Here is a 57,671-nt window from a genome sequence, read left to right on the forward strand (position 1 = left end):
GGCTCATCGACCTCGACGGTGTCGCCGACGGACTTCAGCCACTGGGTGATGGTGCCCTCGGTGACGGACTCGCCGAGCTCCGGCATCTCCACGTCGGTGGCCTTACCGGAGGACTTCGGAGCGGACTTCTTCTCCTCCTTCGGAGCCTCCTCCTTCTCCTCAGCCTCGGGCTCAGCGTCGTCGTCAGCCTCGTCGGAATCATCGGAGGAGTCGGCGTCCTCGCCCTCCTCACCGATGATGGCGATCACGGAGCCGACATCCACCGTGTCGTCTTCCTCGGCCTTGATCTCCAGCAGAACGCCGGCCTTGGGGGAGGGGATCTCGGTGTCGACCTTGTCGGTGGAGACCTCGAGCAGCGGCTCGTCGACCTCGACGGTGTCGCCGACCTGCTTCAGCCACTGGGTGATGGTGCCTTCGGTGACGGATTCGCCCAGTTCGGGCATCTCTACGGAGAACGCCATAGTGTTTCTGACTCCTCGAAAGTCGTTTGTTGAAAGATAGCTAATAGGCCCCAGCGTACCGGGGTTTCTACGGCTGGGTATCCAGTGCCCCTACAATTGTAAGGCGTGTTCAATCTATTCGGTCGCAACAAGTCCCGGTCGGGTCTCCGGCCCCCGCGCGCGCCTGGTGACACCATCCGCCAGGAGGACGCCGACCACCTCCGCGAGTGGGTGCAGGGCAAGGCGTTTGTCGAGGCCTATGTTGAGCCTGAAACAGTGGTCAATGAGATGTCCGTGGTGCTGGTCGATGAACACGGGGACTTCACCCGGCGCCGTATCGGGGGCCCCAAAGGTATCGACGCGATCCACAAGATGCTCGGCGTGCCCATCTTCGATGTGGAGGACACCGGGTACCCCCAACGCATGCGCGAGAGGATCGAACGCGAGCGACTGTTGCGCAAGCGGGAGGAACAACGCCGTCGCCGCGCAGCCTTCGAGCGTGGCGAGCTGCCTGACTGATTCGCCTTCACTCGAGAACGCGCAGATCCTCCATGCACAAGCATGGGGGAGGTACACGAACGCGGGGCACGTGGTCAGACGGGACCTTGAACTGCCTGACTGATTCGAATTCACTCGAGAACGTGCAGACCCCCCATACACAAGCATGGGGGGTCGACACGAACGCGGGGCAGAACTACTTCTGGCCGAGCTCCGCCAGCAGCGCCAGGAACGTACGTACCGGCACACCGGTCGCGCGCTTCGGGGTGTAGCCGTGCGGGGAGCCGGAGTTGAAGGAGGGGCCGGCGATGTCGAGGTGCGCCCACTCGATGCCCTCGGTGATGAACTTCGACAGGTACAGCCCGGCGTACTCCATGCCGCCCCAGCGGGTGTTGTCGACGTTGCGCAGGTCGGCGGTGGGGGACTTGATGGTCTCCTCGTGCTCCTCCAGCAGCGGCATCGCCCAGGCGGGCTCGCCGACCTCACGACCGACAGCAGCCACACGGTCACGGAAGTCATCGGATCCCATGACACCGGTGGTGCGGGTACCCAGGGCGACCATCTGTGCGCCCGTGAGGGTGGCCACCTCGAGCAGGTAGTCGGGGTTGTCCTCGCAGGCGCGCGCCAGGGCGTCGGCCAGGACGATGCGGCCCTCGGCGTCGGTGTTGATGATCTCGGAGGTGATGCCGCCGTAGTGGGTGATCACGTCACCCGGGCGGGTGGCCAGGCCGTCGGGCATGTTCTCGGCCAGCGGCAGGGTAGCGGTGATGCGGACCGGGAGGTTGAGCTTCGCGGCGGCCAGCACCGTGGCGGCCACCGCGGCCGAGCCACCCATGTCGGAGATCATCTGCTCCATGTTGGCGCCGGGCTTGAGCGAGATGCCGCCGGTGTCGAAGGTGATGCCCTTGCCCACCATGGCCACGGCCGTCGACGCCTTGCGCGGTGCCCAGGTCAGGCGCACCAGACGCGGCGGGCGCGCGGAGCCGCGGCCGACGGCCAGGATGCCGCCGAAGCCCTGCTTCTCCAGGTCGTTTTCGTCGAGAACCTCGACCTTGACGCCGGCGTCCTTGGCGGCGTCGGCAAGCACGGCCGCGTAGGACTCCGGGTAGAGATGCGACGCAGGGGTGTTGACCAGGTCGCGGGCGAAGGCGACCGCCTCCGCGGTGGCGACGGCAGTCTCGAACTCCTGCTTGTCGCCGTCGACGAACACGAGCTTCTCCACACCGCCGTTCTTCTCCTCCTCACTCCGGATACCGCGGTAGTGGTACGCACCGAGGATGAGGCCCTCCACGGCCGGAGCCAGGCCGAACACCCCGAGAGAGGTGGCCACGGTTCCCAGGCCCTTGAGGGAGCGGGCGGCGCAGCCGGCGGCGCGGCGCACGGTCTCATCGTCCAGGTCCTCCGGATCACCCAGGCCGACGGCGATGAGTGAGCCGTCCTCGAAGGGGACGCGGGTGATCTCGCCTTCCTTGCCCTTCGCGCCGACGGCGGCGAGGTGGGTGAGGACCTGGCGGGAGGCGGCGTCGTCAAGCAGCGCGGTGGCGGGCAGCTCGGGGCCGTCCTCGCCGCACAGCAGCGGGACGAGCACTGCGTCGGTCTTCTTCGGGGCCTTCTTCGCCAGCTCAACGGCGGGGGTGGTGCCGCGGGCCGGAAGGGTGAACGTGGGCTTGGCCATAAAAACTCCTCCTGAATATGACGTGGGGATGAATCCAGCTTATAGAGATCACCACACAGGTGTCGGTGTAGCGTTGTCGCCATGACGTCTCTCAACTTCACCGTGAACCGCACGACCTCCCCGACGTCCGACGATGCGCGCGAGGAGATTCTGCGTAATCCGCGGTTCGGCAAGAACTTCACCGATCACATGGTCACCATCGAGTGGTCAGAGGAGAAGGGGTGGCACGACGCACGCGTGCGCCCCTACGAGGCGATCCCCATGGACCCGGCGACCACCGTGTTCCATTACGGCCAGGCGATCTTCGAGGGCATCAAGGCCTACCGGCAGCCCGACGGCTCCATCGCCACCTTCCGCCCGGAGCGCAACGCCGAGCGCATGCAGCGCTCCGCCACCCGCATGGCCATGCCGCCGCTGCCCACCGAGGACTTCCTCGAGGCCATCCGGTTGCTTGTCGACGTCGACCGTGACTGGGTGCCTGCCGCCGGTGGCGAGGCCAGCCTCTACCTGCGCCCCTTCATGATCTCCACCGAGGTCTCCCTCGGGGTCAGCCCGGCCAACAAGTACACCTTCTTCGTCATCGCCTCGCCCGTCGGCGCCTACTTCACCGGCGGCGTCAAGCCCGTCTCGGTGTGGCTGAGCGAGGATTACGTCCGCGCCGCGCCGGGGGGTACCGGTGCCGCGAAGTTCGCCGGCAACTACGCCGCCTCCCTGCTCGCGCAGGCCCAGGCGGAGGAGAAGGGCTGCGACCAGGTCGTGTGGCTGGACGCCATCGAGCACACCTACATCGAGGAGATGGGTGGCATGAACCTCTTCTTCGTCTACGGCTCCGGAAATGACGCGACAATCGTCACTCCCGCGCTGTCCGGCTCCCTGCTGGCCGGTGTCACCCGTGACTCCCTGCTGCAGGTCGCCCGCGACCTGGGCTATGAGACGGAGGAGAAGAAGATCTCCAAGGACGAGTGGCGCGACGACGTCGCCTCTGGTGCCATGACCGAGGCCCTGGCGTGTGGCACGGCTGCGGTGATCACCCCGGTCGGGCGCGTGCTGTCCAACGACGGTGAGTTCGTCATCAACGGCAACGAGGCCGGTGACATCACCATGGCCATGCGCGAGCGACTCACCCACATCCAGCGCGGTGAGTATGAGGACACCCACGGCTGGGTGCACACGCTCGTCGACGCTTAGTCGGCGAGCAGTGCAGCGGCCGCCTGCACCAGCGGGAGGGCCGCCAGCGCACCGGTGCCCTGGCCGGCGTTCATGTCCAGGGCGACCAGGGGGGTCAGATCCAGGGCCTGCAGCGCGATGAGATGCGCGGGCTCCGGGGTCAGCTGTCCGGCCTGGCACCAGGCCCGCGTGCCGGGGGAGAAGCGCTCCGCCAGGTAGGCGGCGACGGCGACGGGGGCGCCGTCGAGAAGCATCGGGGTGCGGCGTGCCGCGGCCTGGGCGATGAAAGCGGTGAGCGCGACCAGATCGGGGGAGCCGATCCGGCGCAGGACCTCCTCCGGCTCATCGCTGAGGCCGCGGGAGCGGAACATCGCGTCCCGGATCGCCTCGACCTTGATCTTCCACAGTTCATCGGTGTAGCCGGCACCCGGACCGACCACCGCGACCGGCTCCGTGCCGGTGAAGGCGCCGAGAACAGCCGCAGCAACGGTGGTGTTCCCCGCCCCGAGGTCACCGGGGATGAGCAGGTCAGCGCCGGAATCGATCTCCTGATCGGCCACCCGACGGCCGATCTCCACGGCGCGGGCGAACTGCTCGGCGTCCATGGCATCCTCGGTGTCGATCACACCGGTGGAGCGTGAGACCCGCTCGTCGCCCCACGCCTCATGATCGAGGGAGATGTCGACGATCCGGACCGAGGCCCCCGCCGCCCGGGCCAGCACGTTGACCGTGCCCGCGCCGGAGGAGATCTCCGCCGCGCGATCCACGGAATGTCCCTCCGGCAGCAGGGAGACACCCCGGGAGGCGATACCGTGGTCGCCGGCGAACACCACCACCCGACAGCGCTCCAGCAACTGCGGGGGACAGGTGCCCTGACAGGCGGCGATCCAGGACCCCAGGTCGCGCAGGCGCCCCGTTCCCGCCTCCGCGGAGGCGGTCAGAGCGGCCTGCGCGGCGTCCTGGTCGGGGGCGGTGATCGGGGCGGCGTCGGCAAGCATGCCTACACCTTATCGCCGACAGCGACGCGCGGCTTCGGCGAACGCCACTTCCGCGGCTGCGTCATGCGGGAGTAGGTGTAGAAGCCCAGGCCGAAGCCGGCGGCGGTGGTCTCGGGGAACTTCTCGCGCACGGCCTTGTTGGCGGCCATGCCGGCCCACACGCCCTCGATGAAGAAGATGACCATGAGGACCATGGCGATCAGCGACATGATGTTGGCGAACGTCGGCGCGAACGTGCCGATGAACATGATCACCAGCAGGCTCAGCGCGACCGGCAGCACCCAGTTGTTGATGAAGCGGCGCGAATCCACCCAGTCGCGGACGAATCGGCGCTCGACGCCCCGGTCACGGGGCAGCAGGTAGCGCTCGTCGCCCGAGTCCATCGCCGCCTGCACCTCGCGCTGGCTCTTGCGCTGCTGCTCGCGCTCCTTCTGCTTGTAGGCCTTCCACTCCTCCTTGGACATGGACTTCTTCAGTTCCTTGCGCTGCGCGCTGGCCTGGGCCTGGGAGCGGGGGGCGCTGGGATCGCGGACGATGCCGCGCTCGATCTCGACCTCCCGCCGCTTCGGGGTGGGGCGTCCCTTCGGCGGGGTGTAGCCCTTGGGGCGCGCAGGCTCCTGCTTCTCGACGCGAGCGGTGGTCTCCTCCGGGGTGGAGGCGGGCTCGACCGGGGAGGATTCATCAGATTTCTGCCAGGGGAGTTTCACGTGTCCCAGGCTACAAGGCGGGTGGAAGGAAACGGGAATACGGGTCGGCAACGCCGGGTTGGGAATGGTGAAGCGCACACCGTCCCCGTCGACGAGTATGGTGGGCGCGTAACAAAGCTCTCACAGCTAAGGAGACCAACCCCATGACCGCTCCCGCTTCCAGCACCGGCGTCATCCTCACCGACGCCGCTGCCACCAAGGCCAAGGCCCTCCTCGACCAGGAAGGCCGCGACGATCTGGCACTGCGTATCGCCGTCCAGCCCGGTGGCTGCGCCGGTCTGCGTTACCAGCTCTACTTCGATGACCGCGACCTCGACGGCGACAAGGTCGACGAGATCGGCGGCGTGCGCCTCGTGGTGGACAAGATGAGCGTCCCGTACCTCACCGGCGCGAAGATCGACTTCGCCGACACCATCGAGTCCCAGGGCTTCACCATCGACAACCCCAATGCCGGGGGAGCCTGCGCCTGCGGAGACTCCTTCAACTAGGGTTTCGTCACCCGCCGAAAAGGCGCCCGGCCTCCCCACTGGGGGAGACCGGGCGCCTTCGCGCGTTTCCGGGGTCCTAGATGTCGACCGGGTAGTCCTTCTCCTCGATCCGCGGATCGATGCGCTCTTCCACGAAGATGCCGTGCCAGACCATGAATGCCAGGACGGTCCACAGGCGACGGGAATGATCGGAGATGCCGTCGCGGTGCTCCTTGAGCATCTCCAGCACCGCCTTGCGGTCGAAGATGTCGTCGGTCTGGGACTGCGTGATGGTGTCCTGGGCCCAGCCGAAGAGTTCGTCGCCGGCCAGCCAGTGACGCATGGGCACCGGGAATCCCAGCTTCTTCCGGTGCAGGACATGCGGCGGGACAATCTGCTCCATCGCCTTGCGCAGGGCGTACTTCGTGGTGCCCCCGGCGATCTTCAGATCATGCGGAATGGTCTGCGCGACCTTGAACACCTCCTTGTCCAGGAAGGGGACGCGCAGTTCGAGGGAGTTGGCCATGTTGATCTTGTCGGCCTTGACCAGGATGTCACCGCGCATCCAGGTGAACAGATCCAGGTGCTGCATGCGGGCCACGGGGTCCATGTGCCGTGATTCGGCGTAGATCGGGGCGGTGACCTCCTTGTGGTCCCACTCCTCCTTGGCCCACGGCAGCACCCGCTGCATCTGCTCGAAATTGAAGGAGCGGGCGTTTCCGTAGTAGCGCTCCTCCATCGTCATGGATCCGCGGTCCAGGAGGGACTTGCCCTTCATCCCGTCGGGCAGGATGCGGGAGAGGCGGCCGAGCCCGCGGCGCAGGGGAGTGGGTACCTTCTCGAAGGCGGCGAGGGACAGCGGCTCCTTATAGATGGTGTACCCGCCGAAGAGCTCATCGGCACCCTCGCCGGAGAGCACGACCTTGACGTGCTTGCGGGCTTCCTGGGCGACGAAGAACAGCGGCACGAGGGAGGGGTCGGCGACCGGGTCGTCGAGGTACCACATGATCTTCGGGATCGCGTCGGCGTACTCCTCCGGGGAGACCACCTTGACGATGTGCTCCACCCCGATCGCGGCCGCCGACTCCGCGGCGACATCGACCTCGGAGTACCCCTCCCGCTCAAAGCCGGTGGTGAAGGTCAACAGGTTCGGGTTGTGGCGCTTGGCCAGGGTGGCGATGGCGGTCGAGTCGATGCCGCCGGACAGGAAGGATCCGACGGTGACGTCGGCACGCATGTGCTTTTCGACGCTGTCCTCCAGCGCCCGGGCGATCCGGTCGAAGAGATCCTGCTCGGAGCCCTTCGGGACCGGGGTGACCTCGAAGCGCGGCCGGAAATAGCGCTTGGCCTCGACGGTGCCCCCGGGGCGCAGGGTGGCGGTGCATCCGGACTCCAGGCGGCGGATCTCGGTGTGCAGGGACTCCGGTTCCGGCACGTACTGCAGGTCGACGTAGTGCTCGATGGCGCGCCGGTCAAGGTCCAGGCCGAGACCGAGCTCGGGGGCCATCTCCAGGATGGACTTCTTCTCGGAGGAGAAGACCGTCCCGGCCGCGGTGGTGGCGTAGAACAGGGGCTTGATACCGAACTGGTCCCGGGCCACGAACAGCACCTTCTCCTGGGTGTCCCACACCGCGAAGGCGAACATGCCGCGCAGATGCTCGACGACGTCCTCGCCCCAGTGATGGAATCCGACCACGATGGTCTCGGAGTCGCCTTCCGTGTGGAACTGGTGGCCGGCGGCGCTCAGTTCCTCCCGCAGCTCAATGTAGTTGTAGATCTCGCCGTTGAAGATGAGGGCGTAGCGCTCGGGGTTGTCCTGCGGACCCCAGACCAGTGGCTGATGGGAGTGCTCGAGGTCGACGATGGACAGGCGGTTGAAACCGAAGACGACGTCGTCGTCGTGCCAGGTGCCGGCGTCGTCGGGTCCGCGATGGCGCATGCACGGCAGCGCCCGGGTGACGGAGTCGACGAAACCAGCGGCCTCACCGCGGGCGGTGAGCAGGCCTAGAAAACCGCACATGTGGAAATGTTCTCCTCTATATAACGGGGTTAGTCGGTCCTACGATACGGCCCGGGGGCGTGTGGAGGCGACACCGGCGCGACCTAAGTGACGTGCCCAACTTCCGCCCCCGCGGAGGGTGGTGGGGGCAGGGGGTGAAAAGGGTCCGCATACGGGTGGATACTTTCGGATGATGCCGGGACCTGGGCATTGTGAAATGGGTTACACCGATTGTCAGGTGCTCGGGGCATCATTCGCGGGTAACCCCTAATGGGCTGTAACATCCGGGGTACTTCGAGGAGCACCGGCGGTATTCCGATGGCGTCACCGGGATGGAAACAGCACGGATAACCACCGTGAATGAACTATCCTGCAGTATCAGGAATGCTTAAACCAGTGTTCAAGGATTTAGTGTGGACAGGAAGGCAGACACACGTGGAACAGCGTAAGAAGCGTGGCTTCGCCCGTAAGGCGGGTCTCGGCGGTGTGATGGCCCTCGGCGGCCTCGCCCTCGCCGGTTGTGACGTCGCTCCCCCGGAGAGCGTCGGCAGGATCATCGGCATGGGTTGGCCGACGGGTATCACCCCGGAAGCGACCGCCATGTACAACTTCTGGGTCTGGGTCTGGGTCACTGCCTGGATCATCGGCATCATCATGTGGTCGCTCATGCTCATGGCCGTCTTCAGCTGGAACGCCAAGAAGGCCGAGAAGGCCGGCAAGGGCGAGTTCCCGAAGCAGCTGCAGTACAACGTGCCGCTCGAGCTCGTGCTCACCATCCTGCCGATCTTCATCGTCATGGGTCTGTTCTTCTTCACGGTCCAGACCCAGCAGAAGGTCACCGCACTGGACAAGAACCCGGAGGTCACCGTCGACGTGACCGCCTTCCAGTGGAACTGGAAGTTCGGCTACCAGAACGTCGGCGCCAACCTGAGCCCCACCGGCTCGGACTACGACGGCATCGACACCGAGCGCCAGGCGCTCGCCGACGAGACCCGCCACGACGATCCGGACACGGTCAAGAACCCGAACCCGATCCACGGCCTGTCCAAGGGCGACCAGTCCTACCTGAACTTCAACGAGATCGAGACCGTCGGTTCCACCGAGGAGATCCCGGTCCTGGTTCTTCCGACCAACACCCCGATCGAGTTCCAGCTCGCCTCCGGCGACGTGGCCCACTCCTTCTGGATCCCGGAGTTCCTCTTCAAGCGTGACGCCTACGCTCACCCGGAGGCCAACCAGCAGCAGCGTGCCTTCCAGATCGAGGCCATCGAGGAGGAGGGTGCCTTCGTCGGACGCTGTGCCGAGATGTGCGGTACCTACCACGCGATGATGAACTTCGAGCTCCGTGCCGTCTCCCCGGAGGCGTTCACCGAGTACCTGCAGTTCCGTCTGGACAACCCGGGTGCCCCGAACTCCGAGGCGCTGGCTTTCATTGGTGAGGCTCCGTACGCCACCACCACCTTCCCGTTCAACTCGTCCCGTCAGACCTGGGACGGCGAGAACTACGTCGACCCCAACGCCAACATCTAACGGAGGACTTTCACCATGAACTCTGGTTCTAAACTGATGTACGGCATCGCCGCGTTCCTCGCTCTGATGTCTGTCATCTACATCTTCGCCACGGGCTACGTTGGCGATGACGGTTACCTCGGCGGCACCGAGTGGGTTGGCGTTGTTGCCCTGGTCCTCTCCACCGCACTGGCCGTCATGCTCGGTGTCTACCTGCACTTCACCTCCAGCCGTTCCGACATCCTCCCCGAGGACTGGGAAGAGGCAGAGGTGGAGGACAAGGCCGGTATCCTCGGCTTCTTCTCCCCGAACTCCATCTACCCGGTGTGGATGGCCGGCGCTGTCGGTGTCACCGGTCTGGGTATCGCCTTCTGGCACTTCTGGCTCATCGCCATGGGCGCTGTCCTGCTGATCTGGGCCTCCTACGGTCTGAGCATGCAGTACGGTCTGCCGAAGGAGAAGCACTAGCCTTCCCGGTGGTCTGATCCACCACACGTATCTCGAACAAGGCACTCACCCGTGACGGGTGGGTGCCTTGTCGTGATTCCGGGGACGTCTGCCGGCGACGGCGCGGACGTGGACGGGTGGGGATAATCGCCCTGCAGGGGGAGGAAAGCCCAGCGTGGAGGGGGTCAACCGAAAGTTGGTACGCCCCTGAACAGCCGGATGTACCGTGTGATTTACATCTCCCAGGGCTGTCGTGTCGAACTCCGGACGGGGCGTCGGGAATGGGGTAGTGTAGCGCCCAACGAGTGCCGAGGGGGATGATCGGCCACACGGGGGAAGATGACCTGCACAAACACTGCGTCGGATGGCGTCGGAAAAAGTTCCCGCGGGTGTAGAGAAAGTTTTCGGGGGCATCTCAACAAAGAAAACCGCAGGTGATATTCCCAAATGCGCCGTGCAGGCGGGGGGAGATGAGGTGACTTTGTGCGCGAGAGCGGTCATACTAGTCAGCGTGACGAGCGCAGTTTCAAACTCAGGTATGGCAGCACCACAGCGTGTTCCCGCACTGAACCGACCCAACATGGTCAGTGTGGGCACGATTGTGTTCCTGTCTCAGGAATTGATGTTCTTCGCCGGACTCTTCGCGATGTATTTCACCTCGCGTGCGAACGGCCTGGCAGGCGACTGGAATGAGCAGACAGCAAACCTCAACGTGCTGTACGGCTTCATCATCACGGCCATTCTGGTCGCCTCCTCGGTTACCTCGCAGTTCGGCGTCTTTGCAGCAGAAAGGGGTGACGTTTACGGACTCCGTCGTTGGTTCCTCATTACCGTCGGTCTGGCAGTGGCCTTCCTGGCTTTCCTGGCATACGAGTGGTACGAGCTGATCCTTCACGGTGTGACCGTTCAGTCGAGTGTCTTCGGCTCGGTCTTCTACATCATCACGGGCTTCCACGCCGCACACGTGACTGCAGGTGTTATCGCCTTCATTGTCATTCTGCGACGTATCTCCGTGTCCAAGTTCACGCCGGCACAGGCCACCGCCGCCATGGCAGTGTCCTACTACTGGCACTTCGTTGACGTCATTTGGGTCGGCGTCTTCATCACTCTCTACCTTGTCCAGTAGGCCGTAGCCTGCCGAGCAATCGGCCTGCAGCCATTCACTTTCCACACCGATATTTCTAAAGGAAAATGATGGATACCAATCCGAACATTGCCGCCAACGGCGACGAGCAGTCGCCCGCGTCGGCCAAGAAGGCCCGCAGCCGCCGCAAGATGCGCCGGACTGCTGTCGGTGCCTTCGCGCTTACCCTGGGTCTGACCGGCGCCGGCGTTCTCGCCACCGCCCTGACCCCGGACGCGCAGGTCGCCACCGCACAGCGGGACGACCAGGCACTCATCCAGGAGGGCAAGGACCTCTACGACGTCGCCTGCATCACCTGCCACGGTGCCAACCTGCAGGGTGTGCCGGACCGCGGTCCGTCCCTGATCGGTATCGGCGAAGGCGCCGTGTACTTCCAGGTCCACTCCGGCCGTATGCCGATGATGTCCAATGACGCTCAGGCTGAGCGTAAGGCTCCGCGTTACACCGAGGCCCAGTCCCTCGCCATGGCCGCCTACGTGGCAGCCAACGGCGGTGGCCCGGAGCTCGTGTACAACGAGGACGGCACCCTTGCCATGGAGTCCCTCCGCGGCAAGAACTACAACGGCATCATTGACGCGCAGGACATCGCCCGTGGTGGCGAGCTCTTCCGCCTCAACTGCGCCTCCTGCCACAGCTTCACCGGCCGTGGCGGCGCACTGTCGTCCGGTAAGTACGCACCGCCGCTGGATCCTGCCAACGAGCAGGAGATCTACCAGGCCATGCTCACCGGCCCGCAGAACATGCCGAAGTTCTCCGATCGCCAGCTCTCCGCTGACGAGAAGAAGGACATCATCGCCTTCATCAAGGCCACCAAGGAGACTCCGTCTCCGGGTGGTTGGGGTCTCGGCGGCCTCGGCCCGGTCTCTGAGGGCATGGCCATGTGGTTCATCGGCATCACCATCCTCGGTCTTGCCGCTATGTGGATTGGATCGCGTTCATGAGCAACGAAGTGAAGAAGAACTACACCAAGCAGGAACTCAACGCGATGAGCAACGACGAGCTCGCGCGTCTGGGTACCGAGCTGGACGAGGTGACCGTCGCCTTCCGCAAGGAGCGCTTCCCGGTCGCCAACGATCCGGCAGAGAAGCGCGCCGCACGCGCTGTCATGATCTGGCTCATCGTCGGCATCATCGCCGCGATCGCCTTCCTCGGCGTCTACATCTTCTGGCCGTGGGAGTTCAAGAACCTGGGCGAGGAGGGCCACCTGTGGCACACCTTCTACACCCCGGCTCTCGGCCTGACCTCCGGCATCTCGATCCTGGCCCTGGGTATCGCGGTGGTCCTCTACGTGAAGACCATCATCCCCGAGGAGATCTCGGTCCAGCGTCGCCACGACGGCCCCTCCTCCGAGGTTGACCGTCGCACGCTGACCGCGCTGCTCAACGACTCCTGGGAGACCTCCACCCTCGGTCGCCGCAAGGCGCTGCAGGGTCTGCTCGGCGGCGCCGGCATCCTCTTCGGTCTGGTCGTCGTCGCTCCGCTGGGTGGCATGATCAAGAACCCGTGGAAGAAGGGCGAGCTGGGCATCATGGGTGACGGCACCCTGTGGACCTCCGGCTGGACCCTCCACGAGAACGGCGTCAAGCTGTACCTGGCCCGCGACACCGGCGCCATCGCCGAGGAGCACACCGGTGACACCGGTACCCACTGGACCACCACCGGCGTCTCCCGCCTGGTGCGCGTCCGTCCCGAGGACCTCGATGCCGGCGGCATGGAGACCGTGTACCCGCTGCCGCAGGACTACGTCAACGACGGCGAGGACTACAACCCGGAGCGCGACGTCTACATCGAGCAGATGCACTCCGTGCACGGCCCGCGTAACCCCGTCATGCTGATCCGCCTGCGTTCCTCCGATGCCGAGAAGGCCATCGAGCGCGAGGGCCAGGAGGACTTCCACTACGGCGACTACTACGCGTACTCGAAGATCTGCACCCACATCGCCTGCCCGACCTCTCTGTACGAGGCTCAGACCAACCGCATTCTGTGCCCGTGCCACCAGTCGCAGTTCGACGCACTGCAGTACGGCAAGCCGGTCTTCGGCCCGGCCGCCCGTGCTCTGCCGCAGCTGCCGATCACGGTTGACGAAGAGGGTTACCTCATCGCCAAGGGCAACTTCATCGAGCCCGTTGGCCCTGCATTCTGGGAGCGTAAGTCCTAATGAGCAACAAAGTGGCTCAAGCAGCCAACAACATTGATTCGCGCTACACCGCGTCCGGTCTGCTGCGTCCGCAGCTGAACAAGGTCTTCCCGACCCACTGGTCCTTCATGCTCGGTGAGATGGCTCTCTACAGCTTCATCATCCTGCTGCTGACCGGTGTCTACCTGGCGCTGTTCTTCGACCCGTCGATCACCAAGGTGATCTACGACGGCGGCTACCTGCCGCTCAACGGCGTCGAAATGTCCCGTGCCTACGCAACCGCACTGGACATCTCCTTCGAGGTCCGCGGCGGACTCTTCGTCCGCCAGATGCACCACTGGGCCGCCCTGATGTTCATGATGGCCATGGTCGCGCACATGCTGCGTGTCTTCTTCACCGGTGCTTTCCGACGCCCGCGTGAGGCCAACTGGATCATCGGCTGCACCCTGATCATCCTGGGTATGGCCGAGGGCTTCATGGGCTACTCCCTGCCGGACGACCTGCTCTCCGGCGTCGGCCTCCGCATCATGTCCGCCATCATCCTGGGTCTGCCGATCATCGGTACCTGGCTGCACTGGCTGATCTTCGGTGGAGACTTTCCGTCCGACCTCATGCTCGACCGTTTCTACATCGCGCACGTGCTCATCCTGCCGGGTATCATCCTCGGTCTGATCGCCGCCCACCTGGCGCTGGTCTGGTACCAGAAGCACACCCAGTTCCCGGGCGCCGGCCGCACCGAGAACAACGTCGTCGGCGTCCGCATCATGCCGGTCTTCGCCACCAAGGCCATCGGCTACGGTCTCCTGACCGCCGGCGTCCTGGCCCTCATGTCCGGCCTGACGACCATCAACGCGATCTGGAACATCGGCCCGTACAACCCGTCGCAGGTCTCCGCAGGTTCCCAGCCTGACGTCTACATGCTGTGGACTGACGGTGTCGCCCGTGTCATGCCGGCATGGGAGCTCTACCTCGGCAACTACACCATCCCGTCCGCCTTCTGGGTCGCCCTGGTCTGTGGTCTCATGGTCGTGCTGCTGTTCGCCTACCCGTGGATCGAGAAGAAGGCCACCGGCGACGACGCTCACCACAACCTGCTGCAGCGTCCGCGTGACGTTCCGGTCCGTACCGGCATCGGCGCCATGGGCATCACCTTCTTCCTGCTGGTGACCATCTCCGGTGGTAACGACCACATCGCCCACTTCTTCCAGATCTCCCTGAACGCGATGACCTGGGTCGGTCGTATCGGCGTCATCATCCTGCCGCCGCTCGCCTACTTCATCACCCACCGCATCTGTGTCGGCCTGCAGCGTTCCGACCGCGCAGTGCTGGAGCACGGCATCGAGACCGGTGTCATCAAGCAGATGCCGAACGGTGCCTTCGTGGAGATCCACCAGCCGCTGGGCCCGGTCGACGCACACGGCCACCCGGTCCCGCTGGAGTACGCCGGTGCTGCCGTGCCGAAGCGTATGAACCAGCTCGGCTTCGCTGACCGCATCTCCCGTGGCTCTCTCATCAAGGCTGACGACCAGCGTTTCACCGACGCTGCCGCTCACACCGCCCACGAGAACCACCGCGAAGAGGCCGCGATGCTCGACAACCTCAACGAGGTTAACCGCGCCAAGGATCGCGAGTCCGGTTACCTGGACTAAGTTCCGACTGCAGTTTCCACTGCGCTCACGAGTAGAGACCCTGTCTCCCCGATACCTGGGGGAGGCAGGGTCTCCTCGTTGTTCCGGGAGCTGCGTCGCCAAACGGTATCCACACTGTTATATGTGTGGTTCATGGGCTCCCTGTGACGGGAAACTCCAGCGTGTGAGGTAAATCACTTGCCAGGCGCGGCAGGGGTGGAGTCTCCGTGGCGGCGGGTTCGATCACTCACCTCGGGGGCATCCCCTAGGGGTTATCCGTGCAGGTCAGGGGGTGTCTGACGTCTGCCGTCTGCCGGCGGCCGCAGGGCGGGCCGGGGGACGGGCGGCAGCGTTCCGTCGCCACGTTCAAGCGGTAACGGGTTGATAACGGCGACACGCCGGGCCCTGCGTTGGACAATGTTCGTTGTAGTTTCGTAACCTATTCGAGACATTGCGGGGCTTCCCGGTGAAGCCTCCGAATGACTGAACTGAACATACTGCCTAATCCCCGTAAGGGGAGCCGGGGAACCACTACAACGTTTTCTGGGGTGCATCCTCCGCAAGAGCGTCCATCGAGGACGCGGAGTGGGGGAGGGAAGCTTCCGAAGATCCCAACCCGACAGCTAACCCGGTAGGCACAAGGAAGATCTGGAGAAACATTCGTGGCTCAGCACCGTCGCGTGACCAAGACCGCTACCCGCCGCATCGCGGCCGCCTCTGCGGTCGTCATGGGCACCACCGTCCTCGCACCGGGCGTCGCTCAGGCCGTCGAGGTCACCATCCCGAACACCGGCATCACCGTCAACGTTCCGGGTCTGGAGAACGTGCCGAACATCGAGCAGTTCGTCCCCGCCGCCCCGGCAGCCCAGGAGGCCGCCAACTCCTACGTGGCCAACATCGCCGCGCAGGCTCCGGCAGCCGCACCGGCCGCCTCCTCCCAGGGCCAGGCCATCGCGAACGCTGTGCGTTCCAAGATCGGTGCCCCCTACGCCTGGGGTGCCACCGGCCCCTCGGCCTTCGACTGCTCCGGCCTGACCTCCTGGGCCTACCAGCAGGTCGGCAAGTCCATCCCGCGCACCTCCCAGGCTCAGGCCTCCCAGGGCCAGCGCGTCTCCCTGGACCAGCTGCAGCCGGGTGACATCATCGCCTACTACGGCGGTGCCTCCCATGTCGGTATCTACGTCGGCAACGGCATGATCGTCGACGCCCTCAACTCCGGTAGCCCGGTCGGAGAGCGTCCGCTGCACTTCCAGCCGATCCACTCCGCAGTGCGCTTCTAAGCACTGTCACCACCTGCAGCCCATCCCCGTTGAAGGGGGTGGGCTGCTGGCGTTTTCCGGCTCGCCGACAACAGTAACCACACCCGTCACGACCTCGTGTCTGGGTGTTTACTCAGTTGTTATTAAGGGTCTATAGTTATCTCGGGCATTCGCCCTCCGAAGACCTTTCCGAAAGAGTGACCGTGCGCTTTTTACCTGGTGTGAACCACACGATCCGTCTCAGTGCTGCCGCTGTGCTCGGTACCGCCCTCATCGTGGGTGGCGGGACCGCGCCCCGGGCCACCGCCGATGACGTGGAGACCCTCATCGCCTCGATGGAGGAGGTCTCCCACGAGGCCACCGCGAAGAGCGAGGAGGTCAAGCAGCTCGAGCTCGAGATCGAGGAAGGCCAGGGTCGCATCGACGGCCTCAAGGAGCAGGCGGAGCAGGCCCGCCAGCGGGCACAGGACGCGCAGGCAGCCCAGCGGGACTTCCAGAATGACGTCAACGGGCTCGCCGGGGCCAAGTACCGCAGCCTCATGGTCGATCCCGTCACCAACGCCATCGCCGCGTCCAACCCGCAGAATGCGATCGACCGGGCGGCCTACCTGGGCACCCTGACGCGGAACACCGAACGCGCCGTCGATAAGCTCGCGGCAGCCACGGCGGAAGCCGGGCGGGCTCACACCACCGCCTCCCGCACCGTGGCCGAGGCCAACTTCACGCAGTCGCAGCTGGAGAAGCAGCACCGCGTCCTCGCGCAGGAGCAGGAGGAGCTGCAGGAGCGCATCCGTGAGATCGAGGAGCAGGTCTCCGCCCTCGACGAGGCCGCCCGTGCCCTGTGGGAGAACAAGAACAACCCCCTGGTACCGCTGTCCCTGACCGGCGACGGCGTGGTCGGCGCGGCCCTGAGCAAGCTCGGCTCACCCTACGGATGGGGCGCCACCGGCCCCAACCAGTTCGACTGCTCCGGCCTCATGGTGTGGGCCTACCAGCAGCAGGGCAAGTCCATTCCGCGTACCTCCCAGGCGCAGCTGGCGGGTGGCACCCCGGTCTCCCGCGCGGAGCTGCAGCCGGGCGACATCGTCGGCTACTACCCGGGTGTCACCCATGTGGGCATGTACATCGGCGACGGACAGCTCGTCCACGCCTCCGATTACGGCATCCCCGTGCAGGTGGTCTCGGTCGACTCCATGCCGTGGGCCGGCGCCGTGCGCTACTAGTACCATTCGGGCATGCCGCGGACACTGCTGGTCACCAATGACTTCCCGCCCACGGTGGGAGGCATCCAGTCCTACCTCCGGGATTTCCTGGACACCCTCGACCCGTCCGAGGTCGTCGTCTTCGCCTCGACGCAGGACCCGGTAGCCGCCGCCGAGTATGACCGTTCCGTGCCCTACCGCGTGGTCCGCTGGCCCCGCCACGTCATGCTCCCCACGCCGACCACGGCCGAGGCGATGGGCCAGATCATCCGGGAACTCGACATCGACACCGTGTGGTTCGGGGCCGCCGCGCCCCTGGCACTCATGGGACCGGCGGCCCGCCGGGCCGGGGCGGCGCGCATCATCGCCAGCACCCACGGGCACGAGGTGGGCTGGTCCATGCTGCCCGGCGCCCGCCGGGTGCTGCGCCGCATCGGCGACAGCGCTGACGTGGTCACCTACATCTCCGACTACACCCTGCGGCGCTTCCGCCGGGCCTTCGGCAGCCATCCGCAGTTCCGTCACCTTCCCTCCGGGGTGGACACGGACTGGTTCCGCCCCGCGCCCCGTGTGGACGGGCCGCCGACCGTCATCTGTGTGTCGCGGCTGGTGCCGCGTAAGGGTCAGGACATGCTGCTTGCTGTCTGGCCGGACGTCCTGGCCCGATATCCCGACGCCCGCCTGCGTATCGTGGGGACCGGGCCGTACGAGGCCCGGCTGCGGACCCTGGCGCAACCCCTCGGTGAGGCCGTGGAGTTCACCGGCTCGCTCACCGCACCCGAGCTACGCGACGCGCTCGCCGCCGCCGACGTCTTCGCCATGCCGGCCCGTACCCGCGGGAAGGGACTCGATGTCGAGGGGCTCGGCATCGTCTACCTGGAGGCGCAGGCCAGCGGCGTGCCCGTCATCGCGGGCACTTCGGGCGGGGCCCCCGAGACGGTCACCCGCGATACCGGCATCGTCGTCGACGGCCGGAATGCCACAGAACTGACCGACGCCCTGTGTGCGCTGCTGGGCGACCCGCAGCGGGCGGCCGCGATGGGGCAGGCGGGGCGTCGATACGCACACGCGGAATGGTCCTGGGAGATCATGGGCGCGCGACTGCGGGATATACTCGCCTAGATGAATACGGTGGGTTTTGATATCGGGGGGACGCAGTGCCGCGCCGCCGTGGTGACAGCGGACGGAAAGATCCTCAAGCAGCGCACGGTGCCCACCCCGCGCACGGCCGCCGCGCTCGAGGACGCCGTCGCCGCGCTTGTCGACGAACTACGCCCGCTCGATCCGGGGGCCGTCGGACTGGCGGTGGCCGGCTTCCTCGACCCGCAACGGGAGATCGTCCGTTTCGCCCCGCACCTGCCGTGGCGTGACACTCCCGTGCGCGCCCGCCTGCAGGAACGTCTCGGCCTGCCGGTCGTCATGGAACATGACGCCAACTCCGCCGCCTGGGGCGAGTACCGCTTCGGCGCCGCCCGCGGGGTGGGAACGTGGGTGTTCTTCGCCGTCGGTACCGGCATCGGCGCCGCCCTCATGATCGACGGGGAGATCTTCCGGGGTGCCTACGGGACCGCGCCTGAGTTCGGGCACCTCACCGTGGTGCGCGGCGGCCGGGAATGCGCCTGCGGAAAGCGCGGATGCCTGGAACGCTACGCCTCCGGCACCGCCCTGGCGGACACCGCCGAGGCCCATGGCATGGGCCCGGGACTCAGCGGGCACGCCATCATGACCGCCGCCCGCAGCGGTGATGAGCGCGCCCGCGCGGTGCTGGCGGACTTCGCCGGCTGGCTGGGACAGGGGCTGAGTATGGTGGCTGACGTGCTCGATCCGGAGGTCATCGTGCTGGGTGGGGGAGTCGCCGCCGACGCCGATCTCTTCCTCCCGGACGCGGTGGCCGACATGGGCCGGTCCATTGTCGGAGCCGGCCATCGCATCCTGCCGGTCGTGGGAACCGCGGAACTGGGGGCGCACGCGGGTATGATCGGCGTGTCCGATCTTGCGCGCACCGAACTCACAGGGGAGTAGTCCGATGGAAAAGAAGTGGTACTGGCTGTACAAGAACGTCCTCATCGGCCCGTTCCTGCGCGTCTGGAACCGCCCCACCATCGAGGGCATCGAGAACATCCCGGACACCGGCGCCGCCATCATCGCCTCCACCCACCAGGCGGTCATGGACTCCTTCTTCTTCCCCGCGCTCAGCCCCCGGAACATCACGTTCCCGGCCAAGTCCGAGTACTTCACCAACCCGGGTCTCATCGGTCGTGTGCAGAGGTGGTTCTTCACCTCCATCGGCCAGATCCCGGTCGAGCGGGGAGCCGCCAACGCCGGTGACGCCACCCTCGCCGCCGCCCGCACCGTGCTCGACCGCGGCGATGTCCTGGGTATCTACCCGGAGGGCACCCGCTCCCCGGACGGGCGCATCTACAAGGGACGTACCGGCATGGCCCGCATCGCGCTGGCCACCGGCGCCCCGATCGTGCCGCTGGCCATGATCGGTTCCCGCGACGCCAACCCCATCGGCACGTGGATCCCGCGGCCCCGCAAGGTCCGCATGAAGGTCGGCGAGATCATCGACGGCCGCGCCTACGTCGAGTCCCTCGGAATCGACCCGGATTCCCGGGAGGCCGCCCGCCCCCTCACCGACCACGTCATGGCCGTGCTCACCGAGCTCTCGGGGCAGCCGTACGTGGACATGTACGCCTCCGAGGTCAAGGAATCTCTGGCCGCCGGCCGTGGTTGGCCGGAGGGTGCCGCGCCGGCTCTTGGCTAAACGCCAGGTCAGCTCTATACTTGACGGCTGGACTGCGCCGGATTGCTTCCGGCCGGTAGAAGTTGGCTGCGCGTACGGGATGAGGTGAGGCACGTGTCAGCATCCCCCGTCACTCCTGTGTCCCCGGCGAAAACCCGCCTGCGCTGGCCCGATGTGGCCAAAGGTCTGTCCATCATCGGAGTGGTCCTGCTCCACGTGAGCCTCGCGGTGCCGGAGGGCATGGAGACCACGGCGGCCTATCTCAACCGCATCCTCGATCCCCTGCGGATGCCCCTGTTCTTCATGGTCAGTGGCTTCTTCTCGGCGAAGGTGTTCGGTTTCACATTCAAGGATCTCTTCCTGCGCCGCCTGTGGTTCTTCCTCGTGCCGTATGTCCTGTGGGTGCCCATCGAACTGTGGTTCAAGTTCCGCGAATGGCACATCTTCGACGGCAAAGAGATGCCGGGGATCTCCCACTACCTGGCCCACATCGTCGAGGGCCGGAACATGTACTGGTTCCTCTACGCCCTGGTGATCTTCAACGTCGTGCTGTGGCTGACCAGGAAGATGCCGTGGTGGGCGGGAGTGCTGGCCGGTTTCGCCCCGATCCTCATCCTGCCGCTGCACGCCGATCAGCACATGATCGGCAAGGCCGTCCTGTACCTGCCGGCCTTCCTCCTCGGTGCGCACCTGCGCCACCACATCAGCCACTTCGCGGAGACCGCGACCTCCCTGCGCCACCTCACGCGCGGCACCATCCTCTACGCCGCCGGTTTCACGGTGGCGGCCGTGTGGGCCTGGTGGAACACGGTCAGTGAGGTCTCCTTGGGATGGCCGCTGCCTTTCGCGGAGACCGTCGGATTCGTCGACCTGCGACTGATTGTCAATTCCCTGGTGCAGCTGCTCATGCTGCCCATGGCGGTCATCGTGGCGGTCCTGCTCTCCCGGATCCCGGTCGTGGTCGACGTGCTGAGTTTCCTCGGCCGCCACACCCTGGTGATCTACCTGGGCCACCCCATCGCCCTGACGGTGCTCTACCACTACAACCTGCGGGACTGGGAGCTGCCGATCACCCGCGGCGCGGACAGCGTCCTCTACGAGACCGCCCTGTGGATTCTCATCGGCCTGGCCATCTCCGCCCTCGGCTCGTTTGGCCTGTGGTTGATCACCCGCATTCCCTACCTGCGGTGGTCGATCATGCCGCCGCTGCTGACTGCTGCTTATCGACGCCCCGCCAGCACCCGCGGCGAGATCGTCGCCGCCACCACGACCGCGAGTGTCACCAGCAGGTAGGAACTGCCCACCAGCTGTGCCCACCACGGCCAGGCGTGTTCTACGCCGTGGTCGTTCGGCAGCAGCCAGTGGGGTGAGGTGGCGACAGCCAGCAACACCACCACACCGAGAGTTCTTCCGGGCCCGAGCAGCAGGGTCACCGCGAGGGGGATGAGCCACACCCAGTGGTGGGACCAGGACACCGGGGAGCACACGAGAGCCACGGTCGAGGCGAGCAGGACGGTGGCGAGCATGGTCCGGGCCCGCCACATCGCCGCCACCACCAGCCCGAGGGCGCCGATGACCAGCACCAGCCACAGCAGGCTGTCGGCCCGCTCACCCGGCTCGGCGAGGCGGGCGAGCACACCCCGGATCGACTGGTTGGAGGCGTAGGCCTCGCCGCCGATGCGACCGGTGTCGGTGAGGGTCTCCAACCAGTAGGTCCATGAGTTGCCCCAGCTCACCAGGGCGGCTGCCAGGGTGAATCCCACCCCGAACGCAAACGTCACGGCGGCGTCGCGCCACTGCCGGCGGACAAGGAAAACCAGGATGAACACCGCCGGGGTGAGCTTGATCGCGGCGGCGAGGCCGATGAGCACGCCGCGGGGCAGCCACGGCCGGCGGGTGAGGGTGTCCACCAGGACCAGGGCCATGAGGATGATGTTGATCTGGCCGAAGGCCAGGGTCTCCCGCACGGGTTCGCTCAGAAGGGCCAGCGGGAGGATCCACGTCGCGATGACCCGGTGGTGCGCCCCGGGCACGGCATGGCGCACCACGATGACCAGACACCACCACAGCAGGACCACGGAGGCCACAGTCCACGTCACCAGCGCCACTCCATACGGGACCCAGGTCAGCGGCACGAACAGCAGCGCCGCCAGCGGGGGATAGGTGAAGGGCAGGGTCGTGCCGCCGACCCGGTAGTCGCGCGTGTACAGGTTGTCGCCGTCGAGGAAGGCCTGCGCACCCGCGCGGTAGACATCGATGTCGATGGCGTAGCGGAGGGTGGGGCCGGCGTCGATAAGCAACGTGAGGACCACCGCCACTGATGCGACAACGGCGAGTACCACGGTGAGGGGACGGGCGGCAGGTGGGGCATCGATCACGGAGATGACTCTATAGGTGGCGTCGTTTCACCCGGTCATCGGTGGCAGGAGGCGCACAGGTTAGGCTGGGGGACGTGCGCTACTTCTACGACACCGAGTTCATCGAGGACGGCCGGACCATCGAGCTCGTCTCGATCGGCATCGTCGCCGAGGACGGTCGCGAGTACTACGCCGTCTCCACGGACTTCGACTCCTCCCGCGCGAACGCCTGGGTCCGGGACAATGTCCTGGACAAGCTGCCCAACCCCGGGGCGCCGGTGTGGCGTTCCAAGGAGACCATCCGCACCGACATCCTCTCCTTCCTCACCGCCGGTCGGGAGGACGTCGAACTGTGGGCCTGGGTCGGCGCCTATGACCACGTGGTCCTCGCCCAGTTGTGGGGGGACATGGCCGGTCTGCCGCGCGCTCTGCCGCGCTACACCCGCGAGCTCAAGCAGTACTGGGAGATGGCGGGCAAGCCGCCGCTGCCCAAGAGCCCGGACGCGACGCATGATGCGCTTGTCGACGCCCGCCACAACCTCGAGAAGTTCCGCATCTGCGCCGAGACGCTGCCCCTGGGCCGGGGCAACAGGGCGCTTCGTTAAGCCGACAAAAGCATCCCCGGGGGTCTGGGGACTGGACACCCGTGCTATGAATATGGGTGTGAGTTGGACTGTTGACATCCCTAAAGAGGTTCTCCCCGACCTGCCGCCGCTTCCCCCCGGCCTGCAGGAGCGGTTCGAGGACGTAATTTCCCGCGAGGCCAAGCAGCAGCCCAGCTGGGACCGGAACCAGGCGGAGACCGTCCGCAAGATCCTCGAGTCGGTGCCGCCGACCGTGGTCGCGCCCGAGGTCACCAAGCTGAAGAAGCAGCTGGCCGACGTCGCCCTGGGCAAGGCGTTTCTCATGCAGGGCGGTGACTGCGCCGAGACCTTCGAGTCCAACACCGAGCCGCACATCCGCTCCAACGTCAAGACGCTGCTGCAGATGGCGGTCGTGCTCACCTACGGTGCCTCCACCCCGGTGGTCAAGCTGGCCCGTATCGCCGGCCAGTACGCCAAGCCGCGTTCCCAGGACCTGGATGAAAACGGTCTGCCCAACTACCGCGGTGACATCGTCAACGGTGTCGAGCCCACCCCGGAGGCCCGTCGCCACGACCCGGCCCGCATGATCCGCGCCTACGCGAACTCCTCGGCCGCCATGAACCTGGTGCGCGCCCTGGTCTCCTCCGGCACCGCGGACCTCAACCGGGTGCACGAGTGGAACCGCGAGTTCGTCTCCAACTCCCCGGCGGGCGCCCGCTACGAGGCCCTGGCCGAGGAGATCGAGCGGGGCCTGCGCTTCATGGACGCCTGCGGGGTCCACGATGACTCCCTGCGCACCTCCGACATCTTCTGCTCGCATGAGGCCCTGCTCGTCGACTACGAGCGCGCCATGCTGCGCCTGCACGAGGATGAGGACGGTGAGACCCGCCTCTACGATCTCTCCGCCCACCAGCTGTGGATCGGTGAGCGTACCCGCGGCATCGACGACTTCCACGTCAACTTCGCCGCCCTCATCGCCAACCCCGTCGGTATCAAGATCGGCCCGTCCATTTCCCCGGAGGAGGCCGTCGCCTACGCCGCCAAGCTGGATCCGGAGCGTGAGCCGGGCCGCCTGACCATGGTGGCGCGTATGGGCCACGACAAGGTCCGCACGGTGCTGCCGCCGGTCGTCGAGGCCGTCGAGGCCGCCGGCCACAAGGTCATCTGGCAGTCCGACCCGATGCACGGCAACACCTTCACCGCCTCCAACGGCTACAAGACCCGTCACTTCGACAAGGTCATCGACGAGGTGCAGGGCTTCTTCGAGGTCCACCGTCAGCTGGGCACCCACCCGGGTGGCATCCACATCGAGCTCACGGGTGAGGACGTCACCGAGTGCCTCGGCGGCGCCATGGACATCACCGATGTCGATCTGCCGGGCCGCTACGAGTCCGCCTGTGACCCGCGCCTGAACACCCAGCAGTCCCTCGAGCTGGCCTTCCTGGTTGCGGAGATGCTCCGCAACTAGTCGGTTGCTTATCGACGCCGCGCTTCCCCCCGGGAGCGCGGCGTTCGACGTCTAGAGACTCAGGCGGACAGTGGAGTCGAGGCGGGCGTCGTCACCGGCGTCCGGGCGCTGCCGGGTGACCTGGGCGTTGCCGTCCCCGGAATAGCGGGCGGTCAGGCCGACGGATTCGAGGGTCTCGGTGGCCTGGGCGGCGGTCATACCGACCACGTTCGGGACGGTGACACGGCCGGCGAAGGTGAGGGTGACGTCGGCATCCTCCGGGTCGATGACCTCCCCGGCCGAGGGGCTGGTGCGCACGACGGTGTCGGGACGCACGCCCACGGCGCTGCGGTCACGGCGGGTGTCCTCCACCGTGAAACCGGCGGCGTTGAGGGCGGCGGTGGCCTCGGCCTCGGACATGCCCTCGACATCGGGGACGGTGAGGCCGCTGTTGACCACCAGGGTCACCTCGCTGCCGCGGGTGAGGGTGGTGCCGGGCTCGGGGGAGACGGACAGGACCTGATCGGTGGGCACGTCGGCGTCGTAACGCTTCTCGACGTGCGCGATACGCAGCTCCAGTTCCCCGAGCCGGGTTTCGGCCTCGGAGAGGGGCACACCGACGATGGCGGGTACCTGGATGGGTTCCGGGCCCCGCGACAGGTGCACGGTGACGGTGGAGCCGATGCGCACGGCCTCGCCCACGGCCGGATCGGTCTCGGCGACCCGACCCTCCTCGACATCCGCCGACCAGACCGGATCACCTGTGGTCACCTGCAGGGTGCGTTCGGCGGCGGCCGCCTGGTAGGAGATGACATCCATCCCCTGCGGATCGGGCACGGTGGGACGGCCCTGGGAGACCAGCACGGTGACCTCGTCGCCGCGCACCAGGCGTTCCCCGTCGGCCGGTTCGGTGCCGGCGATGAGATCGGCGGGCACGTCATCGTGGTAGACGATCTCGGTCACGGGACGAAACCCGGCCTCCTCCACGGTGGTGACCGCCGCCGTGCGGTCCATGCCGAGTACCTGCGGGATCTCCCCGTAGCGGCCGGAACCGAACCACCAGGCACCCACGGCGATGGCGGCGGTGAGCAGGGTGATCACCAGCAGCCACACGACCAGGCCCACCTTCGAGCGGTTGCTCACCGGAGCCGGCTGTTCCGGCTCCTCCTCCGGCAGCTGCGCAGGCACTTCGGGAGGGGGCTGCGGGGTCAGGGACTCCTGGACGCGGGTCTCGTGCGGGTTGTCGGGGACGACCTCGGTCACCATGGTCGGCGGCCCCACGAGGTCGGTGATGTCCGTCGGCACCGCTGCCGCACGGGTGGCGGCCGAGTTCTCCGGCACCGGGACGGTGAAGGCGGGCAGCGCCAGCTCTCCGGCCACATCGTCGAGCGCCGCCAGGAACTCGGCGGCGTCCGCGAAGCGGTCACGAGGGTCGCGGGAGGTGGCGGTGGCCACGAGGGCGTCGATAAGCGGCGGAACGCCCGAGATGCGGGCACTCGGCGCGGGGACGTCGTCTTCGAGGCGTCGATAAGCATGGTCCAGCGGGGTGTCGCCCGAAAATGGCGTGGTGCCGGTGAGCAGCTCGAACAGGACGATGCCGGCGGAGTAGACGTCGGAGGCGGGCGTGATGTCGGTGCCGTCGACCTGCTCGGGGGAGAGGTAGGCGGCGGTGCCGACGATCTGGGAACTGGTGGATGCGGCAGCCGCCGCCCGCACCAGCCCGAAATCGGCGAGTTTCACGCGGTGGTCGCCGTTGATGAGGACATTGTCCGGCTTGATGTCCCGGTGGACCAGGCCGCCGGAATGCGCCACGGACAGCCCCGTGAGCACCGCGCGCAGGACCGTGACCGCGGCGTGCGGCGGCATGGGGCCGCGTTCTGCCAGCAACTCGCGCAGCGTGCCACCGGTGATCAGTTCCATGATGAGGAAGAGGTGGTCACCATCCGAACCGAAGTCGTAGACATTGACCAGGTTCGGGTGGTTGAGCTGGGCCATCGCGCGGGCCTCGCGGCGGAAGCGCTGCCGGAACACCGGGTCCGCGATGTACTTCTCGTCGAGGACCTTGGCGGCGACCGCACGCCCCAGACGCAGGTCCACACAGCGCCAGACCATGGACATGCCACCGCGCGCGATCGGGTGATCGATGCGGTAACGGTCCTCGAGGAGGTCTCCCACTGCCAGTTGAGCCATGGATACCAGTATGGTGCACGCGCTGGTGCCCACGCCAACGGATACAGTGGACGCCGTGAAACACAACGAGATCCCCCTGGAGACCCTGCTCGCCGATGAGCCCATGCTCACCCTGCCCGAGACCGCCGAGCGTCTCGGCGTGGTGATCACCCGCGTCCACGATCTGCTGGCGGGCAAGAAGCTCATCGCGCACATCATCGACGGCAAGCGCCACATCCCGGAGGCGCTGTTCCACGAGGGGTCGGACTCGACCGGCAAGTTCGTTCCCGGCCTGATCACCCTCATGGTCGACGGCGGCTACTCGGATGAGGAGATTCTGCGCTACCTGTTCACTGAGGATGAGACGCTGCCGGGACGTCCGGTCGATGCGCTCCACGGTCAGCTGGCCCGTGAGGTGCTGCGCCGGGCGCAGGCGATGGCCCTGTGACATCGTCCCGGAAGGCCCAGTTGGTGAGCAGCCACGCGGCGACGAAGACCCCGGCCATCCACCACGTGTTGTAGAGCTGGTGGTTGCCGCTGCCGGTGAATGCCAGGGTGACCACGATGGACGCGCCCACCGTGAGGCGCAGCACCCACTCCGGCGGGCGGACGGTGCCCACGAGGGAGATCACCGAGGCGTAGTACCAGGGCAGCGTGACCGAGTTGAACACGAACGCCACCTGGTACGCCAGGGCGGTGCCGGCGACGGCGCGGCGGGTGTTCTGGCGGAACAGCCACCACACGAGCACCAGACCAGCGAGCATCAGCATCATGGAGATCTGACGTAGCACGCCCAGGGCGCTGTTGTACTCGAAGCTGGTGTCGAACACCTGCACCACCCACGTGATCCCGCTGGCCAGCAGGGAGGGCAGGGCGAGCGGGTTGATGACCTTGGAGTTGCCCGAGATTTCCGAGAGCCAGCCCCACGAGGACCCCGACGCCCACGTCACGGCCGCGACCACCGCGAGGGTCTCGAGCAGTCCCACGAACCCGGTCACCACGAACGCCAGGAGGCGGTGCATGTGACGGGAATAGTGGTGGGTGGCCATCCAGACGACGAAGGGTAGCGCGATCGCGGCGGTCGCCTTGAGGGAGACGGCCACCGCGATGAGGGCCACCCCCAGCAGGAAGCGCTTGTGCAGGCAGGCCAGCAGACCGACGGAGACGAGCCCCACCATCACCGATTCGTTGTGCATGCCCCCGACCATGTGGAGGATCATCACCGGGTTGGCCACGCCCAGCCACAGGGCCAGTGCCGGATCCCCGCCCAGGGCGCGCGCGATGCGGGGCACCGCCCAGGCGATGGCCACGAATCCGAGCACCGAGATGAGCTTGTACACCAGCACCCCGGCCGTGACGTTGTCGCCGACCAGCCGGGTGACCCCCTCGCCGATCCACAGATGCAGCGGACCATAGGGGGTGGTGGTGTTGCGCCAGTCGTGGGAGACCTCCAGCAGGAACGGCCCCGGGTTCACCGCCGCGCCCTGCGTGTACGGGTCGAAGCCGTCGCGCAGCATCGCACCCTGCATGAGGTAGGAGTAGACATCCCGGGAGAGCATCGGGGCCGCGGGGATGAGAGGCAGAATCCACCACCACAGGGCCCGGTGGACATGGTCCTGCGACCCCGCCTCCCTGCGGAGCACGTGGCGACGACCCAGCACGATCCATCCGACGAGCAGGAAAGCCACCCCGGCCCAGAACACCACATTGGAGATACCCGCGCCGCGCCCGTAGGCGAGGAAGTCCAGGCCGAGCGTCTCCAGGACCCCGCCCCGGTAGCGGATGGCGCCGCCGCCGAAGGAACCCACCAGCAGCAGCAGTGCGCCGACCAGGCCGATCGATCGGGCCGAAGGCAGACGGATGATCATCAGCGGTGGCGGGCCGTGGCGCGGTGCGCGAGATCGGTCAGGGTCTGCGTGACCTCCGGGGAGGTCCCGGCGGCCTCCAGATACGCCAGGCCGGACGCCGTCAGCGCGGTGATGCGTTCCTCGATGGCCTCCACCGCGCCGGTGTCGGCGATGATCTGCGCCAGGCGGGCGATCTGCGCGGGGTCGGAGGTGGCGCCGATGCCGCGGCGCAGTTCGGCGGCGGCGGCCGGGTCGCGTTCGTCAGCACGCTGCAGGGCGGTGGCGAGCAGCACGGTGCGCTTGCCTTCCCGCAGGTCATCGCCGGCCGGCTTGCCGGTGACCGCCGGGTCACCGTACACGCCGAGTTGATCGTCGCGCAGCTGGAAGGCGATCCCGATGTCGCGGCCGTAGCCCCGGAAGGCGTCGATGGTGGCCTGGTCCGCCCCGGCGATGGCGGCGCCGAGGTGGAGGGGGCGTTCGATGGTGTAGGCAGCGGTTTTGAAGCGGTTGACGGAATCCGCCAGCTCGACATTCTCGTCCGCGGTGGCCTCGAGGGAGATATCGAGGAGCTGCCCGCCGATGACCTCGGTGCGCATCGCCCGCCACGGCTCGCGGGCCCGCTGCAGCGCAGCGACCGTGAGGCCGGAATCCTGCAGCATGTCCTCCGCCCAGACCAGGGCCAGGTCGCCGACGAGGATGGCCACGGACTCACCGAAGTGGGCGGAGTCACCCGCCCAGGAATTCTCGCGGTGCTGCTTCTCGACGGCCCGGTGCACCGTCGGACTGCCGCGCCGGGTATCGGAGGCGTCGATGATGTCATCGTGGATGAGGGCGCAGGCCTGGATGAATTCCAGTGAGGCCGCTGCCCGCAGCATGGCTGCCGGATCTTCCCCGGTCTCCAGCCCGCCACCGCCGACGAAACCGGCCCAGGCGTAGAGGGGACGGATCCGCTTGCCGCCGTCGAGAACGAAGGACTCGAGGTGGGACACCGCGGCGGTGACCGGAGCGCCGATGGCGGCGACCTGCGCGCGGCGGGCATTAATGAAGTGGGTCAGCTCCTCCCGGGCGGCGGCGGGAACCCGGTCGAGGGTCAAGGTCTGGGCATCCTGGTGGCTCAACGCGGGTGGTCCTTGCAGTCGGGCGGCGAGTGTACGTCTCCCCACGATACCCAGTCGTCTACCGGGGGTTGTCCACCACGGCAGGCTTCTCCACCATCCCGGGCAGTGGCAACGGAACGGAGAGGACCGCGAACGGGCGCCCGTCGCCGTCGAAGAGGAAGTCCCGCAGCTCATCGCGGAAACCCATGGAGCGGTAGAGGGAGAAGGCGTTGTTCGCTTCGTCATCGACTTCGGGGGTGGACAGCATGGCGTGGGCGGCAGGGGCCAGCCACAGCAACTGGGAGAGCAGCAGGCGTCCGATGCCCCGGCCCTGCTGCCGTGGGTCCACGTGGATCTCCGCCACCTCGAAGTAGTCGCGCATGAGCATGAGCTGGCGGGTGTCGGGCCCGCCGTTCTCGCGGAAGCCGCGTCGGACCTGGCGGTCCCACCACATGTCCCGGGCGCCGAGGTATCCGTAGGCGACGCCCAGGACCGCATCCTCCTCCACGGCGGCCAGGGCCGCGAAACCGGGCTGCATGATCTCCTGGCGCCAGACCGCGATGCGGCCGGCGCGGATACTCGGGTCGTAGCCCATCGCCTCGATGTAGAGGTCGACGAGCTGCGGGGCCAGCACGGCGAATTCGGGGCCGGACAACCGGCGGATCTCCAGGGTCACACCACCACTGAACCAGAATTCCGGTGCCGGGTGGGAGAGGGGGGCGGATGTGTCTCGAACGCATACTGGCATTAGAGAAAGGAAAAGGCAGTTCAGCTGTTGACCGTCTCGAAAGGCTGTTCTATAGTAGGGGTGTGGTGTTCGGGTCCGGTTCTAAGGTGACGGCATCACCGAAACACGGAGAAGAAATAAGGAAAGGAGTTGGTTCCGGTGGCTCAGATCATTTCAGCAACGACGAGGTTTGCCGGGGCAGGTAGCCGCCGGGCCGACTTCATTCTCAAGGCTCGGGCCCTCCTGGTGCAGGCGGTGCAGCACCGGGAGGCGGGCGAGTGGGACCTGGCGTTGGAGATGGCCTTCCAGGCGGCGCTGCGGACGGCGGGTGCGCGCATCTCGGCCTCGGCGGTGGCCCGGCGTCGGCGTCTGCCGACGAGCGCGTGGGAGCAGTTGCAGCTGGTGGATGCGGACGGGCAGCGATGGGCGAGCGAATTCTCGCAGTACTCCCGCCTGCGCTCCCGCGTGGTGGCCGGTCTGGAGCTGTCCGTCGATCACGCGGTGGTGAATCGGATCATGGATCTGGCCGCCGAATTTTTGGCCGAGGTGGAGGGCGAGGCGGGCTGGCTCCCGGCGGCGGCGTAGCCCGAGGTGTGGCGAGGTTGGCATTGGCGGGAACAATCCCGATAGTCTGGGCGTTACTTCAGTAGACAGAGAAAACCCCAGCGATATCCGGGAGGAATAGTGTCGCTTTCAGAGCAGGAGCAGAAGATGCTCCGGGAGATTGAACAGTCTCTCCTTGCTGACGACCCCAAGTTCGGGTCGTCCGTGGCCAGCGACCATGGCTTCGGCGGTGCCGGCGCGCCCGGCTTCACGCTGCGGGGCATCGCTCTCGTGGTGGTCGGTCTGCTTCTGCTGGTGGGAGGTGTCGCGCTGGCGCAGCAGAGCCTGTGGTTCATCGCGCTCAGTGTCGTCGGCTTCCTGGTGATGTTCGGCGCCGGCGTGTGGATGCTGCGTGGCGGTGGCGCCTCGGGTCAGCCGCGTGAACCGCGCAAGCCGCGCACCAACCGTCCCGGAGACACCAACTCGATGGGCGGCCGGATGGAGGAGAACTTCCGCCGCCGCTTCGAGGAGCGCTAACCGCCCCTACCGTGAGCCCGTCGCCCTTGCAGGGTGGCGGGCTTTAGTGATTCTCCACTTTCCCCCACCCGACGGCGCGTCCCGGGTGGGGAAGGTCGTTGTCGGGCCGGTTGCGGTGTGTGGGAGGGCGGACATGACGCGCCCGTACGGGAGCGTCCCCCACCTGATTTTTTGGTGTTGACCTGGGGGAAATCTAAAAGAATCCGGAAAAGCAGGGGTTTGGGGGGTTGTTGGTGGGGCAAAGTGGGGTATTGTGGGGCGCAGCGGTGGATCACTCCATCGTGAGAATTGAATCAGGTCTGACAAGATCCGTGGCGTCGAGACAAGGAAGGTGGCCCCGGGATGTTTCTCGGTACCTACACTCCGAAGCTCGACGACAAGGGTCGGCTGACACTGCCGGCCAAGTTCCGTGACGAACTGGCCGGTGGGTTGATGGTCACGAAGGGGCAGGACCACAGTCTTGCGGTCTATCCCCGGGAGGAGTTCGCCGAACGCGTCCGCAAGGCCGCGGCGGTGTCCCGTACCAACCCTCAGGCACGTGCCTTCATCCGAAACCTGGCTGCCAGTGCGGATGAACAGCGTCCCGACGGGAGCGGTCGCATCACCCTCTCGGCCGGTCACCGCGACTACGCGGGGCTGACCAAGGAGTGTGTGGTCATCGGATCCGTGGATTTTCTCGAGATCTGGGATGCCGAATCCTGGGCCGCTTACCAGCAGGAGACAGAGGCCGCATTCTCCGCGGCCGATGCAGAAGACGTCCTCGGCGGACTGCTCTGACCTTGAGCGACATCAAGGGTGGGGCGGGGTACGTGTACGGACTCTGCCCGAGGTGATGCTCTGGTGTACTTCCCCGACATCAGATGAACACATCGGGCAGGGCCCTGTACGTGCCCCGCAGCCTGGACTGACAGTGACGAAATGACCAGGAAGGGGGCGCGGCCATGAGTGACATGAGCTTCGACATCACCGACAACCACGGCCACGTGCCCGTGCTCCGGGACCGCATGGCTGACCTGCTGGCTCCCGGGGTCGAGGCGCTGGGGGCTGCTGCGGTCATCGTCGACGGCACCCTCGGTGCCGGCGGACACACCGAACATTTCCTGCGCACCTTCCCCGCCGCCCACGTCATCGGCGTCGACCGGGACCCGGCCTCCTTGGCCGAGGCCCGCGCCCGGCTGGCTCCCTTCGGGGAGCGTTTCGTCGGGGTCCAGACCCGTTTCGACGGAATCGGCGAGGCCATCGCGGCCGGGGAGGGCCCGGTCTTCGAGTTGGCACGCACCCACGGTATCGCCGGAGCCCTCTTCGACCTCGGCGTCTCCTCCATGCAACTCGACCAGGTGGAGCGCGGTTTCGCCTACCGCACCGACGCCCCGCTGGACATGCGGATGGACCCCACCACGGGCAGGACCGCGGCCGAGGTGCTCAACACCTACAGCCACGGTGAGCTGGCGCGCATCCTCAAGACCTACGGTGATGAGCGCTTCGCCGGCAAGATCGCCTCTGCGGTCCTGCGGGAAAGGGAGAAGGAACCCTTCACCACCTCCGCCCGCCTGGTGGAACTGCTCTACGCCACGATCCCGGCCGCCACCCGCCGCACCGGCGGGCACCCCGCCAAGCGGACCTTCCAGGCGCTGCGCGTCGAGGTCAACGCCGAGCTGGAGGCGTTGGAGAACGTCCTGCCGATCATCGCCGACCTGCTCGCCGTGGGTGGGCGCGCGGTGTTCATGAGTTACCAGTCCCTGGAGGACCGGATCGTCAAGGCGGCCTTCGCCGAGATGACGGCCTCCACGACCCCGCCCGGCCTGCCCATGGACTTGCCGGGCACAGCCCCCCGATTCACCGCGATTACCCGCGGTGCGGAAAAAGCCACCGCAGCAGAGATTGACGACAACCCGCGCGCGGCCCCGGTGAGGGTCCGCGGCGTCGAGAAGCTTCCCGACCCGTCTGGAGATCGACCGTGACTTCGCCGAACACCAAGGACCGCCGTATGGGTGCCAGCCGCGACTACACCTCCACCGCACTGCTCGACCGCGAACAGCGGACGCGCACCTACGCGCCGCCGGCGCAGACGCCGCTGCCGCAGCGCCGCCGACCGGCCGCCACCCGCCTGGGATCCCGCCAGGTGGTCTCCGTCCGCGGTCGCCGCGTGGCGGAGCTGAAGAAGACCTCGCTGCTGGCGAAGCTCTTCAGCATCTCCATCGTCCTGGCCATCGCCGGAGTGGCGGTGGCGATGTGGCTGGCCGGACTGGCCACCCAGCAGACCTTCCAGATGCAGTTGCTGCAGGCCCAGGACAAGCAGCTGTCCAACCAGCTCGAGACCCTCAACCGTGACCTGGAGAATGTGCGCTCCTCCGCGGAGATCACGCGTCGGGCGGGTGAGCTGGGGATGGTCTCCCCGGTGCAGCCCGGTATCCTCGCGGTGCAGGAAAACGGCGACATCCACGAGGTGCGCCCGGCAGATCCGGCGACGCGCCTTATCATTGACGTCAACGGGGCCCCGGTTCGTCCGGGGCAGGCATCCAGTGATCCGGACGCCATCGATGAGCTGGGTGACAACCTGGAGGCGGTCCCGCAGGGCCACCAGCTCCAGTCCCCGGACGATGTGCTCCCGGATCCGGTGGTCCCGGCCGCTGAGCCGGGCGTGCTGCCCTACGCCCCGAACGTCCCGGAAGCGGACACCGCACAGGAATTCACAGACGACTAGCAAATGAGGACGGCCAGTGACACGACCCGGAGGCGTGCGACGTAGAGCGGGACGAGGCGACTCGTCCCGCCGCTCGTCATCGCGTGCCTATTCCGAAGCCCGGGTGTCCGCCCCGCCCCGTCCCCCGCAGAAGGACCAGAAGTCCCTCATGGTGGGCCGCATGCGCATTGTGCTGGGTATCTTCCTCATCCTCGCCGTCGTCCTCGTCGGACGACTGGCCTGGGTGCAGGTGGTGTGGGGGCCCGATCTGGCCGCGAAGGCCCAGGAGCAGCGCGCCCGCGTCTACGTCGACCCGGCCCGCCGCGGGGAGATCACCGACAAGCGGGGAAACCAGCTGGCCTACACCATGCAGGCCCGCAGCCTCACCGTCTCCCCGCAGCTGCTGCGGCGGGAACTGGCCCAGCAGCAGGATCTGGCGATGCGTATCGACGGCATGTCCCGGTCCGAGATCGACGCCCAGCTCGACGACCGCGTCGAGGACGTCCTGGTGACCATGTCGGAGGAGATCCCCGCCATGATCGAGGATTCCGGCGCGATCACCGGCGAGGTCAAGTCCCAGGACATCCTGGACAAGCTCCAGGCCGAGACCACCTATGAGGTGCTCGTGCGCAACGTCGACCCGGATGTGGCCACCGAGATCGCCTCGACCTTCCACGGGGTGGCGGCCGACCACCAGGACATCCGCCAGTACCCGAACGGTGCGATCGCCGAGAACATCATCGGCAAGGTGTCCATGGACGGACAGGGGCAGTTCGGTTTCGAGGCCTCCGGCGATGCGACGCTGTCGGGCATCAACGGTCGCTCGACGGAGGACGTGTCCACCGACGGGCAGGTCATCCCCGGCACGCTGCGTGACGTGGTCCCACCCGTCGACGGTTCCTCCGTGGAACTGACCCTCGACCTGGACCTGCAGACCTACGTCCAGCAGCTCCTCGAGCAGGCCAAGGCCAACTCCCAGGCCAAGTCCGCCGAGGCGGTCGTCCTCGACGTCGCCACCGGCAAGGTCCTGGCGATGGCGAACACCGACACCATCGACCCCAACGGCAACATCGAACGCCAGCTCGCAGAGGGCAAGGACTTCGAGAACCAGACCATCTCGCACCCCTTCGAACCCGGCTCCGTCGCCAAGGTGATCACCGCCGCCGCCAGCATCGAGGAGGACCTGACGACCCCGGACGAGGTTCACCAGGTGCCGGGATCGATCCACATGGCGGGCGTGACCGTCGCCGATGCCTGGGAGCACGGCGTGGTGCCGTACACCACGACCGGCATCTTCGGTAAGTCCTCCAACGTCGGCACCCTCATGCTCGCCGAGCGCCTCGGGGAGGACCGCTACGCCGACTACCTCGACCGTTTCGGCATCGGGCGCCCCACCGGCATCGAGCTGCCCAACGAGTCCTCCGGACTGCTGCCGGCCCGCGAGCAGTGGTCGGGCGGTACCTTCGCCAACCTGCCCATCGGACAGGGCATGTCGTTCACCACCCTGCAGATGGCCAGCGTCTACCAGGCCCTGGCCAACGACGGCCTGCGCATTGAACCCCGCATCATCGAGACCATCACCAGCCCGGACGGCAAGGAACAGTCCACGGCGGAACCCGCGCGCACCCAGGTGGTCAGCCCGGAGACCGCGGACACGGTGGTGGACATGTTCCGCTCCGTCATGCAGAACGACCCGGGTGGTCTGCAGTCGGGTACCGGCACCAACGGTGCCGTCCCCGGCTACCAGACCTCCGGCAAGACAGGTACCGCCCAGAAGGTCGACCCCAACACCGGTGCCTACTCGAACTCCGACTACTGGATCACCTTCGCGGGTGTCGCCCCGGCAGATGATCCCCGTTTCGTGGTCGCCGTCATGGTCGACCAGCCGCGCGCCGGCGTCGAGCCCGGCGGCGGGGGCGGCCAGTCGTCCGCCCCGCTGTTCCGCGACATCGCCTCATGGCTGCTCAACCGCGACAACATCCCGACCTCGCCGCCCATGGAGGATCTGCTCATCCTCCACGCCCAGTAACGTTCCCCCAGGAGGAGACCCACCATGAACACACTCTCGCACCTCAGCCAGATCGCCGGGGGAGAACTGGTCGGTGCCTTCGGGACCGATCCCGCCATCACCTCCATCGAGCTGGACTCCTCGCGGGTCCCGGCCACCGGCGGCCTCTTCGCCGCCCTGCCCGGCACCCGCCGCCACGGGGCGGAGTTCGCCGCCGACACCCCGGCCGAGGCGATTCTCACCGACCGAGCCGGGCATGCCCTGCTGACGGAGAGGCAGGAGACCCGACCCGTCATCGTCGTCGACGATGTCCGCGCCGTCCTCGGTCTGCTGGCCGCCGAGGTCCACGGCCACCCCTCGCAGCACCTCACGCTGCTCGGCGTCACCGGCACCTCCGGCAAGACCACCACCAGCTACCTCCTCGAACGAGGACTCATGGCCGCCGGCCACACGGTGGGGCTCATCGGCACGACGGGCACGCGTATCGACGGCCGCCCCGTCCCCACCTCCCTGACCACCCCGGAGGCCACCACCCTCCAGGCGTTGTTCGCCGAGATGCTCGCCGAGGGGGTCACCCACGTCGTCATGGAGGTCTCCTCCCACGCCCTGGAACTGGGGCGGATCACCGGCACGAACTTCGATGTCGCCGGCTTCACCAACCTCTCCCAGGATCACCTCGACTTCCATCCGACGATGGAGGAGTACTTCGAGGCCAAGGCCCGCTTCTTCGATCCCGCCTCCCCGCTGGCCGCCGACCGCGCCGTCATCTGCATTGACGACGACTGGGGCCGACAGATGGCCGCCCGCGCCGAATCCCCGCTCACCGTGGCGACCCGGGGTGCCGAGGCCGATGTCAGTGCCGCCCAGGCGGAGCTCACCCCGAGTGGCGCGCAGCTGCTGGTCATCACCCTCCCCGACACGTTGCTGGAGGCAGAACTCCCGCTGCCGGGTGACTTCAACATCGCCAACGCGGCGCTGGCCACCGCCATGGCATATGCCGTGGGGGTGGATCCGCGTCAGTTCGTCACGGGGTTCGGGTCCGTCGCCGTCCCGGGCCGCATGGAGCGTATCGACGAAGGCCAGGACTTCCTCGCCGTGGTCGACTACGCCCACAAGCCGGCGGCCGTCGCCGCCGTGCTCGACACCCTGCGCGGGCAGGTCAAGGCACGGCTCGGTGTCGTCGTCGGCGCCGGTGGTGACCGCGACGCCACCAAGCGCCCCATCATGGGGGCCGAGGCCGCCCGCCGCGCCGACCTGGTCATCATCACCGACGACAACCCCCGCAGCGAGGTCCCGGAGACCATCCGCGCCGCCGTGCTGCAGGGCGCCGTCGACGCCGACACCGGCGCGGAGATCCGCGAGATCGGCGACCGCGCCGCCGCCATTGACGCCCTCATCGCGTGGGCGCAGCCCGGCGACGCCGTCGTCGTCGCCGGCAAGGGCCATGAGGTGGGCCAACTCGTCAACGGGGTCAACCACCACTTCGACGACCGGGAAGAAGTCCGCCGCGCCCTGAAGGAGCAGTCATGATTCCTCTCACCCTCGCCGACATTGCGCGGATCACCGGTGGGGAACTGGTGGACGTCGATAAGCCGGACACCCGCGTCACCGGATTCGTCGAGTTCGACTCCCGCAAGATCACCCCCGGCGGGCTGTTTCTGGCCCTGCCGGGCGCGCGCGTGGACGGCCACGACTTTGCCACCACCGCCACCGAGGCCGGGGCGGTCGCGGTGCTCGCGGCCCGCCCGGTCGGCGTCCCGGCGATCGTCGTGCGACCGACCGGCCGAGCCGACTCCAACGCCGACATCTACGCCCACGACACCGACGGCTCCGCCCGCGCCGTCGTCGAGGCACTGGCCGCACTCGCCCACGGCGTGGTCACCCGGCTACCGGAACTGACCGTCGTCGGCATCACCGGTTCCGCCGGCAAGACCTCCACCAAGGACCTCGTGGCCTCCGTCCTGCGGCAGGCCGGGGAGACCGTCGCCCCGCCCGGATCCTTCAACAACGAGATCGGCCACCCCTACACCGCACTGCGCTGTGACACCGACACCCGTTTCCTCGTCGCCGAGATGTCCGCCCGCGGCATCGGCCACATCGCGCACCTGGCGGAATCCGTGCCGCCGCACATCGGCGTGGTGCTCAACGTCGGTTCCGCCCACCTGGGGGAGTTCGGCTCCCGCGAGAACATCGCCCGTGCCAAGGGCGAGCTCGTCGAGGCGCTGCCGGAGGACGGCGTGGCCGTCCTCAACGCCGACGATCCCTTCGTCGCCGCCATGGCCCCGCGCACCCGCGCCCGCGTGGTCACCTACTCGGCCCAGCAGCGGGCCGATGTCTGGGCCGGGGACATCCGCCTCGACGATGTCGCACGCGCCAGCTTCACGCTGCACGCCGGGGAGGCCTCCGCCGCCGTGTCGCTGCAGGTGTTCGGCGAGCATCAGGTGTCCAACGCCCTGGCCGCCGCCGCGGTCGGCATCGAGGCGGGGCTGAGCGTGGAGCAGGTGGCCCGCGGGCTGGGCGCCCACACCAACGCCTCCGCGCACCGCATGGACGTGCAGACCCGCGCGGACGGCGTCACCGTCATCAACGACGCCTACAACGCCAACCCGGACTCCATGCGGGCCGGTATCGCCGCCCTGGCGTACACCGCCGCCGCCCGCCCCCACGCCCGCGCCATCGCCGTGCTCGGCGAGATGGGCGAGCTCGGCGACGATGCCGAGGAGTCCCACCGCCTCCTCGGTGAGCAGCTGGACCGCTACCGCGTCGGCCACCTCATCGCGGTGGGGGACAGCCCCCACAGCCGCGCCATGGCCACGGAGGCCAGGAATCGGGGTATAACTACTGAGATCGCTCACGACGTCGACGAGGCCACCCAGCTTGTCGACGCCGTGCTGCGCACCCGCCCCATCGAACACACCGGTTCCGGAAACCCCGGCGATGTCGTTCTGGTCAAGGCGTCCAACGCGCTGGGCCTGTGGCGGGTGGCTGAGAAACTCATCGAGAAGGGTCAATAGGGGCGCAACGACGTGACACAGATCATCATCGCAGGAACCGTCAGCTTCCTCGTCGCCATCTTCACCACCCCGGTGCTCATCCGGCGCTTCTCCGCCGAGGGCCTGGGGCAGGAGATCCGCGAGGAGGGCCCGAAGTCCCACCTGCGCAAGCGCGGCACCCCGACGATGGGCGGCATCGCCATCATCGCCGGCATCGTCGTCGGCTACCTCGCCGTGGGCATCTACGGAATGGTCAGCGGCTCCGGCGGCTTCACCGTCTCGGGTCTGCTGGTGCTGGGCCTCACCCTGGGACTCGGTGCCCTCGGTTTCGCCGATGACTTCATCAAACTCTTCCGGGCCCGCAACCTCGGCCTCAACAAGACGGCGAAACTGGTCGGTCAGCTCGTGCTGGCCGTCGGCTTCGGTCTGCTCATCCTGTGGTTCCCCGATGAACAGGGGCTGACCCCGGGCTCGACGCACCTGTCGTTTGTCCGTGACATCGACACCTTCGACATCGCCTTCGGCGGTTCGATCATCGGCATCGTGGTGTTCCTGCTGTTCATGTACATCCTCATCGCCGCCTGGTCGAACGCCGTCAACCTCACCGACGGTCTCGACGGCCTCGCCGCCGGCACCACCGCCTTCGTCATGGGCGGCTATGCCCTCATCACCTTCTGGCAGTTCCGCAACTCGTGCACCCAGTCCGTGGAACCGGGCTGCTACTCCGTGCGTGACCCGCTGGACCTGGCCGTGCTGGCGGCCGCGGGCCTGGGTGCCTGCCTCGGTTTCCTGTGGTGGAACGCCGCCCCGGCCAAGATCTTCATGGGTGACACCGGTTCCCTGGCCCTCGGTGGCCTCGTCGCCGGTCTGTCCGTGGCCTCCCGGACCGAGCTGCTCATGATCATCATCGGCGCCCTCTTCGTCATCGAAGCCGCCTCCGTCGTCATCCAGGTGATCGTCTTCCGCACCTCGGGCAAGCGCTTCTTCCGCATGGCCCCCTTCCACCACCATTTCGAGAACGGCGGGTGGCCCGAGACCACCGTCGTCATCCGCTTCTGGCTCATCGCCGCCATGGCCGTGATGCTGGGAGTGTCCATCTTCTACGCCGAATGGCTGACAGCCACAGGAGTGAGCCTGCAATGATCACCGGAACCGCCCTGATCGCCGGCGCCGGAGTCTCCGGTCGCGGAATCGCCCGCCTGCTCGACGATCTCGGTGTGTCCGTGGTCGTCGCCGACGACTCCGGCGCGGGCATCACCACCGCGGAGGCCCGCGGCCGCCTCGCCGAGTTCGAGGTCGTCATCACCTCCCCGGGCTGGCGCCCCGACAACCCCCTGCTTATCGACGCCGCCGCCGCCGGCCTCGAGGTCATCGGCGACGTCGAGCTCGCCTACCGCCTCGACCGGGCGGGCACCTTCGGTGCCCCGCGCACGTGGCTGGTGGTCACCGGTACCAACGGCAAGACCACCACCACCGCCATGCTGGCCGCCATGATGCAGCAGCTGGAACCCCGCGCCGCGGCCGTCGGCAACATCGGGGTGTCGGTGGCGGACGCGCTCGTCGACAGCCATCGCGTCGACGTCCTCGTCGCGGAACTGTCCTCCTTCCAGCTGCACTGGTCCTCCGAGCTCACCCCGGACGCCGGGGTGCTGCTCAACCTGGCCGAGGACCACATCGACTGGCACGGGTCCTTCACCGCCTACGCCGACGACAAGACCCGGGCCCTGCGGGGACCGGTGGCCGTCGCCGGTGTCGACGACCCCGAGGTGCGCGCCGCACTGGAACGCGCCGGAGTCGACGACTACATCGGTTTCACCCTCGGGGAGCCCGGGCTGGGACAGTTCGGCGTCATCGGCGGCCAGCTGGTGGACAACACCGGCGACACCCCCGTCGTGCTGGCCCCGGTCGCCGGTATCCAGCCCGCCGGTCCCGCCGGAGTGCTTGATGCGCTGGCGGCCGCCGCCGTCGCCCGCAGTCAGGGCGCGCAGCCGGAGCACATCGCCGCCGCACTGGCCACCTTCCAGGTCGACGGACACCGCGGCCAGACGGTGGCGCAGGCCGGGGGAGTGGACTACATCGACAACTCCAAGGCCACCAACCCGCACGCCGCCGACGCCGCGCTCGCGGGTCTGCAGGATGTCATCTGGATCGCCGGAGGCCAGCTCAAGGGAGCCGACATCGGCCCCCTCGTCCGCACCCACGCACACCGCCTGCGGGCCGTCGGGCTGCTGGGCACCGACGCCCCGCTCATCGCCGCGGCCCTCGCTGAGCACGCGCCGGACGTCCCCGTGCACACCACCACCGTCACCGACCCGGAGGCGGCCATGAGCGAACTGGTCACGTGGGCCGCTGACATTGCCGCGCCCGGAGACACGGTGCTGCTGGCCCCGGCGGCGGCCTCCCTCGACATGTTCACCGGCATGGCCCAACGCGGCGACCTGTTCGCCGCGGCGGCAGAAAGGCTGACATGAGCACATCCACCTCCTCGAACTCCGGAACCTTCACCCGCTGGCGCGCCGAATGGCACCGCATGCTCGACTCCCGCGCCGGATTCGACTACTTCATGATCCGCTCCGTCGTCTTCCTCCTGGTGGGCATCGGCGCGGTCATGGTCATGTCCTCGACGATGACCTGGTCCGTCCTCGAGGGGGCGACCGTGTGGAACCAGGCCGTGCGCCAGTTCATGATGATCGTCGCCGGACTCGTCGCCTTCTGGTTCGCCCTCCGCCTGCGCCCCGACACCGTCCGCAGACTGACCCCCTGGCTGCTGGTCATCGCGATCGTGCTGCTCATCGCGGTGCTCATCCCGGGCATCGGCACCGGCCGCCTCGAGGTGGGTTCGCAGTCGTGGATCGTCCTCGGCCCCGTCCGCTTCCAGCCCTCCGAGATTGCCAAGGTCGCCATCGCCGTGTGGGGTGCCGCCTACCTGGCGGACAAGCGCCACACCGGATCCAGCATGCGCAGCCCCTTTGTCATCTACACCGCGGTGGCCACCCTCATGGCGGGGCTCATCGCGGTGCAGGGCGACTTCGGCATGGCCGTCAACTTCGGCGTCGTGGTCCTGTTCACCCTGTTCTTCGCGGGCGTGGACATCCGCCTCATCCTCGCCGCCTTCCTCGCGGCCGGGGCCTTCGCCGCCTGGATGCTGTTCAGCGGCGGTTTCCGCTCGAACCGCTTCCACGTCTACTTCGACGCCCTCTTCGGCCGCTTCGACGACACCCAGGGCGTGGCCTTCCAGTCCTACCAGGGCTTTTTGTCCCTGGCCGACGGCTCAGTGGCCGGCGTCGGCGTGGGACAGTCCCGCGCCAAGTGGTTCTACCTCCCGGAGGCCAAGAACGACTTCATCTTCGCCATCATCGGCGAGGAACTCGGCCTGTGGGGCGGAGCCCTGGTCATCGGCCTGTTCGCGGCGCTGGGGTACTTCGGCATCCGCACGGCCTTCCGGGCGCAGAACCAGTTCCAGGCGCTGCTGGCCGGAGCACTGACCGCCGGTGTCGTCTCCCAGGCGTTCATCAACATCGGCTACGTCGTCGGCCTGCTGCCGGTGACCGGTATCCAGCTTCCGATGATCTCCGCGGGTGGTACCTCCACGATCATCACCCTCGGGTCCATGGGTCTGCTCGCCTCCGTCGCACGCCATGAGCCCGAGGCGATCTCCGCGATGCAGTCCTACGGTCGCCCGCTCTTCGACCGGGTGTTCATGCTGCCCGAGCCGGCCGTGCGCCGCGCCTCCGTGCGCCGCCCGACCTCGCGGGAGCGCTTCGGCGCGCCGGTCACTGGTAGCGTCACAAAGAGAAGACAGCCCCACCCCGACAGGAGACGGTGATTCATGACCGCATCGAACAAGCCACTGCGCGTCGTCGTCGCCGGTGGTGGTACCGCCGGTCACATCGAACCCGCTCTGGCCGTCGCTGAGGCGCTCGTCGAGCGCCACGGCGCACAGGTCACGGCGCTGGGTACCCCGCGGGGACTCGAGCGTGACCTGGTGCCGGCCCGGGGATTCGATCTCCGGCTCATCGACCCGGTGCCGGTGCCGCGCCGCCCCAGCGTCGACCTGCTCAAGCTGCCGTTCCGGATCATCACCGCCGTGCGCCAGGCCCGCGCGGTGCTGCGGGAGGCCGACGTACTCATCGGTTTCGGCGGCTACGTGTCCGCCCCCGCCTACCTGGCCGCCCGCTCCCTGCGCATGCCCTTCCTCGTCCACGAGGCCAACGCCCGCGCGGGGATGGCCAACAAGCTCGGCCAGCGCCTGGGTGGCACCAGCTTCAACGCCGTCGCCGACTCCGGCATGCCGGGTGAGGTCGTCGGGGTCCCCGTCCGCGCGGATCTGCGGGACGCCGACCGTGCCGCAGCCGCCGCCCGCGCGCGGGAGACCTGGGGCCTGGGGCACCGGAAGACCCTGCTGATCACCGGCGGCTCGCAGGGCGCGGTGAACCTGAACACGGCGGTGGCCGGGGGCGTCGATAAGCTCACCGAGGACTTCCAGGTGATCCACGCCTACGGCAAGCGCAACACCGCCCCCGCCGAGCACGAGCACTATGTCGCGCTGCCCTACATCGACGACATGGCCGCCGCCTACGCCGTCGCGGACCTCATCGTCTGCCGCTCGGGCGCGATGACGGTCGCCGAGGTCACCGCCTCCGGCATCCCGGCCGTCTACGTCCCGCTGCCGCACGGCAACGGTGAGCAGGCGCTCAACGCCAGCAGCGTCGTCGCGGCCGGGGCCGCCCGCCTCATCGATGACGCCGAGCTGGATTCCGGGCGCCTCGTCGCTGAGGTGCAGGCGATTCTCGGCGACGACGAGCTGCTGGCCACCATGCGTGCCGCCGCCCGTGACCACGCCGCCGGCGACACCGCCGCACTGCTCGCCGACGCGGTGGTGGCGGCGCTACAGTAAGACCTCTGTCCACCTGTTCCCGTCTCTTCAGGAGTATCCGTGACCGTCGACCTCTCCCGCGTCCACCTCATCGGCATCGGCGGCTCCGGCATGTCCGGCGTGGCACGGATCCTGCTGGACCGGGGCTTCGTGGTCACCGGCTCGGACGTGAAGGATTCGCGTCCGGTCCGCGCCCTGCGCTCGAACGGCGCCCACGTGGCGGTCGGGCACGCGGCGGAGAACCTCATGCTCTCCGGCAAGCTGCCCACCGTGGTCGTCGTGTCGTTCGCGGCGATCCCGCAGGACAACCCGGAGCTGCAGCGCGCCCAGGATGAGGGCATCCCGGTCATCCGCCGCTCCGACCTGCTCGGCGAGCTCATGGAGGGCCACCGCCAGGTGCTGTTCGCGGGCACCCACGGCAAGACCTCCACCACCTCCATGGCGGTGGCGGCGATGCAGACCGCGGGCCTGGACCCCAGCTTCTCCATCGGCGGCCAGCTCAACCGCTCCGGCACCAACGCCCACCACGGCACGGGGGACGCCTTCGTCGCCGAGGCCGACGAATCGGACGCCTCGCTGCTGCGCTACTCGCCCGACATCGCCGTGGTGACCAACATCGAGCCCGATCATCTCGACTACTTCGGCACCGCGCAGGCCTACCACCAGGTCTTCGATGACTTCGCCGACCGCATCACCTCCGACGGCCACCTGGTGGTGTGCCTCGACGACATTCACGCGGCCGCCCTCGGTGAGCGCAGCCTGAGGCGCGGGGTCAGCGTGCTCGGCTACGGCACGACCGACGCCGCGGCCCTGCACCCGGAGATCCCCCTGGGGGCGGAGGTGCTGTCCACCGAGGTCACCGAGGTCGGTTCCACCGCTGTCCTGCGTATCGACGACCGCGACCTCACCGTCACCCTCCAGATCCCCGGCCAGCACATGGTGCTCAACGGCGCCGCCGCGCTCTTGGCCGCCCATCTGGCCGGCGGCGATCTGGAGCGCCTGGCCGAGGGCCTCAGCGACTTCAACGGCGTGCGCCGTCGCTTCGAGTACCGGGGCACCGCCGGCGGGGTCCGGGTCTTCGACGACTACGCGCACCATCCGACCGAGGTGACCGCCGTCCTGCAGGCCGCCCGCCAGAAGGTGGAGGCCGAGGGGGAGGGGGCCCGCGTCGTCGTGGCCTTCCAGCCGCACCTGTACTCGCGCACCATCGAGTTCGCGGAGGAGTTCGCCGCGGCGCTGTCGCTGGCGGACGCGGCCGTCGTGCTCGACATCTACGGTGCCCGGGAGAAGCCGGTGGAGGGGGTCAGCTCCCGCATCATCACCGACGCCGTGACCACCGAGGTGGTCTACGAGCCCGACTTCTCCCACGCCCCGCAGACCATCCGCGAGCTGGTGCGCCCGGGGGACCTCGTGCTCACCATGGGTGCCGGCGACATCACGCTGCTCGCCGGAGAGATCCTCGCGGCGCTGGACGAGTAGATGTCACGACGAAAAGTCTTCACCGTCATCGGGGCGGTCCTGGCGACGTTGCTCATCGCCGCCGGCGTGCTGTGGGCGTTCCCCGTCCTGCGGGTGAGCTCCTTCGAGATCTCCGGCAACCTCAACTCGCCGGACGAGTACGTGGTCGAGGCCACGGGTGTGCGGGAAGGGGACAACCTCGTGCGTGTCGACGCCGGGCAGGCGGCCCGCGGGGTCGTGGATCTCCCGTGGGTCCGCAGCGCCACGGTCTCGCGGCAGTGGCCGTCGACGTTGGCGGTGGAGGTCACCGAAAGGGAGGTCCTCATGTTCAGCAGCGAGGACGACGGGGAGCATCTCATCGACACGGAGGGTCGTCCCTTCGTCATCGACGTGCCCCCGGAAGGTGCGGTCGAGGTGACGGGTGCGCAGCGTCAGGATGCACAGACCCTGGCCGGGGTGGCGGATGCCCTCACGGCGTTGTCCGATCCGGTGCGCGCTCTGGTGGCGTCGGTGGATGTGCCGGGGGAGTACGAGCTGGAGCTGCGCCTCCATGACGGGCGCACCATCTTCTGGGGTGCCTCGGAGGAGAATCATGACAAGGCGTTGGCCGTGCAGACCGCGGTCCAGCGTGAGGGTGGGCACTGGAATGTGTCGAATCCGTCCATGGTGACCGTACGTTAAACCTGAGGTTGAGGGTATCGACACGCCCCGAAATGTGCGCGAAAAGTTCTCCTCCGTCGCCCATGATGGAGACAACCTCGTTACAGATCACACACTTCCCGAAAGGCGCGGCCAGAACCTATGACCTCACCGAACAACTACCTCGCCGTCATCAAGGTCGTCGGCGTCGGCGGCGGCGGAGTCAACGCCGTCAACCGCATGATCGAAGAGGGCCTCAAGGGTGTCGAGTTCGTCGCCATCAACACCGACTCCCAGGCCCTGCTCTTCTCTGACGCCGACACCAAGCTCGACATCGGCCGCGAGGCCACCCGCGGCCTCGGCGCCGGAGCCAACCCGGACGTGGGCCGCACCTCCGCCGAGGACCACAAGTCCGAGATCGAGGAGACCCTCAAGGGGGCCGACATGGTCTTCGTCACCGCCGGTGAGGGCGGTGGCACCGGCACCGGTGCCGCCCCGGTCGTCGCGGGTATCGCGAAGAAGCTGGGTGCCCTGACCGTCGGTGTCGTCACCAAGCCCTTCAAGTTCGAGGGCCCGCGCCGTACCCGCCAGGCCGAGTCCGGCATCGAGGAGCTGCGCCAGGTCTGTGACACCCTCATCGTCATCCCGAATGACCGCCTGCTCCAGCTCGGCGACGCCTCCCTGTCCATGATGGAGGCCTTCCGCGCCGCCGATGAGGTCCTGCACAACGGTGTCCAGGGCATCACCAACCTCATCGTCACCCCGGGTGTCATCAACGTCGACTTCGCCGACGTCCGCTCCGTCATGTCCGACGCCGGCTCCGCCCTCATGGGCGTCGGTTCCTCGCGTGGCGACGACCGCGTCATGACCGCCACCCTGCAGGCCATCAACTCCCCGCTGCTCGAATCCACCATGGAAGGCGCGAAGGGCCTGCTGCTCTCCGTGGCCGGTGCCTCCGACCTCGGCCTCATGGAGGTCAACGAGGCGGCCACCATCGTCCAGGAGAAGGCCGACGAGGACGCCAACATCATCTTCGGCACGATCATCGACGACAACCTCGGCGACGAGGTCCGCGTGACCATCATCGCCACCGGTTTCGATGCCGCGAAGAACAACGCTCCGGCCGCCGTCACCCCGACGCCTGCCCCGTCGCCGATGGAGGAGCCCGCCCAGCGCGGCAGCCTCTTCGAGGAGCGCGAGGAGGAGGCCGGACGCCACCACCACCGCGAGGAGCGCTCCGGTCTGTTCACCTCCTCCCGTGAGCAGCGCCCGACCCGCGATGACGATCTCGATGTGCCTGACTTCCTGCGCTAACCTCTAGGGCATGTCCCTACGCAGCGCCAACGAGGCCCCCCGCCCCGTCCGCATGGTGTTCACCACCCGTGCGGGCGGGGTGTCGTCGTCTCCCTATGACTCCTTCAATCTCGGTGATCATGTCGGGGATGATCCCGCCGCTGTCGCCGCCAACCGTGAGCGTCTGGCCCGCGTCCTCGAGCTCGAGCACGTGGTGTGGATGGAACAGATCCACTCCCACAACGTCACCGTCGTCGAGGGCCCGCAGGATGATCCGGTCGAGGCCACCGACGCCCTCGTGACCACGCAGCGCAGGCTGGCGCTGGCCGTCCTGGTCGCCGACTGCGTGCCGGTACTGCTGGCGGATCATGTCCACGGCGTCGTGGCGGCCGCCCACGCCGGGCGCATGGGGGCGCGCAACGGAATCGTGCGGCGCACCGTCGAGACGATGCTCGAACTCGGTGCCAGGCCGGAGAGCATTCAGGTGGTGCTGGGTCCGGCGGCCTCCGGGCGGCACTATGAGGTGCCCGCGGAGATGGCGGCGGACGTCGATAAGCATCTTCCCGGATCGACGACCCGCACGGAGAAGGGCACCCCGGGTATCGACGTCCGCGCCGGCCTGGTCCGCCAGCTCATGAGCCTGGGTGTGACCACCATCGAGGCCGATCCGCGGTGCACCATCGAGGACGAGGACTTCTTCTCCTACCGCCGCGAGGGCACCACCGGTCGCCAGGCGGGGTTGGTGTGGCTGCCGTGAGTCGCCTCGAGGAACTGCGGACCAATCTCGCCGCCACCCGGGCGCGTATCGACGCCGCCGCGGGCACCCGCCCCGTCCGCCTGCTGCCCGTGACCAAGTTCCACCCCGCCTCCGACCTGGAGCTGCTGCTGGAGCTCGGCGTCACCGATGTCGCGGAGAACCGCGAGCAGGAGGCGCGGGCCAAGGCGGAGGCGGTGCCGGGGATGCGCGTCCACATGATCGGCCAGATCCAGACGAAGAAGGCGAACTCCGTGGCACGGTGGGCCGCGAGTGTCCACTCCCTGGATTCCGTGCGCCTGGCGCAGGCCCTTGACCGCGGGGTCGCGCTGGCCCTGGAACGCGGCGACCGCACCACCTCCCTGCCCGTCTATCTGCAGCTGTCCGCCGACGGCGACACCGCCCGCGGGGGAGTGACGGAGGAGGAGCTTCCCGAGCTCATCGACGTCGTGCAGGCCGCCGAGCACCTCGAACTGCGAGGCCTCATGGTGGTGCCGCCGCTGGGCGTGGATCCGGCCGGGGTGTTCGCCCGCGCGCGTGAACTCAGCGCCGGAATGGAGCTGTCGGCCGGCATGTCCGCCGACCTGGAAATCGCCATCGCGCAGGGCACCGACATCGTGCGTGTCGGTACCGATGTGATGGGTCAGCGCCCACTAGCGTAAAAGCACAGTTACCGACAATAACCCCCGCGCCAGCTGCAACAACGGGAGAGGAACCATATGTCTATCATCCGGAACGCCAAGGAGTTCTTCGGTCTGACTCCGATCGACATGGAGCACGAGGACGCCTACTACGACTACGACCGCGAGGAGCCGCGCTACCGCTCCAGCGGTTCCGCCGCCTACGCACCTTCCCGTGAGTACAGCTACGACTACGACCGCGAGGAGCGCCCCCGCTACGAGCCCGCCGCGAAGCTCGTCGCCGTCGAGGTCTCCTCCTACAGCGAGGCCGCCCGGATCGGTGAGCCCTTCCGTGACGGAGATGCCGTGGTCTTCGACATGACCCGCATGGAGCCGGGTGAGAACAAGCGCATCGTCGATTTCGCTGCCGGCCTCTGCTACGCCCTGCGCGGCCGCATGGTCAACGTGTCCAAGAACGTGGACACCGATCGTCAGGTCTTCGCCATCGTCCCCGAGGGCGCCGACTTCTCCCAGGCGGAGTTCGAGCGTTCCGCGAAGCTGCGCTGATTCGGAACGCAGCTGGACTCAGGTAGGCACCCCGCTCCGGCGGGTGTCTACCTTTTTTGTCTGCCCAGGCACTAGGCTCGGTGGGCGTGAGTCTTCTCGGAACTGTCCTGTACGTCATCCTGCGGGTGTTCACACTCGTCCTCATCGCGCGCATCGTCATTGAGATGATCCAGTCCTTCTCGCGCAATTTCCAGCCGCCGCGCTGGTTCATCTATGTCGCCGAGCCTCTGTTCGTGGTCACGGATCCGCCGGTCAAGGCGCTGCGGAAGGTCATCCCGCCCCTGCGTATGGGTGGGGTCGCGCTGGACATGTCCGTCATCGTCCTGTTCATCATCCTCTCCGTTCTGCAGGTCGTCGTCCTGTCCGTTTTCCGGTGACGGGTGGCCGGAAGGTTGAAGCTCCGGTAAAGAATTAGTGTGTCCGTGGTCTCCGCCGCCCCACCCGGGGTTACACTTGACCAAGCACTCAACGTACGATTAAACGAAATGCATACACGCGGGTCGCACCGCGCAGGCCTACCGGGCCACCACACACTCGAAGGGAACGCCAATGCCGCTGACACCAGCTGATGTGCACAACGTCGCTTTCAGTAAGCCGCCGATCGGCAAGCGGGGTTACAACGAGGATGAGGTCGACCAGTTCCTCGACCTCGTCGAAGACACTCTCGCCCAGCTGCAGGACGACAACGACGATCTTCGCTCCCGCCTCGAGGAGGGCGGTGCGGCAGCCCCGGCCGCCGCGCGCGATGACGTCGACGAGGCGGCCCTCCGCAAGGAGATCGAGGAGAAGGTCCGTAAGGAGTACGAGGCCAAGCTGAGCGAGTCCCGCAAGGCCACCGAGAAGGCCGAGGCCGAGGCGAAGACCGCCAAGGCTGATCTGCAGAAGGCCAAGACCGACCTGGAGGCCGCCAAGAAGCAGGCCGCCGCCCAGCCGGCGCAGCAGCCCCAGAAGGCAGCCGCCGTGGCCGTGCCGAAGGATGCCGCCCCCGCCACCGCGGATACCCACATGCAGGCCGCCAAGGTCCTGGGCCTGGCCCAGGAGATGGCTGATCGCCTCACCTCCGAGGCCCAGGCCGAGTCCAAGTCCATGCTGGACGAGGCACGCGCTGCCGCCGAGGCCCAGATCTCCGAGGCCGACCAGAAGTCCCAGTCCCAGCTCGCCGACGCCCAGAAGCGCGCCGAGCAGCAGGTCACTGAGGCCGACACCCGCGCCAAGTCCCTCGTCGCCGATGCCGAGAAGCGCGCCGAGGAGACCACCAACCAGGCGAACTCCCGCGCTGAGGCGCAGATCCGCCAGGCAGAGGAGAAGGCCAACGCCCTCCAGGCCGACGCCGAGCGCAAGCACACCGAGATCATGGCGACCGTCAAGCAGCAGCAGACTGCCCTGGAGACCCGTATCGCGGAGCTGCGCACCTACGAGCGTGAGTACCGCACCCGCCTGAAGACGCTGCTGGAGTCCCAGCTGCAGGAGCTCGAGTCCCGTGGTTCCGCGGCGCCGAGTGCCGACGCAGGTAAGCAGAACTAACGACAGTGTTCTCCACCCGGTGGGGGTAGCGCATCCGCGTTACCCCCACCGGTTTTTCTGCTTCTCCGGGTAGGGCGCGGTAAGTTTTGTACAACCAACTACCCGCCTGGAAGGCTCACAAGTGCAACGTCTGGAATACGTCACCGAGTTCGGGGATATTGCCGACAGCAGCCAGGCGGAGAAGCGGCTGAAAGTCGTCCTGGTCCGCGCCAATGCCGGACATGGCAAGACATTCCTGCTGGCCGCCTGCCGGGACTCCTTCACCGGACTGTCACTGACGCTGGATGTCGATGCGCTCGACGCCGACATCCCCGGTTACGCTGCGGATAAGCTGGCGGAACTGCTGGGCGTGGCATGGACGGATGCCGGTTCCGAGCCCGCGATGGCACGCGATCTGGCCACCGCGCTGAGTTCCCGTGGTCCCCAGGTGCTGCTTATCGACGACGCCCACTGGATCGACGAGCTCTCCTCCCGGATCCTGTGGCGTACGCTGCGCCAACTGGTGGACTATCCGGTGACCGTCGTGGTGGCCTTCCGTCCGTGCGACAATTTTCTGGTCCAGCGACTCACCCGCCAGCTCTCCGATCACACGCTCGGCGCGATCATTGATCTGCAGCCCTTCACCCGCGAGGACATCCGCCAGCTGCTCGATCGGCGCTTCCGTCTCGACGCCTCCGACCGCGTGGTCAGCCGCATCCTCGAACTCACCGACGGGATCCCCCTGCATGTCGGCCTCATCGCAGAGCGGATGGTCCGGGGAGACGGCACTCTGTTGGGCGACGTCACCTCCGCAGGAGGAGGTCTGTTGGAGGGCATCGCCGACTGGTGGGAGGACACCAGTGCGGCGACGCGCAGGGCCGTGGAGGTCGTCTGTGTGGCCGAGGTCGGTCTCCACAGCCATGAGCTGCAGCAGGTCCTCGACCTGTGGGGTCAGACCGTGCCGGCCATGAGGGAGCTGCGGGCCAACTGCCCCGCCCTGAGCATCACGTCGGGTGGAGTGATCCGTCCCCGCAATGCACTGGTGGCCGCCGCTTTGCGTGAGACGCTGCCGAGCGACTACACCCGTGATATCCACCGCGTGCTGGGGGAGGTGCTCTCGGGTGAGGAGGCGTTGTATCACCGGATTCGCGCCGCAGACGACAACATCGCGCCCCTGGCGCAGGAACTGCGCGCCGCAGGGGAGGCCGAACTGGCGGCGGGGCGGTACCGCCAGGCCGTCGGCCTGGCCCGCCGACTCCTCGACACGGTTCGGGACGTCGACTCCCTGCGCCTGACGTACCTGGCGGCGGTCCGGGGCGGGATGGTGTCCGAACTGACCTACCTGCAACCTCACCTCGGACGGGTTCCCTTCCCCCTGCTGCGGGGTGCGTGCCAGACCCTCATTGCCGCCGCTCTCGATGACGCCACTGCGGTGGCCGAGCACTTCGGCGAGATCGCCTCCCTCGACCACGCCGACGAAGCGATCACCGACCGCCTCTTGCGCGGTTATGCCGCCACCGAGTTCGTCCGCGTCATGTCCGCGTACTTCCGTTTCGATCTCATCATCCCCATGACGGCGGGGGTCCTGGCGGATCTCGATTCCCTCGCCGACACAGGAAGCGATGAGGTGGCCAGGGAAGCGGCGATCCTGGCGGCGTTGATCCGGAAGTTCGTCGAGACCTCACACACCTCCCCGGAGCACACGCTCGCGTCGATGAGCACACTCCAGGAGATCGTCGACGGACTCGCGACCTTCCCTGATACGCGGGACGCACAGCTGTCCCTGCTGTCGGCGCGCGGATCGATCGCCTGCAACGTGGGGCTGTTCGAAGAAGGACGGAAGGATCTGGAGGCCGCGGCACTGGCGCCGAAAGGTCACGTCAACTGGCAGATGCAGTCCCGGATCGCGCTCTCCCACATCTACTTCGAGAACGGGCAGTGGGACGACGTCGTCCAACTCCTGCGCTCCGGCCTGGGAGACGCCCTCGACATCCTCTCCGACCCCGCGCCGCTGGCCGCCTATGCCACTCTGGGGGCCGTGCACTCCGGGCGGGGCGACGTGACGGAGGCGCAGGCACACCGCCGGATCATCGACTCAGTGGAGGACCAGCAGCTGGCCGCCTATGCCGCGGCGGAATCGCTCTGGGCTCTGGTGTGGACCTGGCAGTTGACCGGTGATGAAGACACCATCGCGCCGACGGTGGTGGCGGCCTACCCCGGTTTCCAGTTCAATTCACTGCTGTGGACTTTCGCCGGTCCGGCCGCTGTGGCAGGGATGGTGCGGGCGCTCATCGCGGCCGATCGGATGGACGACGCCGCGGCCCTGGTCGCCTCTGGATTGTCAGCCTTGTGGGTGGAACCCGAGGTCAGCGCTTACGTGGACGCACACTCCCGGGCGCTGCTCGATCTGGCGCAGGGCAGGGCGGACCGGGCCTTCCAGGACCTCATGGCCCTCCACGGCCGCTTTGCCGCCCACGCCGAGTCCGTGCGGGCGGGCCGACTCATCGTGGCGATGGTGGCTCTCGATGCCGCCCGTGCCTGGCTGGCCGGTAGCCGTGAGCCCGAGGTGACGGGGCTGCGGGCCGCCCTCGACGCGGCCCGGTTGCTGGCCCTGCGGGTCGGTGCGCTGCCCCTGCTCGGGATGATCCATGATCTGGACGAGGCGTTGGCCACCGAAGCCCCGGAGGCGAGCCCGGTCGCTTCTCCGGCGTCGCCGCTTTTCGATTTCACCCAGCTCACTGCCCGCGAAAGAGAGATCTCCTACCTGGTGGGTCAGGGGCTGAGCAACCAGGAGATGGCGGAGCAGCTGTTCCTGTCCGTGCGCACCGTGGAGTATCACGTCTACAACGCGACCCACAAGCTCAATCTCTCGTCCCGCGTTGAGCTGCGCCGCCTCGTCCGGGACGGCTTGTCGCTGAACTAGTCGGCGGCCACCCACAGTTCCAGCGCCCGACTGCCGTGGACGACGCTGCCGTAGTCGTTGGTGCCGGTCACCCTGGTGATGACGGTGAGCACCCACCCGGCGGTGTCGTCCGCAGCGCGCGGCAGCTGCAGGGCGTCGATGAACGAGGACGGTTCCGTGACGGAGTAGCCGCTGAGATCCTGGCTGCCGTCGGAAAGCACGCTCATATCGCCTGTCGGCTCGAGAGCGTTGTTGACGGGCTGGGCGTAGACCGTCAGGGTGGTCAGCGTGACTCGGTCAGTCGAGCGCGGCACCAGCGACACCCGGATCATGGCGATGGGGGAGTCGAGGTTCGGGACGTCCGTCCAGGTGCTCACCCGCAGCTCATGTCCTGAGACGTCGGTGATGACCTCGGTGGGCGGTGGGGGCAGAACCGGCTCCGGAAACGTCGGCAAGCTGAAGGTGGGGCGCTCCCGGGGGATGGCCGCTACCTGGGTGTCGACGCCGTCCACCGGGGTGGACAGGGCCGGGACGGGGAAGGCACTGCGCATCAGCGACGAGATCTCCGGGGTGGAGCACGCCGACAACGGCATGCACACCGCGAGCGCGAGGCAGGCGAATCGTAGGCGGTTCATGGGTCTCCCATCAGGGCAACGGTTGGTTCTTAGGGGTAGTACAGCCACTGGTCATGCGCGGCGCAAGGGAAACCCGGGGAAACCGGTAGCGGTCCCGGTAGTGGGGAAGACTCCCGTAGTTTTCCCCGTACTAGTTTCCTCCCCGAAATGTGTTCTGCGGCATATCTTTCTGGCATGACCACTCCCGACACCACCGCTCCCTCGACCGACGTGAGCACCATCGACCCGGACAATCACTTCCTCACCTATGCCCCCCAACGCGCAGCCGAGGTGGAGGTGTACCGTGCGCCCTCGATCGTGGCCTGCATCATTCCCGCCTACAACGAGGAATCCACCATCGCGGCGGTCCTGGAATCCGTCCTGGCGCAGTCGCGGCTTCCCGACGTCGTCCACGTCGTGGTGAACAACACCACGGACGACACCTACTGGATCGCCCGTGAGTACTGCGGACGTCACGACATCGACTACCGCGGCGTACAGCAGTCGACCGAGATCTTCATCCACGACGTCGGCCGCATGGCCGACCGCAAGGTCGGTGCCCTGAACTACGGATTCGATCTGCTCGGGGAGGACGTCGACTACGTCATCGGCGTCGACGGTGACACCACCCCGCATCCCAAGGCCTTCGAACGTCTGCTGGCGGAGGCGGAGTCGGACTCACGCATCGGTGGTGTCAGCGCCATCTACAGTATCGACACCCACGGGCACCGAGGGCCGATCGCCAACTTCCTCGTCGTCGGTCAGCGTGCGCAGTTCGCCTCCTTCACACTGCTCAACCTGTGCCGCGGCCGCAACATGGCGGTGCTCGGAGGGCAGTGTTCCATCTTCTCCGCGCGCGCCCTGCGCCATGTCAAGCAGTCCTACAACCAGAAGACACCCTGGGTCAACGATTCGGAGGTGGAGGATTCGCTGCTCAGCCTGCAGATCCGGTCGGCCGGCTATCTGACGAAGATCTCCAGCACCGCGCGCGCCGACGTCGGCGGAATGACCACTCTTCGGGCCCTGGACGCCCAGCAGGTCAAGTGGAACTACGGGGCGATCGACCTCATGTGGCCCGGGGAGCGTGGAAACCTCCGCGGCCAACCGTTCCATCCCAACCTGCGGCTGCGCTGGTACGAAAACATCGAGATGCTCCTCAACTTCGTCGTCCGTGTCGGCTTCGTCCTGCTGCTCTTGGCCTCGCTGTCCATCGGTGCCTTCAGCTTCCAGTGGTGGTGGCTCATTCCGCCGGTGCTGGCGACCCTGCTCAACCTGCGCGTGGCACTGACCATGGAGAATCGGACCACCAAGGACATCCTCTTCGCCCTGTTGTTCTTCCCGGCGGAAATCTACATGTGGATCAAGATAGGCCACTTCCTCCGTGCCTGGACGCGATTCCTCTCCCGGGTGAACACGGACAACTGGGGTGATCAGGCGAAGGCGGAACAGGGCAAGGGTGGCTGGAAGTATCTCGGGCCCCTGCTGGCACTGGTCATCGTGGTCATCATCGCCGTCGGTATGTGGCTGAGCATGCCCACCAACGCCCAGGTCATCGCGCTGTGGATCGGCTGGCCGATCCAGGCGGCGGTGACGCTCATCCTGTGTCTCATCATGGTCCGCCGCCTGACGCGGCGACAGTACGGCTACCGTGTATAATCGCCGATGTCTGTCCCGTCTTTCCGGCGGGCAACACGCCATGATCCGGCCATCACCGGGGAGCGTCTCCGGAAGAACAGCCCGTGGGGCCCAGTAGAACCGGATCACCATGAACGAAGTGGGGTGCCGTGGCACCCAAGCAGGGTGGTACCGCGCAGCACATGCGTCCCTGCACCGCCTGTCCCGTTCGTGAGTGAAGGAAGATATGTCCGAGCAGAAGAAGACCGCCGTCGGCGGCGTCTACCCGAAGGTCGACATGACCGGGGGCTCCTCCCGTTTCCCTGACATGGAGGAGATCGTCCTCGACTACTGGAAGAAGGACGGTACCTTCCAGGCTTCCCTGGACCAGCGCGAGGGAGCCAAGGAGTACGTCTTCTACGACGGCCCGCCCTTCGCCAACGGCCTGCCGCACTACGGCCACCTGCTCACCGGCTACGTCAAGGACATCATCCCGCGTTTCCGCACCATGACCGGGCACCATGTGCCCCGCGTCTTCGGCTGGGACACCCATGGCCTGCCGGCGGAGCTGGAGGCGGAGAAGCAGCTCGGCATCACCGACAAGGGCCAGATCGAGGACATGGGTCTGGCGAAGTTCAACGAGTACTGCGCCGAGAGCGTGCTCCGCTACACCGAGGAGTGGAAGGAGTACGTCACCCGTCAGGCACGCTGGGTCGACTTCGACAACGGCTACAAGACGATGGACCCGGGGTACATGGAGTCCGTCATCTGGGCCTTCAAGCAGCTCTACGACAAGGGCCTGATCTACCAGGGCTTCCGCGTCCTGCCGTACTCCTGGGCCGAGCACACGCCCCTGTCGAACCAGGAGACGCGTCTCGACGACTCCTACAAGATGCGCCAGGATCCCACGCTGACCGTCACCTTCCCGGTGACCGGCGCCGTCGCCGGTTCCGCCGCGGAAAAGTCGCTCGCCGCCCAGCCCCTGCTTGCCGACGCCGCCGCGCTGGCCTGGACCACCACCCCCTGGACCCTGCCGTCGAACCTGGCGCTCGCCGTCCACCCGGAGGTCGATTACGCGCTGGTGAAGTCCGAGCACGGCGTGTACCTCATGGCCGCCCCGCTGGTGGGCACCCTGGCCAAGGAGTTCGGGGAGCACGAGGTCGTCGATACGCTCGCCGGCGCTCAGCTCGAGGGCCTGCAGTACCAGCCCATCTTCGACTACTTCGCCGACGAGCCCAACGCCTTCCAGATCATCCTCGCCGACTACGTCACCGTCGAGGACGGCACCGGTGTCGTCCACCAGGCCCCGGCCTTCGGTGAGGACGACATGGAGTCCTGTAAGCAGTACGGCATCGGTGTGGTCATCCCCGTCGACATGGACGGCAAGTTCACCTCCCAGGTCCCGGAGTACGAGGGCCAGCTGGTCTTCGACGCCAACAAGGACATCATCCGCGACCTCAAGGAGCGCGGCCGGGTGGTGCGCCACCAGACCATCGAGCACTCCTACCCGCACTCCTGGCGTTCCGGCGAGCCGCTCATCTACATGGCGCTGCCGTCCTGGTTCGTCCGCGTCACCGAGATCCGCGACCGCATGGTCGAACTCAACCACGAGGAGATCACCTGGCTGCCGGAGCACGTCCGCGACGGACAGTTCGGCAAGTGGCTGGAGAACGCCCGCGACTGGAACATCTCCCGCTCCCGTTACTGGGGTTCGCCGATCCCGGTGTGGGTCTCCGACAACGACGAGTACCCGCGTATCGACGTCTACGGCTCCCTCGACGAGCTCGAGGCCGACTTCGGCGTGCGCCCGACGTCC

At 67.3% G+C, this 57,671-nt stretch carries 52 protein-coding genes and 1 riboswitch (1 of these 53 running past the window's edge); of the genes, 41 read left to right on the forward strand and 11 right to left on the reverse strand.

Annotation, left to right across the window (positions count from 1 at the left end; all coding sequences use genetic code 11):
- Positions 1–461: biotin/lipoyl-containing protein (locus tag Q4F73_RS00435; RefSeq protein ID WP_303357372.1), on the reverse strand; the 461-nt coding region annotated here is incomplete at its 3' end.
- A 105-nt stretch (positions 462–566) separates the two neighbouring features.
- Between Q4F73_RS00435 and Q4F73_RS00440 the strand changes: the two genes are divergently transcribed.
- A complete protein-coding gene (locus tag Q4F73_RS00440) occupies positions 567–959 on the forward strand; it encodes an oxidoreductase (protein WP_303357373.1) in 393 nt (130 codons plus the stop codon).
- Positions 960–1,134: 175 nt separating this feature from the next.
- Here the strand turns inward: Q4F73_RS00440 and Q4F73_RS00445 are convergent, their stop codons facing one another.
- Positions 1,135–2,613, reverse strand: a complete 1,479-nt coding sequence (locus tag Q4F73_RS00445) for a leucyl aminopeptidase (RefSeq protein ID WP_303357374.1) — start codon at positions 2,611–2,613, stop codon at positions 1,135–1,137.
- Between the two features lie 81 nt (positions 2,614–2,694).
- Here Q4F73_RS00445 and Q4F73_RS00450 point away from each other — a divergent pair, with 81 nt between their 5' ends.
- A complete protein-coding gene (locus Q4F73_RS00450; protein ID WP_303357375.1) occupies positions 2,695–3,801 on the forward strand; it encodes a branched-chain amino acid aminotransferase in 1,107 nt (368 codons plus the stop codon).
- Here Q4F73_RS00450 and Q4F73_RS00455 read toward each other — a convergent pair.
- Together Q4F73_RS00455 and Q4F73_RS00460 are read right to left on the reverse strand one after the other, a co-directional pair.
- Entirely contained in the window at positions 3,798–4,778 is a 981-nt protein-coding gene (locus tag Q4F73_RS00455) for a nicotinate-nucleotide--dimethylbenzimidazole phosphoribosyltransferase (RefSeq protein WP_303357376.1), read from the reverse strand. The genes Q4F73_RS00450 and Q4F73_RS00455 overlap by 4 nt on opposite strands.
- A gap of 2 nt (positions 4,779–4,780) precedes the next feature.
- Positions 4,781–5,485, reverse strand: a complete 705-nt coding sequence (locus Q4F73_RS00460; RefSeq protein ID WP_303357377.1) for a DUF3043 domain-containing protein — start codon at positions 5,483–5,485, stop codon at positions 4,781–4,783.
- Positions 5,486–5,628: 143 nt separating this feature from the next.
- Here Q4F73_RS00460 and Q4F73_RS00465 point away from each other — a divergent pair, with 143 nt between their 5' ends.
- The gene (locus Q4F73_RS00465; protein WP_303357378.1) at positions 5,629–5,973 is read left to right on the forward strand and encodes an iron-sulfur cluster assembly accessory protein; all 345 of its coding nucleotides are present in this window, start codon (positions 5,629–5,631) and stop codon (positions 5,971–5,973) included.
- Between the two features lie 76 nt (positions 5,974–6,049).
- On the opposite strand, the gene asnB is transcribed toward Q4F73_RS00465, so the two are convergent.
- Positions 6,050–7,972 (reverse strand): asparagine synthase (glutamine-hydrolyzing), encoded by a 1,923-nt coding sequence (gene asnB, locus Q4F73_RS00470; protein WP_303357379.1) that lies wholly within the window; start codon positions 7,970–7,972, stop codon positions 6,050–6,052.
- Positions 7,973–8,386: 414 nt separating this feature from the next.
- Between asnB and Q4F73_RS00475 the strand changes: the two genes are divergently transcribed.
- From Q4F73_RS00475 to Q4F73_RS00530, 12 genes are all read left to right on the forward strand, one after another.
- Positions 8,387–9,481, forward strand: coding sequence for a cytochrome c oxidase subunit II (locus tag Q4F73_RS00475; RefSeq protein WP_303357380.1), 1,095 nt, complete (start codon positions 8,387–8,389; stop codon positions 9,479–9,481).
- Between the two features lie 15 nt (positions 9,482–9,496).
- Positions 9,497–9,928 carry a cytochrome c oxidase subunit 4 gene (locus Q4F73_RS00480; protein ID WP_303357381.1) on the forward strand — a complete coding sequence of 144 codons (432 nt, stop codon included), beginning with the start codon at positions 9,497–9,499 and terminating at the stop codon, positions 9,926–9,928.
- 490 nt (positions 9,929–10,418) lie between these two features.
- Positions 10,419–11,033 (forward strand): heme-copper oxidase subunit III, encoded by a 615-nt coding sequence (locus Q4F73_RS00485; protein ID WP_303357382.1) that lies wholly within the window; start codon positions 10,419–10,421, stop codon positions 11,031–11,033.
- Positions 11,034–11,098: 65 nt separating this feature from the next.
- Entirely contained in the window at positions 11,099–11,992 is an 894-nt protein-coding gene (locus Q4F73_RS00490) for a c-type cytochrome (protein WP_303357383.1), read from the forward strand.
- On the forward strand, positions 11,989–13,209 hold the full coding sequence (locus Q4F73_RS00495) for a ubiquinol-cytochrome c reductase iron-sulfur subunit (RefSeq protein WP_303357384.1): 1,221 nt from the start codon (positions 11,989–11,991) through the stop codon (positions 13,207–13,209). Before Q4F73_RS00490 ends, Q4F73_RS00495 begins: the two co-directional genes overlap by 4 nt.
- A complete protein-coding gene (locus Q4F73_RS00500; protein WP_303357385.1) occupies positions 13,209–14,837 on the forward strand; it encodes a cytochrome bc complex cytochrome b subunit in 1,629 nt (542 codons plus the stop codon). The genes Q4F73_RS00495 and Q4F73_RS00500 overlap by 1 nt, the downstream gene beginning before the upstream one ends.
- Positions 14,838–15,304: 467 nt before the next feature.
- Positions 15,305–15,469: riboswitch (cyclic di-AMP (ydaO/yuaA leader) on the forward strand.
- 9 nt (positions 15,470–15,478) lie between these two features.
- The gene (locus tag Q4F73_RS00505; RefSeq protein ID WP_303357386.1) at positions 15,479–16,096 is read left to right on the forward strand and encodes a C40 family peptidase; all 618 of its coding nucleotides are present in this window, start codon (positions 15,479–15,481) and stop codon (positions 16,094–16,096) included.
- Between the two features lie 233 nt (positions 16,097–16,329).
- A complete protein-coding gene (locus Q4F73_RS00510) occupies positions 16,330–17,298 on the forward strand; it encodes an NlpC/P60 family protein (RefSeq protein ID WP_368660507.1) in 969 nt (322 codons plus the stop codon).
- 12 nt (positions 17,299–17,310) lie between these two features.
- Positions 17,311–18,399: a glycosyltransferase family 4 protein gene (locus Q4F73_RS00515; protein WP_303357388.1), complete on the forward strand. Its 1,089-nt coding sequence runs from the start codon at positions 17,311–17,313 to the stop codon at positions 18,397–18,399.
- Positions 18,400–19,299: an ROK family protein gene (locus tag Q4F73_RS00520; RefSeq protein ID WP_303357389.1), complete on the forward strand. Its 900-nt coding sequence runs from the start codon at positions 18,400–18,402 to the stop codon at positions 19,297–19,299. It abuts the gene before it with no gap.
- 4 nt (positions 19,300–19,303) lie between these two features.
- A complete protein-coding gene (locus tag Q4F73_RS00525; protein ID WP_303357390.1) occupies positions 19,304–20,044 on the forward strand; it encodes a 1-acyl-sn-glycerol-3-phosphate acyltransferase in 741 nt (246 codons plus the stop codon).
- 93 nt (positions 20,045–20,137) lie between these two features.
- Entirely contained in the window at positions 20,138–21,316 is a 1,179-nt protein-coding gene (locus tag Q4F73_RS00530; RefSeq protein ID WP_303357391.1) for an acyltransferase family protein, read from the forward strand.
- Here the strand turns inward: Q4F73_RS00530 and Q4F73_RS00535 are convergent.
- Positions 21,244–22,401 carry a glycosyltransferase 87 family protein gene (locus Q4F73_RS00535; protein ID WP_303357392.1) on the reverse strand — a complete coding sequence of 386 codons (1,158 nt, stop codon included), beginning with the start codon at positions 22,399–22,401 and terminating at the stop codon, positions 21,244–21,246. The genes Q4F73_RS00530 and Q4F73_RS00535 overlap by 73 nt on opposite strands.
- 74 nt (positions 22,402–22,475) lie before the next feature.
- Here Q4F73_RS00535 and Q4F73_RS00540 point away from each other — a divergent pair, with 74 nt between their 5' ends.
- Positions 22,476–22,985 carry a polyadenylate-specific 3'-exoribonuclease AS gene (locus tag Q4F73_RS00540; RefSeq protein WP_303357393.1) on the forward strand — a complete coding sequence of 170 codons (510 nt, stop codon included), beginning with the start codon at positions 22,476–22,478 and terminating at the stop codon, positions 22,983–22,985.
- A gap of 58 nt (positions 22,986–23,043) precedes the next feature.
- Positions 23,044–24,432, forward strand: coding sequence for a class II 3-deoxy-7-phosphoheptulonate synthase (locus Q4F73_RS00545; protein WP_303357394.1), 1,389 nt, complete (start codon positions 23,044–23,046; stop codon positions 24,430–24,432).
- A gap of 51 nt (positions 24,433–24,483) precedes the next feature.
- Here Q4F73_RS00545 and pknB read toward each other — a convergent pair whose 3' ends face one another.
- On the reverse strand, positions 24,484–26,601 hold the full coding sequence (gene pknB / locus Q4F73_RS00550) for a Stk1 family PASTA domain-containing Ser/Thr kinase (RefSeq protein ID WP_303357395.1): 2,118 nt from the start codon (positions 26,599–26,601) through the stop codon (positions 24,484–24,486).
- A 55-nt stretch (positions 26,602–26,656) separates the two neighbouring features.
- Between pknB and Q4F73_RS00555 the strand changes: the two genes are divergently transcribed.
- The gene (locus Q4F73_RS00555; protein ID WP_368660506.1) at positions 26,657–27,028 is read left to right on the forward strand and encodes an Rv2175c family DNA-binding protein; all 372 of its coding nucleotides are present in this window, start codon (positions 26,657–26,659) and stop codon (positions 27,026–27,028) included.
- Here the strand turns inward: Q4F73_RS00555 and Q4F73_RS00560 are convergent.
- From Q4F73_RS00560 to Q4F73_RS00570, 3 genes are read right to left on the reverse strand one after another with little or no spacing between them, the layout of a single operon-like run.
- The gene (locus Q4F73_RS00560; protein WP_303357396.1) at positions 26,931–28,448 is read right to left on the reverse strand and encodes an alpha-(1->6)-mannopyranosyltransferase A; all 1,518 of its coding nucleotides are present in this window, start codon (positions 28,446–28,448) and stop codon (positions 26,931–26,933) included. The genes Q4F73_RS00555 and Q4F73_RS00560 overlap by 98 nt on opposite strands.
- Entirely contained in the window at positions 28,448–29,545 is a 1,098-nt protein-coding gene (locus Q4F73_RS00565; RefSeq protein WP_303357397.1) for a polyprenyl synthetase family protein, read from the reverse strand. The genes Q4F73_RS00560 and Q4F73_RS00565 overlap by 1 nt, the downstream gene beginning before the upstream one ends.
- A gap of 58 nt (positions 29,546–29,603) precedes the next feature.
- Positions 29,604–30,200, reverse strand: coding sequence for a GNAT family N-acetyltransferase (locus tag Q4F73_RS00570; protein ID WP_303357398.1), 597 nt, complete (start codon positions 30,198–30,200; stop codon positions 29,604–29,606).
- Between the two features lie 210 nt (positions 30,201–30,410).
- Between Q4F73_RS00570 and Q4F73_RS00575 the strand changes: the two genes are divergently transcribed.
- The 21 genes from Q4F73_RS00575 to Q4F73_RS00675 all read left to right on the forward strand — a co-directional run bounded on the left by Q4F73_RS00575 (position 30,411) and on the right by Q4F73_RS00675 (position 53,648).
- The gene (locus tag Q4F73_RS00575; RefSeq protein ID WP_303357399.1) at positions 30,411–30,836 is read left to right on the forward strand and encodes an SAV_6107 family HEPN domain-containing protein; all 426 of its coding nucleotides are present in this window, start codon (positions 30,411–30,413) and stop codon (positions 30,834–30,836) included.
- 99 nt (positions 30,837–30,935) lie between these two features.
- A complete protein-coding gene (locus Q4F73_RS00580; protein WP_303357400.1) occupies positions 30,936–31,331 on the forward strand; it encodes a DUF3040 domain-containing protein in 396 nt (131 codons plus the stop codon).
- Between the two features lie 342 nt (positions 31,332–31,673).
- Complete coding sequence (gene mraZ / locus Q4F73_RS00585) at positions 31,674–32,108, forward strand: division/cell wall cluster transcriptional repressor MraZ (RefSeq protein ID WP_303357401.1); 435 nt, start codon at positions 31,674–31,676, stop codon at positions 32,106–32,108.
- A 164-nt stretch (positions 32,109–32,272) separates the two neighbouring features.
- The gene (gene rsmH / locus Q4F73_RS00590) at positions 32,273–33,292 is read left to right on the forward strand and encodes a 16S rRNA (cytosine(1402)-N(4))-methyltransferase RsmH (protein ID WP_303357402.1); all 1,020 of its coding nucleotides are present in this window, start codon (positions 32,273–32,275) and stop codon (positions 33,290–33,292) included.
- Complete coding sequence (locus tag Q4F73_RS00595; protein WP_303357403.1) at positions 33,289–34,035, forward strand: hypothetical protein; 747 nt, start codon at positions 33,289–33,291, stop codon at positions 34,033–34,035. The genes rsmH and Q4F73_RS00595 overlap by 4 nt, the downstream gene beginning before the upstream one ends.
- Positions 34,036–34,183: 148 nt before the next feature.
- The gene (locus Q4F73_RS00600; protein WP_303357434.1) at positions 34,184–36,043 is read left to right on the forward strand and encodes a penicillin-binding protein 2; all 1,860 of its coding nucleotides are present in this window, start codon (positions 34,184–34,186) and stop codon (positions 36,041–36,043) included.
- Positions 36,044–36,067: 24 nt separating this feature from the next.
- Positions 36,068–37,552: a UDP-N-acetylmuramoyl-L-alanyl-D-glutamate--2,6-diaminopimelate ligase gene (locus Q4F73_RS00605; protein ID WP_303357404.1), complete on the forward strand. Its 1,485-nt coding sequence runs from the start codon at positions 36,068–36,070 to the stop codon at positions 37,550–37,552.
- Complete coding sequence (murF, locus tag Q4F73_RS00610) at positions 37,549–39,036, forward strand: UDP-N-acetylmuramoyl-tripeptide--D-alanyl-D-alanine ligase (protein WP_303357405.1); 1,488 nt, start codon at positions 37,549–37,551, stop codon at positions 39,034–39,036. The genes Q4F73_RS00605 and murF overlap by 4 nt, the downstream gene beginning before the upstream one ends.
- A 12-nt stretch (positions 39,037–39,048) precedes the next feature.
- A complete protein-coding gene (gene mraY, locus Q4F73_RS00615) occupies positions 39,049–40,158 on the forward strand; it encodes a phospho-N-acetylmuramoyl-pentapeptide-transferase (RefSeq protein ID WP_303357406.1) in 1,110 nt (369 codons plus the stop codon).
- A complete protein-coding gene (gene murD / locus Q4F73_RS00620) occupies positions 40,125–41,486 on the forward strand; it encodes a UDP-N-acetylmuramoyl-L-alanine--D-glutamate ligase (protein WP_303357407.1) in 1,362 nt (453 codons plus the stop codon). Before mraY ends, murD begins: the two co-directional genes overlap by 34 nt.
- Positions 41,483–42,841, forward strand: a complete 1,359-nt coding sequence (locus Q4F73_RS00625; RefSeq protein ID WP_303357408.1) for an FtsW/RodA/SpoVE family cell cycle protein — start codon at positions 41,483–41,485, stop codon at positions 42,839–42,841. The genes murD and Q4F73_RS00625 overlap by 4 nt, the downstream gene beginning before the upstream one ends.
- Positions 42,842–42,844: 3 nt before the next feature.
- On the forward strand, positions 42,845–43,912 hold the full coding sequence (gene murG / locus Q4F73_RS00630) for an undecaprenyldiphospho-muramoylpentapeptide beta-N-acetylglucosaminyltransferase (protein ID WP_303357409.1): 1,068 nt from the start codon (positions 42,845–42,847) through the stop codon (positions 43,910–43,912).
- A gap of 39 nt (positions 43,913–43,951) precedes the next feature.
- Complete coding sequence (gene murC / locus Q4F73_RS00635; RefSeq protein ID WP_303357410.1) at positions 43,952–45,370, forward strand: UDP-N-acetylmuramate--L-alanine ligase; 1,419 nt, start codon at positions 43,952–43,954, stop codon at positions 45,368–45,370.
- Complete coding sequence (locus Q4F73_RS00640) at positions 45,371–46,030, forward strand: cell division protein FtsQ/DivIB (protein WP_303357411.1); 660 nt, start codon at positions 45,371–45,373, stop codon at positions 46,028–46,030. It begins immediately after the preceding gene.
- Between the two features lie 120 nt (positions 46,031–46,150).
- The gene (ftsZ, locus tag Q4F73_RS00645; RefSeq protein WP_303357412.1) at positions 46,151–47,302 is read left to right on the forward strand and encodes a cell division protein FtsZ; all 1,152 of its coding nucleotides are present in this window, start codon (positions 46,151–46,153) and stop codon (positions 47,300–47,302) included.
- A 10-nt stretch (positions 47,303–47,312) separates the two neighbouring features.
- Positions 47,313–48,038 carry a peptidoglycan editing factor PgeF gene (gene pgeF / locus Q4F73_RS00650; RefSeq protein ID WP_303357413.1) on the forward strand — a complete coding sequence of 242 codons (726 nt, stop codon included), beginning with the start codon at positions 47,313–47,315 and terminating at the stop codon, positions 48,036–48,038.
- Complete coding sequence (locus Q4F73_RS00655; protein ID WP_303357435.1) at positions 48,035–48,697, forward strand: YggS family pyridoxal phosphate-dependent enzyme; 663 nt, start codon at positions 48,035–48,037, stop codon at positions 48,695–48,697. The genes pgeF and Q4F73_RS00655 overlap by 4 nt, the downstream gene beginning before the upstream one ends.
- Before the next feature lie 57 nt (positions 48,698–48,754).
- On the forward strand, positions 48,755–49,222 hold the full coding sequence (locus Q4F73_RS00660) for a cell division protein SepF (protein ID WP_303357414.1): 468 nt from the start codon (positions 48,755–48,757) through the stop codon (positions 49,220–49,222).
- A gap of 86 nt (positions 49,223–49,308) precedes the next feature.
- Entirely contained in the window at positions 49,309–49,599 is a 291-nt protein-coding gene (locus Q4F73_RS00665) for a YggT family protein (protein WP_303357415.1), read from the forward strand.
- 172 nt (positions 49,600–49,771) lie between these two features.
- Positions 49,772–50,746 carry a DivIVA domain-containing protein gene (locus Q4F73_RS00670; protein ID WP_303357416.1) on the forward strand — a complete coding sequence of 325 codons (975 nt, stop codon included), beginning with the start codon at positions 49,772–49,774 and terminating at the stop codon, positions 50,744–50,746.
- A gap of 121 nt (positions 50,747–50,867) precedes the next feature.
- On the forward strand, positions 50,868–53,648 hold the full coding sequence (locus Q4F73_RS00675; RefSeq protein ID WP_303357417.1) for a LuxR family transcriptional regulator: 2,781 nt from the start codon (positions 50,868–50,870) through the stop codon (positions 53,646–53,648).
- On the opposite strand, the gene Q4F73_RS00680 is transcribed toward Q4F73_RS00675, so the two are convergent.
- Positions 53,645–54,262: a hypothetical protein gene (locus Q4F73_RS00680; RefSeq protein ID WP_303357418.1), complete on the reverse strand. Its 618-nt coding sequence runs from the start codon at positions 54,260–54,262 to the stop codon at positions 53,645–53,647. The genes Q4F73_RS00675 and Q4F73_RS00680 overlap by 4 nt on opposite strands.
- 174 nt (positions 54,263–54,436) lie before the next feature.
- Between Q4F73_RS00680 and Q4F73_RS00685 the strand changes: the two genes are divergently transcribed.
- Positions 54,437–55,897: a glycosyltransferase family 2 protein gene (locus tag Q4F73_RS00685; RefSeq protein ID WP_303357419.1), complete on the forward strand. Its 1,461-nt coding sequence runs from the start codon at positions 54,437–54,439 to the stop codon at positions 55,895–55,897.
- 205 nt (positions 55,898–56,102) lie between these two features.
- Positions 56,103–57,671: the beginning of an isoleucine--tRNA ligase gene (gene ileS, locus Q4F73_RS00690; RefSeq protein WP_303357420.1), read on the forward strand. The gene runs 1,599 nt beyond the window's last position; the window shows 1,569 of its 3,168 coding nt (coding positions 1–1,569); it begins with the start codon at positions 56,103–56,105; its stop codon lies beyond the right edge, outside the window.

This window comes from Corynebacterium sp. (assembly GCF_030535495.1).
GTDB lineage: Bacteria > Actinomycetota > Actinomycetes > Mycobacteriales > Mycobacteriaceae > Corynebacterium.

Coding starts and splice junctions, on each gene's coding strand:
- pgeF (WP_303357413.1), top strand. CDS start 47,313: ATGTCCCTACGCAGCGCCAACGAGGCCCCCCGCCCCGTCCGCATGGTG.
- Q4F73_RS00525 (WP_303357390.1), top strand. CDS start 19,304: ATGGAAAAGAAGTGGTACTGGCTGTACAAGAACGTCCTCATCGGCCCG.
- Q4F73_RS00685 (WP_303357419.1), top strand. CDS start 54,437: ATGACCACTCCCGACACCACCGCTCCCTCGACCGACGTGAGCACCATC.
- rsmH (WP_303357402.1), top strand. CDS start 32,273: ATGAGTGACATGAGCTTCGACATCACCGACAACCACGGCCACGTGCCC.
- ftsZ (WP_303357412.1), top strand. CDS start 46,151: ATGACCTCACCGAACAACTACCTCGCCGTCATCAAGGTCGTCGGCGTC.
- murG (WP_303357409.1), top strand. CDS start 42,845: ATGACCGCATCGAACAAGCCACTGCGCGTCGTCGTCGCCGGTGGTGGT.
- Q4F73_RS00455 (WP_303357376.1), bottom strand. CDS start 4,778: ATGCTTGCCGACGCCGCCCCGATCACCGCCCCCGACCAGGACGCCGCG.
- Q4F73_RS00490 (WP_303357383.1), top strand. CDS start 11,099: ATGATGGATACCAATCCGAACATTGCCGCCAACGGCGACGAGCAGTCG.
- Q4F73_RS00450 (WP_303357375.1), top strand. CDS start 2,695: ATGACGTCTCTCAACTTCACCGTGAACCGCACGACCTCCCCGACGTCC.
- Q4F73_RS00680 (WP_303357418.1), bottom strand. CDS start 54,262: ATGAACCGCCTACGATTCGCCTGCCTCGCGCTCGCGGTGTGCATGCCG.
- Q4F73_RS00600 (WP_303357434.1), top strand. CDS start 34,184: ATGGTGGGCCGCATGCGCATTGTGCTGGGTATCTTCCTCATCCTCGCC.
- murF (WP_303357405.1), top strand. CDS start 37,549: ATGATTCCTCTCACCCTCGCCGACATTGCGCGGATCACCGGTGGGGAA.
- murD (WP_303357407.1), top strand. CDS start 40,125: ATGGCTGACAGCCACAGGAGTGAGCCTGCAATGATCACCGGAACCGCC.
- Q4F73_RS00560 (WP_303357396.1), bottom strand. CDS start 28,448: ATGATCATCCGTCTGCCTTCGGCCCGATCGATCGGCCTGGTCGGCGCA.
- Q4F73_RS00480 (WP_303357381.1), top strand. CDS start 9,497: ATGAACTCTGGTTCTAAACTGATGTACGGCATCGCCGCGTTCCTCGCT.
- Q4F73_RS00515 (WP_303357388.1), top strand. CDS start 17,311: ATGCCGCGGACACTGCTGGTCACCAATGACTTCCCGCCCACGGTGGGA.
- mraZ (WP_303357401.1), top strand. CDS start 31,674: ATGTTTCTCGGTACCTACACTCCGAAGCTCGACGACAAGGGTCGGCTG.
- asnB (WP_303357379.1), bottom strand. CDS start 7,972: ATGTGCGGTTTTCTAGGCCTGCTCACCGCCCGCGGTGAGGCCGCTGGT.
- Q4F73_RS00495 (WP_303357384.1), top strand. CDS start 11,989: ATGAGCAACGAAGTGAAGAAGAACTACACCAAGCAGGAACTCAACGCG.
- Q4F73_RS00520 (WP_303357389.1), top strand. CDS start 18,400: ATGAATACGGTGGGTTTTGATATCGGGGGGACGCAGTGCCGCGCCGCC.
- Q4F73_RS00625 (WP_303357408.1), top strand. CDS start 41,483: ATGAGCACATCCACCTCCTCGAACTCCGGAACCTTCACCCGCTGGCGC.
- pknB (WP_303357395.1), bottom strand. CDS start 26,601: ATGGCTCAACTGGCAGTGGGAGACCTCCTCGAGGACCGTTACCGCATC.
- Q4F73_RS00660 (WP_303357414.1), top strand. CDS start 48,755: ATGTCTATCATCCGGAACGCCAAGGAGTTCTTCGGTCTGACTCCGATC.
- Q4F73_RS00500 (WP_303357385.1), top strand. CDS start 13,209: ATGAGCAACAAAGTGGCTCAAGCAGCCAACAACATTGATTCGCGCTAC.
- Q4F73_RS00465 (WP_303357378.1), top strand. CDS start 5,629: ATGACCGCTCCCGCTTCCAGCACCGGCGTCATCCTCACCGACGCCGCT.
- Q4F73_RS00605 (WP_303357404.1), top strand. CDS start 36,068: ATGAACACACTCTCGCACCTCAGCCAGATCGCCGGGGGAGAACTGGTC.
- Q4F73_RS00670 (WP_303357416.1), top strand. CDS start 49,772: ATGCCGCTGACACCAGCTGATGTGCACAACGTCGCTTTCAGTAAGCCG.
- Q4F73_RS00640 (WP_303357411.1), top strand. CDS start 45,371: ATGTCACGACGAAAAGTCTTCACCGTCATCGGGGCGGTCCTGGCGACG.
- Q4F73_RS00445 (WP_303357374.1), bottom strand. CDS start 2,613: ATGGCCAAGCCCACGTTCACCCTTCCGGCCCGCGGCACCACCCCCGCC.